Annotated in this window: 45 protein-coding genes and 1 pseudogene (1 of these 46 running past the window's edge); 33 read left to right on the top strand and 13 right to left on the bottom strand. The window is 72.4% G+C overall.

Features of this window, described 5'->3' with window-relative positions; all coding sequences use genetic code 11:
* Positions 1 to 242, bottom strand: partial view of a sulfatase-like hydrolase/transferase gene (locus ABZ565_RS25410; protein WP_361031174.1) — the 5' end (the start) only. 1,219 nt of this gene lie to the left of the window's left edge; 242 of the gene's 1,461 nt are visible here — the first part of the coding sequence; the start codon lies at positions 240 to 242; its stop codon lies off the left edge, out of view.
* Positions 239 to 1,189, bottom strand: a complete 951-nt coding sequence (locus tag ABZ565_RS25405) for a TauD/TfdA family dioxygenase (RefSeq protein WP_361031171.1) — start codon at positions 1,187 to 1,189, stop codon at positions 239 to 241. The genes ABZ565_RS25410 and ABZ565_RS25405 overlap by 4 nt, the downstream gene beginning before the upstream one ends.
* 579 nt (positions 1,190 to 1,768) lie before the next feature.
* Between ABZ565_RS25405 and ABZ565_RS25400 the strand changes: the two genes are divergently transcribed.
* The 8 genes from ABZ565_RS25400 to ABZ565_RS25365 all read left to right on the top strand — a co-directional run bounded on the left by ABZ565_RS25400 (position 1,769) and on the right by ABZ565_RS25365 (position 12,848).
* Positions 1,769 to 2,974 carry an ROK family transcriptional regulator gene (locus tag ABZ565_RS25400; RefSeq protein ID WP_361031168.1) on the top strand — a complete coding sequence of 402 codons (1,206 nt, stop codon included), beginning with the start codon at positions 1,769 to 1,771 and terminating at the stop codon, positions 2,972 to 2,974.
* A gap of 88 nt (positions 2,975 to 3,062) precedes the next feature.
* Complete coding sequence (locus ABZ565_RS25395) at positions 3,063 to 3,146, top strand: putative leader peptide (protein WP_361031313.1); 84 nt, start codon at positions 3,063 to 3,065, stop codon at positions 3,144 to 3,146.
* 299 nt (positions 3,147 to 3,445) lie between these two features.
* Positions 3,446 to 5,038, top strand: a complete 1,593-nt coding sequence (locus tag ABZ565_RS25390; RefSeq protein WP_361031165.1) for an ABC transporter substrate-binding protein — start codon at positions 3,446 to 3,448, stop codon at positions 5,036 to 5,038.
* 1 nt (position 5,039) lies between these two features.
* Positions 5,040 to 5,984 (top strand): ABC transporter permease, encoded by a 945-nt coding sequence (locus ABZ565_RS25385; protein WP_361031162.1) that lies wholly within the window; start codon positions 5,040 to 5,042, stop codon positions 5,982 to 5,984.
* A 5-nt stretch (positions 5,985 to 5,989) separates the two neighbouring features.
* Entirely contained in the window at positions 5,990 to 6,877 is an 888-nt protein-coding gene (locus ABZ565_RS25380) for an ABC transporter permease (RefSeq protein ID WP_361031159.1), read from the top strand.
* Positions 6,874 to 8,730 carry an ABC transporter ATP-binding protein gene (locus tag ABZ565_RS25375; RefSeq protein WP_361031156.1) on the top strand — a complete coding sequence of 619 codons (1,857 nt, stop codon included), beginning with the start codon at positions 6,874 to 6,876 and terminating at the stop codon, positions 8,728 to 8,730. The genes ABZ565_RS25380 and ABZ565_RS25375 overlap by 4 nt, the downstream gene beginning before the upstream one ends.
* A gap of 52 nt (positions 8,731 to 8,782) precedes the next feature.
* The gene (locus tag ABZ565_RS25370) at positions 8,783 to 11,098 is read left to right on the top strand and encodes an arylsulfatase (protein WP_361031153.1); all 2,316 of its coding nucleotides are present in this window, start codon (positions 8,783 to 8,785) and stop codon (positions 11,096 to 11,098) included.
* Positions 11,099 to 11,303: 205 nt separating this feature from the next.
* The gene (locus ABZ565_RS25365; protein WP_361031150.1) at positions 11,304 to 12,848 is read left to right on the top strand and encodes an MFS transporter; all 1,545 of its coding nucleotides are present in this window, start codon (positions 11,304 to 11,306) and stop codon (positions 12,846 to 12,848) included.
* A gap of 27 nt (positions 12,849 to 12,875) precedes the next feature.
* Here ABZ565_RS25365 and ABZ565_RS25360 read toward each other — a convergent pair whose 3' ends face one another.
* Positions 12,876 to 15,167 (bottom strand): glycoside hydrolase family 3 N-terminal domain-containing protein, encoded by a 2,292-nt coding sequence (locus ABZ565_RS25360; protein WP_361031147.1) that lies wholly within the window; start codon positions 15,165 to 15,167, stop codon positions 12,876 to 12,878.
* Between the two features lie 160 nt (positions 15,168 to 15,327).
* Between ABZ565_RS25360 and ABZ565_RS25355 the strand changes: the two genes are divergently transcribed.
* Together ABZ565_RS25355 and ABZ565_RS25350 are read left to right on the top strand one after the other, a co-directional pair.
* Positions 15,328 to 15,927: a TetR/AcrR family transcriptional regulator gene (locus ABZ565_RS25355; protein WP_361031144.1), complete on the top strand. Its 600-nt coding sequence runs from the start codon at positions 15,328 to 15,330 to the stop codon at positions 15,925 to 15,927.
* A 228-nt stretch (positions 15,928 to 16,155) separates the two neighbouring features.
* Complete coding sequence (locus ABZ565_RS25350; protein ID WP_361031141.1) at positions 16,156 to 19,152, top strand: carbohydrate binding domain-containing protein; 2,997 nt, start codon at positions 16,156 to 16,158, stop codon at positions 19,150 to 19,152.
* 56 nt (positions 19,153 to 19,208) lie between these two features.
* Here the strand turns inward: ABZ565_RS25350 and ABZ565_RS25345 are convergent, their stop codons facing one another.
* A complete protein-coding gene (locus ABZ565_RS25345) occupies positions 19,209 to 20,111 on the bottom strand; it encodes a carbohydrate kinase family protein (RefSeq protein WP_361031138.1) in 903 nt (300 codons plus the stop codon).
* Positions 20,112 to 20,240: 129 nt separating this feature from the next.
* On the opposite strand from ABZ565_RS25345, the gene ABZ565_RS25340 reads away from it, so the two are divergent.
* Positions 20,241 to 20,702, top strand: coding sequence for a hypothetical protein (locus ABZ565_RS25340; protein ID WP_361031136.1), 462 nt, complete (start codon positions 20,241 to 20,243; stop codon positions 20,700 to 20,702).
* 13 nt (positions 20,703 to 20,715) lie between these two features.
* Here the strand turns inward: ABZ565_RS25340 and ABZ565_RS25335 are convergent, their stop codons facing one another.
* Entirely contained in the window at positions 20,716 to 22,773 is a 2,058-nt protein-coding gene (locus ABZ565_RS25335) for a SpoIIE family protein phosphatase (protein WP_361031310.1), read from the bottom strand.
* A gap of 219 nt (positions 22,774 to 22,992) precedes the next feature.
* Here ABZ565_RS25335 and ABZ565_RS25330 point away from each other — a divergent pair, with 219 nt between their 5' ends.
* From ABZ565_RS25330 to ABZ565_RS25315, 4 genes are all read left to right on the top strand, one after another.
* On the top strand, positions 22,993 to 23,247 hold the full coding sequence (locus tag ABZ565_RS25330; RefSeq protein WP_361031133.1) for a WhiB family transcriptional regulator: 255 nt from the start codon (positions 22,993 to 22,995) through the stop codon (positions 23,245 to 23,247).
* Between the two features lie 13 nt (positions 23,248 to 23,260).
* Complete coding sequence (locus ABZ565_RS25325) at positions 23,261 to 23,581, top strand: YkvA family protein (RefSeq protein ID WP_361031130.1); 321 nt, start codon at positions 23,261 to 23,263, stop codon at positions 23,579 to 23,581.
* Between the two features lie 136 nt (positions 23,582 to 23,717).
* Positions 23,718 to 25,895: a discoidin domain-containing protein gene (locus ABZ565_RS25320; RefSeq protein ID WP_361031127.1), complete on the top strand. Its 2,178-nt coding sequence runs from the start codon at positions 23,718 to 23,720 to the stop codon at positions 25,893 to 25,895.
* 97 nt (positions 25,896 to 25,992) lie between these two features.
* Positions 25,993 to 26,502 (top strand): DUF664 domain-containing protein, encoded by a 510-nt coding sequence (locus tag ABZ565_RS25315; protein WP_361031307.1) that lies wholly within the window; start codon positions 25,993 to 25,995, stop codon positions 26,500 to 26,502.
* Between the two features lie 7 nt (positions 26,503 to 26,509).
* On the opposite strand, the gene ABZ565_RS25310 is transcribed toward ABZ565_RS25315, so the two are convergent.
* On the bottom strand, positions 26,510 to 27,313 hold the full coding sequence (locus ABZ565_RS25310) for an AraC family transcriptional regulator (protein ID WP_361031124.1): 804 nt from the start codon (positions 27,311 to 27,313) through the stop codon (positions 26,510 to 26,512).
* A gap of 88 nt (positions 27,314 to 27,401) precedes the next feature.
* Here ABZ565_RS25310 and ABZ565_RS25305 point away from each other — a divergent pair.
* Positions 27,402 to 27,844, top strand: a pseudogene (locus tag ABZ565_RS25305) (DUF2000 domain-containing protein).
* A gap of 12 nt (positions 27,845 to 27,856) precedes the next feature.
* On the opposite strand, the gene ABZ565_RS25300 reads toward ABZ565_RS25305, so the two are convergent.
* Together ABZ565_RS25300 and ABZ565_RS25295 are read right to left on the bottom strand one after the other, a co-directional pair.
* A complete protein-coding gene (locus tag ABZ565_RS25300; RefSeq protein WP_361031121.1) occupies positions 27,857 to 29,149 on the bottom strand; it encodes a phosphoribosyltransferase in 1,293 nt (430 codons plus the stop codon).
* A gap of 243 nt (positions 29,150 to 29,392) precedes the next feature.
* Positions 29,393 to 31,522: a SpoIIE family protein phosphatase gene (locus tag ABZ565_RS25295; protein WP_361031118.1), complete on the bottom strand. Its 2,130-nt coding sequence runs from the start codon at positions 31,520 to 31,522 to the stop codon at positions 29,393 to 29,395.
* Between the two features lie 112 nt (positions 31,523 to 31,634).
* Here ABZ565_RS25295 and ABZ565_RS25290 point away from each other — a divergent pair, with 112 nt between their 5' ends.
* The 5 genes from ABZ565_RS25290 to ABZ565_RS25270 all read left to right on the top strand — a co-directional run bounded on the left by ABZ565_RS25290 (position 31,635) and on the right by ABZ565_RS25270 (position 35,979).
* Positions 31,635 to 32,411: an alpha/beta hydrolase gene (locus ABZ565_RS25290; RefSeq protein ID WP_361031115.1), complete on the top strand. Its 777-nt coding sequence runs from the start codon at positions 31,635 to 31,637 to the stop codon at positions 32,409 to 32,411.
* On the top strand, positions 32,408 to 33,085 hold the full coding sequence (locus ABZ565_RS25285; protein ID WP_361031112.1) for an ABC transporter permease: 678 nt from the start codon (positions 32,408 to 32,410) through the stop codon (positions 33,083 to 33,085). Before ABZ565_RS25290 ends, ABZ565_RS25285 begins: the two co-directional genes overlap by 4 nt.
* Positions 33,082 to 33,765: an ABC transporter permease gene (locus ABZ565_RS25280; RefSeq protein ID WP_361031110.1), complete on the top strand. Its 684-nt coding sequence runs from the start codon at positions 33,082 to 33,084 to the stop codon at positions 33,763 to 33,765. The genes ABZ565_RS25285 and ABZ565_RS25280 overlap by 4 nt, the downstream gene beginning before the upstream one ends.
* A complete protein-coding gene (locus ABZ565_RS25275) occupies positions 33,762 to 34,733 on the top strand; it encodes an ABC transporter substrate-binding protein (protein ID WP_361031107.1) in 972 nt (323 codons plus the stop codon). The genes ABZ565_RS25280 and ABZ565_RS25275 overlap by 4 nt, the downstream gene beginning before the upstream one ends.
* 97 nt (positions 34,734 to 34,830) lie before the next feature.
* Complete coding sequence (locus tag ABZ565_RS25270; protein WP_361031104.1) at positions 34,831 to 35,979, top strand: serine hydrolase domain-containing protein; 1,149 nt, start codon at positions 34,831 to 34,833, stop codon at positions 35,977 to 35,979.
* A 21-nt stretch (positions 35,980 to 36,000) separates the two neighbouring features.
* On the opposite strand, the gene ABZ565_RS25265 is transcribed toward ABZ565_RS25270, so the two are convergent.
* A complete protein-coding gene (locus tag ABZ565_RS25265; RefSeq protein WP_361031101.1) occupies positions 36,001 to 37,164 on the bottom strand; it encodes a betaine/proline/choline family ABC transporter ATP-binding protein in 1,164 nt (387 codons plus the stop codon).
* Between the two features lie 105 nt (positions 37,165 to 37,269).
* On the opposite strand from ABZ565_RS25265, the gene ABZ565_RS25260 reads away from it, so the two are divergent.
* A complete protein-coding gene (locus ABZ565_RS25260; protein WP_361031098.1) occupies positions 37,270 to 38,565 on the top strand; it encodes an alpha/beta fold hydrolase in 1,296 nt (431 codons plus the stop codon).
* Positions 38,566 to 38,613: 48 nt separating this feature from the next.
* Here ABZ565_RS25260 and ABZ565_RS25255 read toward each other — a convergent pair whose 3' ends face one another.
* Entirely contained in the window at positions 38,614 to 39,186 is a 573-nt protein-coding gene (locus ABZ565_RS25255) for a rhodanese-like domain-containing protein (protein WP_361031096.1), read from the bottom strand.
* Positions 39,187 to 39,324: 138 nt separating this feature from the next.
* Between ABZ565_RS25255 and ABZ565_RS25250 the strand changes: the two genes are divergently transcribed.
* The 6 genes from ABZ565_RS25250 to ABZ565_RS25225 all read left to right on the top strand — a co-directional run bounded on the left by ABZ565_RS25250 (position 39,325) and on the right by ABZ565_RS25225 (position 46,689).
* Positions 39,325 to 40,056, top strand: a complete 732-nt coding sequence (locus tag ABZ565_RS25250; RefSeq protein ID WP_361031093.1) for a PIG-L deacetylase family protein — start codon at positions 39,325 to 39,327, stop codon at positions 40,054 to 40,056.
* A 142-nt stretch (positions 40,057 to 40,198) separates the two neighbouring features.
* Positions 40,199 to 42,862 (top strand): beta-N-acetylglucosaminidase domain-containing protein, encoded by a 2,664-nt coding sequence (locus tag ABZ565_RS25245; protein WP_361031090.1) that lies wholly within the window; start codon positions 40,199 to 40,201, stop codon positions 42,860 to 42,862.
* Positions 42,863 to 43,025: 163 nt separating this feature from the next.
* The gene (locus ABZ565_RS25240) at positions 43,026 to 43,994 is read left to right on the top strand and encodes an NADPH:quinone oxidoreductase family protein (protein WP_361031087.1); all 969 of its coding nucleotides are present in this window, start codon (positions 43,026 to 43,028) and stop codon (positions 43,992 to 43,994) included.
* Positions 43,991 to 45,178 carry an acyl-CoA dehydrogenase family protein gene (locus tag ABZ565_RS25235; protein WP_361031084.1) on the top strand — a complete coding sequence of 396 codons (1,188 nt, stop codon included), beginning with the start codon at positions 43,991 to 43,993 and terminating at the stop codon, positions 45,176 to 45,178. The genes ABZ565_RS25240 and ABZ565_RS25235 overlap by 4 nt, the downstream gene beginning before the upstream one ends.
* Positions 45,175 to 46,308: an acyl-CoA dehydrogenase family protein gene (locus tag ABZ565_RS25230; RefSeq protein WP_361031081.1), complete on the top strand. Its 1,134-nt coding sequence runs from the start codon at positions 45,175 to 45,177 to the stop codon at positions 46,306 to 46,308. The genes ABZ565_RS25235 and ABZ565_RS25230 overlap by 4 nt, the downstream gene beginning before the upstream one ends.
* Positions 46,309 to 46,494: 186 nt before the next feature.
* Positions 46,495 to 46,689: a hypothetical protein gene (locus ABZ565_RS25225; protein WP_361031078.1), complete on the top strand. Its 195-nt coding sequence runs from the start codon at positions 46,495 to 46,497 to the stop codon at positions 46,687 to 46,689.
* Between the two features lie 51 nt (positions 46,690 to 46,740).
* Here the strand turns inward: ABZ565_RS25225 and ABZ565_RS25220 are convergent, their stop codons facing one another.
* Complete coding sequence (locus ABZ565_RS25220) at positions 46,741 to 47,049, bottom strand: hypothetical protein (RefSeq protein ID WP_361031075.1); 309 nt, start codon at positions 47,047 to 47,049, stop codon at positions 46,741 to 46,743.
* A gap of 201 nt (positions 47,050 to 47,250) precedes the next feature.
* On the opposite strand from ABZ565_RS25220, the gene ABZ565_RS25215 reads away from it, so the two are divergent.
* Positions 47,251 to 48,036 carry a PepSY domain-containing protein gene (locus ABZ565_RS25215; protein ID WP_361031072.1) on the top strand — a complete coding sequence of 262 codons (786 nt, stop codon included), beginning with the start codon at positions 47,251 to 47,253 and terminating at the stop codon, positions 48,034 to 48,036.
* A 50-nt stretch (positions 48,037 to 48,086) separates the two neighbouring features.
* Here ABZ565_RS25215 and ABZ565_RS25210 read toward each other — a convergent pair whose 3' ends face one another.
* Positions 48,087 to 50,000, bottom strand: coding sequence for an ABC transporter ATP-binding protein (locus tag ABZ565_RS25210; protein ID WP_361031069.1), 1,914 nt, complete (start codon positions 49,998 to 50,000; stop codon positions 48,087 to 48,089).
* A 200-nt stretch (positions 50,001 to 50,200) separates the two neighbouring features.
* Here ABZ565_RS25210 and ABZ565_RS25205 point away from each other — a divergent pair, with 200 nt between their 5' ends.
* The 3 genes from ABZ565_RS25205 to ABZ565_RS25195 all read left to right on the top strand — a co-directional run bounded on the left by ABZ565_RS25205 (position 50,201) and on the right by ABZ565_RS25195 (position 54,983).
* Positions 50,201 to 50,362, top strand: a complete 162-nt coding sequence (locus ABZ565_RS25205) for a hypothetical protein (RefSeq protein WP_164402861.1) — start codon at positions 50,201 to 50,203, stop codon at positions 50,360 to 50,362.
* A gap of 206 nt (positions 50,363 to 50,568) precedes the next feature.
* The gene (locus tag ABZ565_RS25200; RefSeq protein ID WP_361031304.1) at positions 50,569 to 52,404 is read left to right on the top strand and encodes a SpoIIE family protein phosphatase; all 1,836 of its coding nucleotides are present in this window, start codon (positions 50,569 to 50,571) and stop codon (positions 52,402 to 52,404) included.
* 191 nt (positions 52,405 to 52,595) lie between these two features.
* The gene (locus ABZ565_RS25195; RefSeq protein WP_361031066.1) at positions 52,596 to 54,983 is read left to right on the top strand and encodes a glycoside hydrolase family 9 protein; all 2,388 of its coding nucleotides are present in this window, start codon (positions 52,596 to 52,598) and stop codon (positions 54,981 to 54,983) included.
* Between the two features lie 74 nt (positions 54,984 to 55,057).
* Here ABZ565_RS25195 and ABZ565_RS25190 read toward each other — a convergent pair whose 3' ends face one another.
* Positions 55,058 to 56,260: an MFS transporter gene (locus ABZ565_RS25190; protein WP_361031063.1), complete on the bottom strand. Its 1,203-nt coding sequence runs from the start codon at positions 56,258 to 56,260 to the stop codon at positions 55,058 to 55,060.
* 81 nt (positions 56,261 to 56,341) lie between these two features.
* On the opposite strand from ABZ565_RS25190, the gene manD reads away from it, so the two are divergent.
* Positions 56,342 to 57,556, top strand: coding sequence for a D-mannonate dehydratase ManD (manD, locus tag ABZ565_RS25185; RefSeq protein ID WP_361031060.1), 1,215 nt, complete (start codon positions 56,342 to 56,344; stop codon positions 57,554 to 57,556).
* Positions 57,557 to 57,671: the final 115 nt, after the last annotated feature.

Raw genomic sequence — 57,671 nt, 5'->3', positions numbered from 1 at the left:
TAGCGGCCGGTCTGCAGCGACGAACGGGCGGGCGCGCAGACCGGGTTGGGGGTGACCGCCTGCTCGAAGAGGGTGCCCTCGCGGGCGATGCGGTCGAACTCGGGTGTCACACCGGCCCGGTTGCCGTGCACCCCGGCCGTGTCCCAGCGCTGCTGGTCGGTGAGGACCACGATCACCTGCGGGCGTGCCCCGGAGGGCGGCGCCGGGACGCCGCCCTCCGGGACCGGGGAGTGCTCGCTCACGCAGCCGTCGCCTCGGCGGTGGAGGCGCCGGACGGGATGCCGAAGGACGGGTCCGGCACCCCCTCGGGGCTGATGAGCGTGGAGGAGCGGCCGTCGACGCCGACCGGAACGTCACCGTCGATGGTGACGCGGCGGAGCTTGCGCTCGTGGGTGTCGGAGTCGTCCACGCCGTAGTGCTGGGTGGCGCGGTTGTCCCAGATCGCCACGTCACCCACCTGCCAGTCCCAGCGCACGGTGTTCTCCGGGCGCTCGATGTGCGACTGGAACAGGTCGACCAGGGCCCGCGAGTCGCGCCCGGTCAGCCCGCTGATGCGCTGTACGAAGTTGCCCAGCAGCAGCACGCGTTCGCCGGTTTCGGGGTGCACGCGGACCACCGGGTGCTCGGTGAGGAACTTGGTCGACGTGAACACCTCGCGGTACTGCTGAAGCGCCTCCGGCAGGGCGTTGGGCCGCACGGCCGCGTAGTCGTAGTCGTTGGAGTGGACGGCCCGCAGACCGTCCGCCAGGGTGCGCAGCTGCTCGGGGAGCTCCGCGTAGGCGGCGGCTGTGTTGGACCACAGGGTGTTGCCGCCGTACGGGGGGATCACGACGGCCCGCAGGATGGAGAAGGCCGGGTAGGCGGGGACGAAGGTGACGTCGGTGTGCCACTGGTTGGCCCGGCCGCCGTGGTCGGAGTCGATGCCGAGCGAATACCGGCCGTCGGCGGACGGCACGGTCGGATGGGCGACGGGAGTGCCGAACAGCCGGCCGAAGGCCTCGTGGCTCTCCTCGTCCAGGTGGTCCTGCTCCCGGAAGAAGACGACCTTGTGGGCGAGGAGCGCGGCCCGGACGGCGGCGACCGTCTCCGGGTCGAGGTCGCCGCCGAGCCGTACACCCGAGATGACCGCGCCGATACGGCCGCCCAGCTGCTGGACGGTGATGGCCGGGGCGGTGGTGGTGGAGGACATGGGATTCCCTTCGAGGTCGCCCGTCGCGGCCGTGCGCTGGGGCGCGGCCGGCGGCGAGCCGATTAATTGTGGAGCGGAATTAATTGGGGCGGGATGCGCCCGCAGGCGGAGACGGGTGCACTGCGCGGAGCGACGGTGCGCGGAGTTGCCGGCTCCGGAGCGGGAGCGCGGTGCGGTGGTACGCCGGTGAGGTCAGGCGGCGGTACAGCGGCCCGGACACACGGGCTGCGTCGGGGCGGGGCGGCCGGCGCGGGCGGGCCGCGCATCGGTGAGTGCCGTCGCGAACATGTCCCGGAGACTCGCAGCGCCCCGCCGGGTACGTCAAGCGCCCGCCGGCACCCCACGGGGCGTACGGCAGTGGTTCAATCGGCGCCTGCACGGGGTTGCCCGACGCCCCTTCACGGCGCCGAAAAACCGTGCGTGGCCTGCGAGTTCGCCCGTGTGACCCAGCAGTGAGCGGGCGCCGCCCCCGGCCCCGGTCGCCGGCCTCGTGCGAATTCACGCCGCCGTAACGTTGCGAGCGCCCCACCGGCGCAGGACCCGAGCGCCCCACCGGCGCAGGACCCGAGGAAGGCCCCCATGACCGCCGACCCCCGCCTCTTCCGCGTGACCGGTGACGGAAGGCGCGAGACCAACGCCGCCACCGTGCTGCGCACCGTCCTCGACCACGGACCCGTCGCCCGCCGGACGATCGCCGAACGCTCCGGGCTGAGCCAGGCCGCCGTGTCACGCCAGTGCACCGACCTTGTACGGCTGGGCCTGGTGCGGGAGTTGCCCGAGCTGAGCGCCGGCAACGGGGTGGGCCGCCCCCAGATCCCGGTCGACCTGCACACCGGCGAGAGCGACGGCCCCCTGGTCGCCGGGGTCCACATCGGGGTGCCCGCATCCACCTTCGGCCTGCTCGACCTGCGCGGCCGGCTGCTCGACCGGCGCGCCTTCCCGCACGACGGCATCCCGGCCGGGGACCTGCCGCCGAGGATCGTGCGCGGGCTGCGCGCCTTCTTGGACGACGTCCGCCGCGACCGCCCGCTGCTGGGGGTGGGCGCGGCCCTCGGCGGCTGGGTCGACCCGGGCTCCGGCACAGCCGTGCGGCACGCCTCGCTCGGCTGGGCCCGCCGGCCGCTCGCCGCCGAACTCGCCCGTGGCCTGGGCGGTTCGGCGGTGCGCGTCGACAACCACGCCCGGGCCGTCGCCCAGTCCGAGATCCTGTTCGGCCGGCCCGAGGCGCGGCGGAGCCTGGTCCACCTGTTCATCGGCAACGTGGTCGACGCCGCCTTCGGCATCACCGGGGTGGTGCACCAAGGGCCCGGGTCCGGAGCCGGGGACGTGGCTCACCTGCCCGTGCCGGACTCCACGGTGGTCTGCCCCTGCGGGCGTTCGGGCTGCCTGGAGGCGACCGCCTCCAACACCGCCATGGCGCGGACCGCGGTGCGACGGGGCATCGTGCCCTGGGCCGACGCGTTCCTGGTGGTGGACGCGGCGGCGGCCGGGGACCGGCGCGCCGACCGGCTGCTGCGCGAGCGGGCCCGCGCCGTGGGCCGGGCGACGGCCCTGCTGCTCGACGTCCTCAACCCGGACCTCGTGGTCGTCACCGAGCACGCCAGCCTGATCAACCCCGAGTACCTGGAGGAGATCAGAGGCGCCGCTGTCGACCACTCGCACGTCTGCCAGGACCCCGAACGCATTGTCAGTCCGCATGCCGGGACAGCCGTCCTCCCCGTCGCGGCCGGTGCCGTCGTGCTGAACCCCCTGTTCAGGAGCCCGCTGGCGGCTGCGGCGCGGTAGTCGGGCCTCGGCGGCCCCAAAGCGCTTCGTACCAGGATGCGGACAACGCAGGTTGACCGTCCGGCGAGGCCGCTGTCATATTGCTCCCGTGAACCCGGACAAGCGCCTCGTCTCCCGCAGGCACGTCGACCTCTGTCGACAGGCCAGCGCGGTCTGTGCCGTCCGCCGCTGACCCGGACCGCGGCGGGCAGCCCCATGGCCCCGCCCCGCTGACCTCTCACGGGTGACAACAACCCGCTGAGACCCGGGAATCGCCTTTCCGGGCGGCTTCCTCCGCTCCCGTGCGTCGCGGGAGCCCTTTCACACCTACCCGCGCCGATTCCGTACGGCCGCCGCAGCGGCCCCGGTCCGGTGCGCCATTCGCGCAGCGCATCCCGTCGCTCCATTCCTCCCGCAGCGGAACAAATGCGCGTGCGTGCTCCACCGCGCCCTCCCGCCCCATTCCCCTTTCCCAGTCACAGGCAGGCATCGATGACCGAGCTGTACCCCCTCACGCCCTCCGGACCGTCCCGGCGCTCCACGCTGCGCGCCGCAGGTGGCGGCGCCCTGCTCCTCGGACTGGGGCTCGTGGGCTGCCGCTCGGCCGTGTCGGACACTTCGTCCGGCCCGCAGGCAGCGAGCGCCGCACCCCGGCGCGGCGGCGTGCTGAACGTCGCCGTGAACGCCGACTTCACGCCCGCCCTGCTGTTCGCGCAGAGCGGCCAGTCCCTTCAGCAACGCCTGATCTACAACACCCTCACCCGCTACGACGACCGTCTCCACCCGAAACCCGAACTCGCCAGCTCCTGGACGTACGCCGAGGACGGACGCAGCATCACGCTCCGGCTGCGCGACGACGTGACCTTCCACAACGGCCGCACATTCACCGCCGACGACGTGATCTTCGCGGTGAAGAACCTTCAGAATCCGGTACGTGCGGCCCAGTTGCGCAGCACGGCGGCCACGATCACCGGATTCGAGAAGCGCGGCGACCACGAGCTGGTGCTCAAGCTGGCGCACCCGGTCAACAACCTCTTCGACCTGTTCGAGTTCATGATCATCACGGATTCGGAGAGCGTCGAGGACGCCGTCGCCGGGAAGAAGCTCATCGGGACCGGTCCGTTCAAGCTGAAGAAGTGGAGCCCCGGCTCCGGTCTGAGCCTCACCCGCAACGACGCGTACTGGCAGCCCGGACGCCCCTACCTCGACGGGGTCGAACTGCGGGTCGTCGCCCAGGCCGACGCGCTCATCTCGTCCCTGCGCTCCGGCCAGTCCCAGCTCTCCTTCGACGTGCCCGGCAAGAGCCTCGGCGTCGTCAAGGCCGACCACGGGCTCACCATCAGCGACTACGACACCGGCGCCGGCGCCGTCTATCTCGGCGTCAACACCACGGTCGCCCCGCTGACCGACCGCACCGTCCGCCAGGCGCTCGCCTGGGCCGTCGACCGGGACCGGCTCGTCGCCCAGACCCTCGGCGGGTACGGACTCGCCTCCGCCGCACCCTGGCCCAAGTCCTCACCCGCCTACAGCGAGGCCGACCGCACCCACTACACCCACAACCCCGCGAAGGCCCGGGAACTCCTGAAGTCCGCGGGGCACACCCGGCTCGACCTGCCCATGCTGCACATCGCACTGCCCGGCGAGACGGCCATCGCCGAGTCCATCCAGTACGACCTGAAGCAGGTCGGCGTCCACGTCACGCTCCAGCCCACCGACGGGGCCACCGCACAGAAGAAGCTGATCTCGCAGGGCATGCCGGCCCTGTGGTCCCTCGGCCACGGATTCGCCCAGGTGCAGCCTTCCACCCTCGCCGTCAGCGCCTACCCCTTCAACGAGGCGAAGAACACCTCCAAGTACCGCTCGGCCGAGTACACCAAGGTCGTACGGGAAGCCTGGACCGAGCCCGAGACCGACACGGCCGCCGCGAACGCCCTGCACCAGAAGATCTCCTCCATCCTGCTGGACGAGGCGTTCCTCATCGACCTCGTCGTCCGCGGACAGGTCCAGGTCTCCGCCGCCCGGCTGCACGGCGTCACGCTCAACAAGTTCTCCTACCTCAACCTCGACAACGCCTACCTGGTGTGACATGCGCAGCTACCTGCTCCGGCGGCTGCCGTCCGCCCTCCTCGTCCTGGTCGCCGCCTCCTTCCTGATCTTCACCATCCTCAGACTGGTCCCCGGCGACCCCGCCACCGCGCTCGCCGGACCCGACGCGGACGCGGCGACCGTCGCCGCGATCCGCGAACGGCTCGGCCTCGACGCACCCCTGCTCTCGCAGTACGCCCACTGGATCGGCTCGCTCCTCAGGGGCGACCTCGGACCGTCCTACGCGATCGGCGGACAGACCGCCGACCTCATCGGCGACGGCCTCGGCGCCACCACCGAACTCACCGTCGCCGCCCTCCTGTTCGTGATCGTGCTCGGCACGGCCTTCGGCGTGATCGGGGCAACCTCGCGCAACCGGTGGCCGGCCGCCGCCGTGCGCGTGATCACCACCGCCGCCCTGGCCGTCCCCCCGTTCGTCAGCGGCGTGCTGCTCGTCCTGGTCTTCGCGGTGGCGCTCCCCGTACTGCCGCCCGGCGGCCGGGTCGCCTTCCTGACCGCCCCGGACCTCGCCGCGCAGTACCTCGTGCTGCCGGCGCTCTGCCTGGCCCTGCCCAGCGCCGCCGTGCTCGGCCGCTACCTCAAGGACGGCATCGAACGCGGCCTCGCCGAGGACTACATCCGCACCGCCACCGCCGCCGGGATCGCCCCGCGCCGCCTGCTGTGGCGCCACACCCTGCCCAACGCCCTGCCGCCCGTCGTCACCCTGCTCGGCATGCAGGTCGGGAACCTGCTCGGCGGGGCCGTCCTGGTCGAGGCGATCTTCGCCTGGCCCGGCCTCGGCCAGCTGGCCGAACAGGGCCTCCAGCGCCGCGACTACCCGGTCGTCCAGGACCTCCTGCTGCTCCTGGTCGCCGTCTTCGTCCTCGTCCAGCTGCTCACCGACCTCGTGTACGCCTGGCTCGACCCCCGGATCAGGTGGGAGTAACCCTGATGACCCAGACGACCGACCTCCTCACCGCCGCGCCGCCCCCGGCCGCCCGCAAGCCGCGCGCCACGGCCCGCCCCCGTCACCCGTACCGCGCCGCCCTGTCCACCGCCCGCGCCCGCACCGGCCTCGTCCTCGTCGGTGCGGTGGTCCTCGCCGGACTCCTCGCACCGCTGCTCGCCGGGCACGGGCCCACCGACCAGAGCGGCCAGAGCCTGGCCGGACCCGGCACCCCCGGGCACCTCCTGGGCACCGACGACCTCGGGCGCGACCTGCTCAGCCGGGTGCTGTACGGCATCCGCACCGACCTCACCATCATCACGATCGCCGTACCCGCCGGCGCCGCACTCGGCTGCCTGCTCGCCCTGGCCGCCGCCGCCCACCCCGTCGCCGACACCGTCGTCCAGCGCGTCTTCGACCTGCTCCTCGCGTTCCCCGGGCTGATCCTGGCGCTCGCCGTCACCGCGATCCTCGGCCCCGGCCGCATCCCCGTCGTGCTCGTCATCGCCCTCGCCGAAGTACCGGTCTTCGGGCGGCTGCTGCGGAGCGGCGTCCTCGTACAGCGGGAACGCGAGTACGTCACGGCCGCCCGGGTCGGCGGGGGTTCGGGGCGCCGGGTGCTGGTCCGGCACATCCTGCCCAACGCGGCCGACCCGCTCGTCGTGCAGATCGCCGTCTCGCTGACCGTCGCCGTCTTCATCGAGGGCGCGATGAGCTTCCTCGGCGTCGGTGTCCGGCCCCCCGAACCCACCCTCGGCGCCGTGCTCAGCCAGTCCATGCCCTACCTCGCCCAGTCCCCGCACTTCGCCGCGGGCCCCCTGATCACCGTGACCGCGCTCGTCCTCGGCCTCTCGCTCATCGCCGAGGCGCTCAACCGGGAGATACGCCGATGACCGCCCCTGAGCTGCTGGAGGTCCGCGACCTCGGCGTCGAGTTCACCACCCCCGACGGGTCACCGCTGCGCGCCGTGCGCGGGGTCTCCTTCACCCTGCGCCGGGGCGAGACCCTGGCCGTCGTCGGCGAGTCCGGCTCCGGCAAGTCCACCACCGCGCTCGCCCTGAACCGCATGCTGCCCGGCACCGGCCGCATCACCGCCGGCACGGTCCGCCTGGACGGCCGCGACCTGGCCACCGCCGACGGGGCCGAACTGCGCGCGGTGCGCGGCGCGCGCATCGGCATGGTCTTCCAGGACCCCATGACCGCCCTCAACCCCGTCCTCACGGCCGGCCGCCACATCGACGAGGCCCTGCGCGCCCACGGCAACCACGACAAGGCCGCCCGCCGCGCCCGTGCCGTCGAACTCCTGGACCGGGTCGGCATCCCCGACCCGCACCGGCGTGCCGACGACCACCCGCACCAGTTCTCCGGCGGCCAGCGTCAGCGCATCCTCATCGCCATGGCCCTCGCAGGCGAACCCGACGTCCTCCTCGCCGACGAGCCGACCACCGCACTCGACGCCACCGTCCAGGACCAGATCCTCACCCTGCTCGGCGACCTCAACCGCGAGAGCGGCACCGCCCTGGTCCTCATCACCCACAACATGGGCGTCGTCGCCCGCTCCTGCGAACGGGTCCTCGTCATGTACGGCGGCACCGTGGTCGAGGACGGGCCCACCGCCGAAGTGCTCACCCGCCCCCGCCACCCGTACACCGCCGGACTCCTGGCCGCCGTCCCGCGCCTCGCCACCCCGTCCGGGACCCGCCTCACCGGCATCCCCGGCAGCCCGCCCGACCTCACCCTCCTCGGGGACGGCTGCGCCTTCGCCGACCGCTGCACCCTGGCCGAGGACCGCTGCCGCACCGCGGCCCCGCCGCTCGCACGCGTGACCGGAGACGTACGGGTGGCCTGCCTCCCCGCGGCCGGACGCACCGAACCGCTGCCCGCCCCGGCCCCGCCCGCCCGCATCGACCGCCCCGCGCCCGGCGCGGTCGTCCTGGAGGCGGACGGCCTCACCAAGACGTACGGGCGACGTGGCGCCCGGCGAGGCGGGGTGCCCGCGCTCGACGGGGTGTCGCTGACGCTGAGGGAGGGCGAGACGCTGGGCATCGTCGGCGAGTCCGGCTCCGGCAAGTCCACCCTGGCCCGGGTCCTCGCCCACGCACACTCCGCCGACGGCGGCACCCTGCGGCTGCGCGGCGAGGACGTCACCCGGCCCTCGCGCCGGGCGCTGCACGCGGTGCGCCGCCAGGTCCAGATGGTGTTCCAGGACCCCTACGCCTCGCTCAACCCCCGCATGACCGTGGGCGAGATCGTCGCCGAACCCCTCGTCGCGTTCGGCATCGGCGACCGGGAGGCGCGCCGCGAGCGGGTGGCGGAGCTCCTGGAGCTGGCGGGCCTGGACCCCGCCGTCGCCGGCCGCCACCCGCGCTCCTTCTCCGGCGGCCAGCGCCAGCGCATCGGCATCGCCCGCGCGCTCGCCCCCGCACCGTCCGTCCTCATCTGCGACGAACCCGTCTCCGCGCTCGACGTGTCCGTCCAGGCCCAGATCACCGGGCTGCTCACCGACCTCCAGCGCGATCTGGGGCTCTCCCTCGTCTTCATCGCCCATGACCTCGCGGTCGTCCGGCAGATCAGCCACCGCATCGCCGTCATGCACCGGGGCCGGGTCGTGGAGACCGGCACCGCCGACGAGGTGTGCGGGAACCCCCGCGACCCGTACACCCGCGCCCTGCTCGCCGCCGCGCCCGAACCCGTACCCCCGGCGGCACGCGTGGAGCACGCCGAGAAGACGGGAGCCCTCGCATGACCCACCGCACCCTTCAGCCGCCCGCCCCGACCCGTGACGGAGTCCCCAGCCGATGACCACCAGCACCCGCCGCGACCCCTACGACGGCTTCCCCGGCCACATCGGCCGCACCTTCGCCGCGTCCGAGCCGGCCTGGCCCGCTCCCCGCACGCCGGGGGAGAAGGCCCCGAACATCGTCGTCGTGCTCGTGGACGACATGGGCTACAGCGACATCGGCCCCTTCGGCTCCGAGATCCCCACCCCCGTCCTCGACACCCTCGCCGAGGACGGCGTACGGCTCAGCAACTACCACACCATGCCGCTGTGCTCCCCGGCCCGCGCCGCCCTGCTCACCGGCCTCAACCCGCACCGCGTCGGCTACGCCATGGTCGCCAACTCCGATCCCGGCTTCCCCGGTTACGGCATGGAGATCGCCGACGACATCCCCACCCTCGCCGAGCTCCTCCACGACTCGGGCTACGCCACGTACGCCGTCGGCAAATGGCACCTGGTCCGCGACTCCGCGTCCAATGCCGCCGACGACCGCGACAACTGGCCGCTGCGCAAGGGGTTCGACCAGTACTACGGCGTCCTGGAAGGGCTCACCAGCCTGTTCCACCCGCACCAACTCGTCCGCGACAACAGCCCGCTGGACATCGACGAGTTCCCCGACGACTACTACTACACGGACGACATCACCGACCAGGCCATCTCCATGGTGAAGTCGCTGCGCGCCCACGACCCGGACAAACCCTTCTTCCTCTACCTCGCGCACAACGCCGTCCACGGCCCCCTCCAGGCCAAGGAGGAGGACATCGCCCGCCACCGGGGCCGCTACGACGAGGGCTGGGACGCGCTGCGCGAGACCCGCTTCGCCGCCCAGATCGCCGACGGCCTCTTCCCGCCCGGCACCGAACTCCCCGCACGCAACAGCGAGGCCGGGCAGGACGTGCCCGCCTGGGACAGCCTCACCGAGGAGCAACAGCGCCTCTACGCCCGCTACATGGAGGTGTACGCGGCACTGGTCGACAACATCGACCAGAACCTCGGCCGGCTCACCGCCACCCTAGAAGCGCTCGGCGAGCTCGACAACACCATCATCGTCTTCACCTCCGACAACGGAGGCACCGGCGAGGGCGGCGCCGAGGGCACCCGCTCCTACTTCAGCCGCTTCGTCCACCACCCCGCCCTGCCCGAGGACTGGACCCCCGACGTCGACCGGGACCCCGAGCTGATCGGCGGCCCGCGCAGCCTCGTGCACTACCCGCGAGGCTGGGGCATGGCCTCCAACACCCCGTTCCGGCTCTACAAGGGCCACACGTACGCGGGCGGGGTGCGCGTCCCCTTCGTCCTGTCCTGGCCGAGGGGCGCCCGCGACGGCCGACTCACCCCGGGCACGCGCCCGCAGTACCAGTACGTCACCGACATCGCCCCGACCCTCCTCGAACTCGCCGGCCTGGAACGGCCGGAGCGCCGGCGCGGGGTCCCGCTCCAGGAACCGGACGGCGTCACCTTCGCCCCGGTGCTCGCCGACCCTGAACACCCCTCCACCCACCCCGAGCAGTACTGCGAGATGACCGGCAACCGCAGCTACTACCGCGACGGCCGCAAACTCGTCACCCTGCACCGCCCCGGCGCCCCCTACGACGACTCCGAGTGGGCGCTGTACGACATCAGGACCGATCCGACCGAGATCCATGATCTGGCCGCCGAACACCCCGGTCAGGTCAAGGAACTCTCGGCGGCCTGGGAGAAGGCCGCCTGGCGCAACGGCGTCTTCCCCCTCCCCGACGGCAGCGGCGCCCTGGCCCGCCGCAACCCCGCCGAACGCCGACTGTCACGCCCCCTCACCCTGCTGCCCGGCACCCCCGAACTGGAGCGCTACCGCTCCTCCCGGCTGGTCTCCCTGCGCTCCTTCGAGGTCACCGTCGCGATCGAGGACACGGGCGAGGGCGTCCTCGTCTCGCACGGCGACCAGGGCGGCGGCTACAGCCTGTACGTGGAGGAAGGCCGCCTGCACTTCGCGTACAACGAATACGGCGTCCTCCACGAGACGGACGCGGGCCGGCTCACACCGGGCGAGCACACGGTCCGCCTCGTGGCCACCGCCGAGCGCGGCCTGCGCTGGAGCTTCCGGATCGACGCCGACGGGCAGACCCGCGCCACCCCGCCCAGCGTCCACCAGCTCATCGGGATGGCCCCCTTCCAGGGCATCAGCATCGGTGTGGACCGCAAGTCCCCCATCTCCTGGCCCCTCTTCGAACGCCACCGCTCCTTCCCCTTCCAGGGCCGCCTGCGCTCGGTGACCTACAACCCGGGCGACCCGGGCCCGGACTCCCCGGAGGCGGTGGCCCAGGCACTGAAGGAGGCGGCAGCGGCGTTCGAGTAGGCCACAAGCCGTACGAATCCAGCCCCGCCGGTGTTCGAGGCGCGGGGTCCGGGGTGGCGCCCCGTTTCGGGAAGGGGCGGGTAGGGGACGGGCCCGCCGCAGGCGCGCGCCCCCCAGAGATCGATTCGCGACCCACCCCGCCCAGGTCTAACGTCGGTGGGGTGAACGACCACGTTCACCCCACCGCACCAGCGGCAACGAACCAATGACCGGCTCCCACGCGACACCCACGCAAGCCACCGCAACCCCCCGGAGGGACCGCGGCGGCACCATAGCCCTGCTGGTCATCTGCTCGTGCCAACTGATGGTGGTCCTCGACATCACCATCGTGAACATCGCCCTGCCCCACATCCAGACATCCCTCGGATTCTCCACCGAGAACCTGTCCTGGGTGATCAACGCCTACACCCTCACCTTCGGCGGCCTGCTCCTCCTCGGCGGCCGGATCGGCGACATCCTCGGGCGGCGCCGCGTCTTCATGGCCGGCGTCGCCCTCTTCGTCATCGCCTCCCTGCTCGGCGGACTCGCGCAGGAATCCTGGCAACTGCTGGCCGCCCGCTCCCTCCAGGGGGTCGGCGGCGCGATCGCATCCCCGACCGCCCTCGCCCTGATCACGACCACCTTCCACGAAGGCCCCGCACGCAACAGGGCCTTCGGCGTGTTCGCGGCTGTGTCCGCGGGTGGCAGCGCCATCGGACTGCTCGCGGGCGGCGTGCTGGTGGAGTGGCTCGACTGGCGGTGGATCTTCTTCGTCAACGTGCCGATCGGCGCGCTGATCGTCCTGGCGGCCCGCCGCTACATCCAGGAGTCCGAGCGCCACCCGGGTCACTTCGACGTCCTTGGCGCCCTCACCGCGACGCTGGGCATGGTGTGCCTCGTCTACGGCTTCATCCGCGCCTCCGAGGAGGGCTGGAGCGACACCCTGACCCTGGTCGCGTTCGCGGCGGCCGTCGTGCTGCTCGGGCTGTTCATCGCGATCGAGAACCGGTCCCGGCAGCCGATCACCCCGCTGTGGATGTTCCGCGACCGCAATCGCGCCGGAACCTACGGGATGATGCTGAGCCTCGCGGCGGCGATGTTCGGGATGTTCTTCTTCCTGACCCTGTTCGTGCAGAACATCCTGGGCTTCAGCCCGCTGCGCACGGGCCTCGCCTTCCTGCCGGTCAGCGTCATCATCGCGATCGGCGCCGGGTTCACCTCGAAGCTGCTGCCGCGGTTCGGACCGAAGCCCTTCATGGTGACGGGCGCGGTCCTCGCGGCGGCCGGGCTCGGCTGGCTCACGCAGACCGACGTCCACAGCTCGTACCTGGGCAGTCTGCTGGGCCCGATCCTGGTGTTCGGGCTCGGCATGGGCCTGCAGTTCGTCTCGCTGACGCTGATGGCCCTGTCCGGCGTCGAGCCGCACGAGTCGGGCGCCGCCTCCGGAATCCTCAACACCACGCAGCAGGTGGGCGGATCGCTCGGCCTGTCCATCCTGGTCACCGTCTTCGGTACGGCGAGCCGCAACGAGGCGACCGACCAGGTGCCCAGGTTCATGGCCGAGGCGACACCGGGGCAGCTCGCCCAGTTCCGCAGGACCGGCCAACTCCCCGGCCCCTGGGGTGAACAGGTCCTGGCATCGGGCGTCTCCACCGCGTTCCTGGCCGCAGCGGCCTTCGCCGTCGCCGCCGCGCTGATCGCCCTGTTCGTCATCCAGGTCCGCCCCTCGGACCTGGAACGGCTGCGCGGAAGCGGCCGGCCGGGCCCCTGAGCACCGGGCCGGCCGCTCCAGCAACCGTCAGCCCTTGACGGTGAAGTCCGCCCGCAGCAGGTCCTCGTCGCGCGACGACGGACCGACGAGCAGTTCGAAGGCACCCGGCTCCACGACCCGCAGGCCCTCCGCGTCCACCAGTGCGCACGCGGCGACCGGCAGCTCGATCGTCACCTCGCGCGACTCGCCCGGAGCCAGCCGGATCTGCCGGTAGGTCTTCAGCTCCTTCTCCGCCCACGTCACGGACGTCACCAGGTCACTCACGTACGCCTGCACGGTCTCCAGCGCCGGACGCCCGCCGGTGTTACTCACGGTGACGCGGGCCCGCAGCGTGTCGCCCGCGCCCAGGACGTCGGTCAGCACCTCCAGGTCCGCGTAGGCGACGGTGGTGTAGCTCAGGCCCTCGCCGAAGGCGAACGCGGGCCGCTGGGTCAGATCCGCGTACCGCGAACCGTGCTGGCCGCGCAGCTGGTTGTAGTACGTGGGCTGCTGCCCGGCGTGGCGCGCGAAGGACACGGGCAGCCGCCCCGACGGCTCCACCAGGCCGAGAACCAGCTCGGCCACGGCACGGCCGCCCTGCATGCCCGGGTTGAAGGCGTACACGATCGCCGACGCGCGGTACGCGGAGGGCGGCAGCACCAGCGGCTTCGAGGCGATGACGACCACGGTGAACGGCGTGCCCGTCGCGGCGAGCGCGTCCAGCAGCGCGATCTGGCCGCCGATCAGCTCCAGGGTCGCGGTCGAGCGCCCCTCGCCGATCAGCTCGATGCGGTCGCCCACCACGGCGACGACATGGTCGGCGGCCTCGGCCGCGGCGACCGCCTCCGCGATCAGATCACCGGACGGCTCGCAGGGGACGACGATCTCGGGGCGCGGCTGCCCGTCCGGGAAGAAGGCCCCGTCCGGGTCCGGGCCCACCGTCAGGATGTCGGCGCCGCGCGCGTGGGTGACGGTCCAGCCGGCGGGCACATGCTCCCGGAAGCCGTCGAGGACGGTACGGATCATGGCGCGCGGATGGCCGTCCGGAAGCCAGTCCGCCTGGCCGGAGGAGCCCGCCCAGTCCCCGAGCTGGGTCTGCGCGTCATCGGCGTTGGGGCCGATCACGGCGACGGTACGCGGAGCCGCCCCGGTGTCCGCGACCGCCCGTCCGTCCGCCCCGGCCGCGAAGCCGCCGTCCAGGGGGAGGGTGCCGTCGTTGGCCAGCAGCACCAGCGAGCGGCGGGCCGCCTCCAGGTTCAGCTCGGCGTGCCCGGCGCTGCCGATGACCGCCTGCTGCCGGTCCCGGTCCGGGTGGCGCGGGTTCTCGAAGAGGCCCAGCTCGAACTTGAGCGTGAGGATGCGCGCGACCGCCGCGTCGATGTCCGCCTCGGCGAGCTGCCCGGCCGCCACGGCCCGCTGCGCGCCCTCGAAGAAGTCGGGCGTGGTCATCACCATGTCGTTGCCCGCCCGGACCGCGGCGGCCGCCGCCTGGGTGTGGTCGGCGTACACCTTCTGCTCCCACACCATGCGCCCGACGTTGTCCCAGTCGGTCACCAGCGTGCCGGTGTAGCCCCACTCGCCGCGCAGCACCTCGTTGAGCAGCCAGTTGTTGACGGTGACGGGGACGCCGTCCATCGACTGGTAGCCCAGCATGAACGTACGGCAGCCCTCCTTGGCGACCCGCTCGAACGGCGGCAGGAACCAGGAGCGCAGCTTGCGGCGCGAGATGTCGGCCTCGCTCGCGTCCCGGCCGCCCTGGGTCTCGGAGTAGCCCGCGAAGTGCTTGGCGCACGCCAGGATCGCCGTCGGGTCGTCCAGCCCCTCGCCCTGGTAGCCGCGCACCATCGCCGACGCCAGTTCGCCGATGAGGAACGGGTCCTCGCCGAACGTCTCGCTGACCCGGCCCCAGCGCAGGTCCCGGGTGATGCACAGCACCGGCGAGAACGTCCAGTGCACGCCGGTCGCGGCCACCTCGACGGCGGTCGCCCGGGCCACGCGCTCCAGCAGCCCGGGGTCCCAGCTCGCGGCCATCCCCAGCTGCGTCGGGAAGATCGTGGCGCCCTCCCAGAACGAGTGCCCGTGGATGCAGTCCTCGGCGACCAGGAGCGGGATGCCCAGCCGGGTCCGGCGAGTCAGCTCGGCGGCCTCCAGGACGCGTTCGGGCGAGGCGTGCAGGATGGAGCCCGCGTGCATGTCCTCGATGTGCTGCCGCACCCCGTCCTTGCCGTTCAGCTGGAGCATCTGGCCGACCTTCTCGGGCAGCGTCATCCGGCCCAGCAGGTCGGAGACGCGCTCCGGAATGGACAGGCGGGGGTCGAGATAGGGCAGGGAGGAGCCCACGGGAGTTCCTTTCACGACGTCGGCGACGTTCTCATCGGGCGGTAGTGCGGAGGCTGTGCGCTCCGGGGACCACCGTACGCCGAATACCGACCTAGTGGTAAGTAAGTAGCATGCGAACATACGCAGCGGTGCATGCCGAGACGACCGGGGAGCGTGGCGAGTGACCGGCGATGAGCGGCGTGGATACGCGAAGGGCCGGGCCAAACGCGGGGAAATCCTCGACCAGGCCATGGCCATGTTCGGTGAGGCCGGCTACCGGGGCGCCTCGCTGCGGGTGATCGCCACCCGCTGCGGCATCTCGCATCCCGGGCTGCTGCACCACTTCCCGACCAAGGAATCCCTGCTGCTCGCCGTCCTGGAACACCGCGACGCCGTGGACGGCCAGTGGCTGGAGGCGGGCCGCCCCACCGGCGTCGACCGGCTGCGCCGCCTGGCCGGACTGGCGGCGCTCAACGCGGAGCGGCGCGGCATCGTCGAGCTGTTCTGCGTGCTGTCCGCCGAGGCCACCGCAGCCGACCACCCGGCCCACGCCTACTTCGTGGAGCGGTACCTGCGCTCGGTGCGGTCCACGGCCGTCTCGTACACCGAGGCGCGCGAGAAGGGCGTGCTGCGCGAGGACATCGACCCGCGGGAGGCGGCGCAGCAGCTCATCGCGCTGATGGACGGACTGCAGATCCAATGGCTGCTCAGTGACGGGGCGACCGACATGGCCGGGGTGCTGTCCGCGCATGTGCAGGCGCAGTTGACGGTGCCGTTCTGAGCGGACGCGGCAGGCGCCGCCGAACGGTGGCCCCGCACCTCTTTACGGGCTTGTCATGTGCCGGTAACTTCCCTGCTGCAAGAGATTGCAGCAACATTCCGGCTTGATTTACAAGCTCGCTCGGACCTTGAGGCGCGTCAGGGTCTCCGGCGGGACTGCGCGGGCCCCACATCCCGCGCATCGGACGCCGCGGCTTCGCCACCGCCGTGGCCCTTCCCGGGAGACACCATGAAACGCAACGCCCACCGGCTGCTGAGACGCACCCTGGCGTCCGCCGCTGCCGCCGCCGCGGTGTGCGGCCTGCTCACCGCACTGCCGGACACCGGCCTCGACGCACAGCCCGTCGCGGCCTCCGACGCGACGACCACCGTCTTCTACTACACCAAGACGAAGAACTGGGCCGCCTACAACCTGCATTACGCCCCCGACGGCGGTGCGTGGACCACCGTGCCCGGGGTGGCCATGGAGACTGCCTGCGCCGACTGGGTCAAGAAGACCGTCCCGCTCTCCGGCGCCGAGGGCATCCAGGCCACCTTCAACAACGGCTCGGGCGTCTGGGACAACAACGGCGGCAAGAACTACGACCTGGGCAGCGGGAACATCACCGTCAAGGACGGGGTCGTCGCCCACAGCGACCCGTGCGCCGGCAGCGGTGACCCCGACCCGAGCCCCACGCCGACCGAGGAGGCGCACACCGCCTCGGTGTACTACTCCACCGCCACCGTCGGCTGGACGACCACCAACCTCCACTACCGGCCCGCGGGCGGTGCGTGGACCGCCGTGCCCGGCATCGGCATGGAACCGGCCTGCACCGGCTGGGTGAAGAAGACGGTCGACCTCGGTACCGCGACCTCGCTGACGGCCGCGTTCAACAACGGCAACGGCGTCTGGGACAACAACAACGGCGGCGACTACACGATCCCGGCCGGCCTCAGCACCGTGAAGGACCACGCGGTCGTCAAGGACGCCGCGGACCCGTGCGCCGCCGAACCCGCCGACACCGAGGCGCCCACCGTACCCTCCGCGGTCACGGCGAAGGCCGACGGTGTCGCGGTCGTCCTGAGCTGGGAGCCCTCCACCGACAACACCGAAGTGACGCGTTATCAAGTCACCCGCACGGGCGGCTCGAAGGGCAGCGTCGTCACCGATGTGACCTCCACCGTGCTCTCCGAATCCGGTCTGGAGGAGCACACCGCCTACACCTACACCGTGAAGGCGGTCGACGCGGCGGGCAACACCTCCGCCGCCTCCGCGCCCGCCAAGGCGACCACGGGCGACAAACCGCCTGCGGCTGCCCAGGGCACCCCCCTCGGCACCGACCCCCGCAAGGACCCGATCTACTTCGTCCTCACCGCCCGCTTCAACGACGGCGACGCGAGCAACAACCGGGGCGGCAGCCAGCACGTCAAGTCCGGCAACGCGGCCAACAACGACCCCATGTTCCGGGGGGACTTCAAGGGCCTGGTCAACAAGCTGGACTACATCAAGGGCCTCGGCTTCTCCGCCATCTGGATCACGCCGGTCGTGCTGAACCGGTCCGACTACGACTACCACGGCTATCACGGCTACGACTTCTACAAGGTCGACCCCCGCCTGGAGTCCGCCGGAGCCTCCTATCAGGACCTCATCAACGCCGCCCACGCCAAGGGCATCAAGATCTACCAGGACGTCGTCTACAACCACTCCTCGCGCTGGGGCGCCAAGGGCCTGTTCACGCCGACCGTCTACGGCGTCCGTGACACGCAGTGGAGCTGGTACTACGACGAGAAGAACGAGGGCTTCGAGTACGACGGGCTCACCGTCGAACCCAAGAGCGGCAAGTCCTACTACAACGGCGACATGTGGTCCACGGCCGAACCCGCCGGCAACACCTGCCTCAACTGGGGCAAGCCGACCGGCGGCAAGTCCGCCGAGGGCTACACCATCTACAACTGCCAGTGGCCCAACCCCACGTCCGGGATGTTCCCGAAGGACTACTACCACACCTGCTGGCTCGGCAACTGGGAGGGCGAGGACTCCCGCTCCTGCTGGCTGCACGAGGACCTGGCCGACTTCAACACCGAGTCCGCACCGGTGCAGAACTACCTGATCGGCGCCTACGACAAGTACATCGACATGGGCGTGGACGGCTTCCGCATCGACACCGCGGTGCACATCCCGCGCACCACCTGGAACCGCCGCTTCCTGCCCGCGATCCAGGAGCGGGTCACCCAGCGTTTCGGCGCCGAGGCCGCGAAGAACTTCCTCGTCTTCGGCGAGGTCGGCGCGTTCGTCAACGACAAGTGGAACCGCGGCTCGGTCAACCACTCGGCGCAGTTCTTCACCTGGAAGGAACGCAAGGAGTACGACCCCGACGACGGCAAGGCCGCCCTGGAGATGTACGACTACGAGGAGAAGCTCGGCACCGGCAACCAGCCGACCTCCACCAACGCGTTCCTGGCCGGCAACAGCTACCACACCCCGGACCACAGCCGGTTCTCCGGCATGAACATCATCGACATGCGCATGCACATGAACTTCGGTGACGCCACCAACGCGTTCAACAACGGCAAGGACTCCGACGACTCCACCAACGACGCCACCTACAACGTCGTCTACGTCGACAGCCACGACTACGGGCCCAACAAGAGCAGCGAACGCTACGCGGGAGGCACCGACGCCTGGGCCGAGAACATGTCACTGATGTGGACGTTCCGCGGCATCCCGACCCTCTACTACGGATCGGAGATCGAGTTCCAGGCCGGCAAGAAGATCGACTGCGGCCCCACCTGCCCCCTGGCCACCACCGGCCGCGCCTACTACGGCGACCACCTCGCGGGCAACGTCACCGCCTCCCAGTTCTCGCAGGTCGACTCCGCCTCCGGAGAGGTCGCCAACACCCTCGCCAAGCCCCTGGTCAAGCACCTCCAGCGGCTCAACCTGATCCGCCGGGCCGTGCCCGCCCTCCAGATGGGCCAGTACTCCACCGAGGGCATCAGCGGCCAGATGGCGTACAAGCGCCGCTACACCAGCGGATCGACCGACAGCTTCGCCCTGGTCACCGTCACCGGCAGCGCCTCCTACACGGGCATCCCCAACGGCACCTACAAGGACGCCGTCACCGGCGACACCCGGGTCGTCACCGACGGAAAGCTCACCGTCGACGCCCCGGGCAAGGGCAACATGCGCGTGTACGTGCTGAACGGCCCCGGAAAGATCGGCACCGCGGGCCCCTACCTGAAGTGACCCGTACGCGCAGGTGCCCCGGCCCCGGGGCACCTGCGCGTCGCACGCGGGCCTCGTTACGCGCCCAGCAGCTCCGCCCGGCCGATCATGGCCGTCGAGCCCGGAGCCGTACACGCGAAGGCGCCCGCCACCGCCCCCAGCCGGGCGCACTCCGACGGATCACGCCCGTCCAGCCTGCCGTACAGGAAGCCGGTGACGAACGCGTCGCCCGCTCCGTTGCTGTCGACCACGGGCGCCGGCGGCGCGACCGCCGGAACGTGCACCGGTTCGTCGCCGCCGTCGCGGGTGAGGAGGTAGGAGCCCTCCGCGCCCGCCGTGGCCACCACCGTCGTGGCCCGGCCCTCCCGCAGGATCTCCCGCATCAGCTCGGGCGCGCGCTCCCCGGTCGCCGCCGCGCTGAAGAAGACCAGATCGGACCGGAGGGCGAACTCCCGCTGGTGGTCGCTGCGTCCGTCCCAGTCGTGCAGATCCGCGGAGACCGGCACCCCCAGCGCCTCGATGTCGTCATAGAGGAACCGGGTGAAGTTGATGATCGACAGATGGACATGGCGGGCCCGCCGCAGCCGGGGCAGATAGAACTCCCGCGGCATCCGCAGGTCCTCCGGATCCCGGGCGTCGTAGAACGACATCCGCCGGCCCGTCGCGTCCACCAGGTTCACCGCACGCCGGGTCCCCGCCGGGGAGATCACCGCGTGGAACTCCACGTCCCCCTCGGCCAGTCGCTCGCGCACCTGCGCCCCGGTCCAGTCGTCACCGACGCAGTCGAGGAACACCACGTCGAGCCCCAGCGCACGGGCGCCGAGCGCCACGTTCCCACCGGTCTGACCGGGCCACTCCTGGATCGGGCCGACCATCACCGAGTCGGCCAGGGGGACCGGCAGGGCGTCGACGCGGACGATCGTGTCCACCCCGCTGCCGCCGACCACCACGATGTCGTATTCCGTTGGCTGTTGAACCACTGAGCCCCCTCTCGCGTACCCGCCGCGCTCAGTATCGCCCACCGGTCCGGCCGCTCGACGCGCGCCCGTGACACCTGCTGGCTAGGCTCGACCGGGGGCCGACCGACCTGTTCCATGGAGGCTCACGCCATGATGCTGTTGCCCGAACCGCGCGATATCCCGCCGCGCCTCGCCACCGGCGCCTTCATCCTCAACTCCGGCCTCGGCAAGCTCAAGGCCGACGAGGGGACCGCCCAGGGGCTGCACGGCATGGCCAGCAACGCCTACCCGTTCCTCGGCAAGCTGGAGCCCGCCCGGTTCACCCGGTTGCTCGCCTGCTCCGAGATCGCGGTCGGCGCCACCCTGCTGGCGCCCTTCGTGCCGACCCGGCTCGCCGGGCTGCTCCTCACCGGCTTCTCCGGCGGACTCTTCGGCCTCTATCTGCGGACCCCCGGCATGCGGGAGCCCGGCAGCCTGCGGCCGACGCAGGACGGGATCGCGCTCGCCAAGGACTCCTGGATGCTGGGCATCGGCCTGGGCTTCCTCGGCGCAGGCGGCAACCGCGTCCGCGCCACCGCGACGTGCCGCACCCGGCGCAGGTGCGCGCGCTGATCCCACGCCGCCGTCACGCGTGGACCCGGGCCATCAGCAGCGCCACGTCGTCGTGGCCGTCCGGGTCCCGCAGCTCGCGCAGCAGCCGGTCGCACGTCGCGTCGAGCGACGCGTCCGGGGTACGGAGCAGCCCCAGCAATGTCGCCAGGCGGCTGTCGATGTCGTCGTCCCGGGTCTCCACCAGGCCGTCGGTGTACATGACCAGCCGGTCGCCCGGGCCGAGCGGGACCGTGACGTCGCTGAACGGCACCCCGCCCACTCCCAGCGGCGCCCCGGCCGGGAGGTCCAGCAGCACCGGCTCACCGCCCGCCGGGATCAGCACCGGCGGCAGATGCCCGGCCGTGGACACCCGGCACCGCCCGGCGCCCGGGTCGTACACGGCGTAGACACAGGTCGCGAACCACGGGTCGAGACCGGCGGTGATCTCGTCCAGGTGCCCCAGCACCTCGGCGGGCTCCAGGGAGAGCCGGGACAGGGTCTGGGTGGCGGTGCGCAGCCGCCCCATCGTGGTGGCCGCGTTGATCCCGCTGCCCATCACATCGCCCACCACCAGGGCGGTCCCGCCGTCGCGCAGCCCGATCACGTCGAACCAGTCCCCGCCGACCTCGTACCGTGAGGCAGCCGGACGGTAGCGGGACACCACGTCGAGGCCCGCCGGGTCGTGGTGGTTGCGCGGCAGCATGCTGCGCTGAAGCGTCAGCGCGGTCTCCCGCTGCTGGCGGTAGAGCCGGGCGTTGTCGATGCCGACCGCGGCCCGGGCCGCCAGCTCGGCGGCCAGCGCCTCGTCCTCCGCCGTGAACGGCAGCGGGTTGTCCGTCCGGATCAGGTCGATCGCCCCCAGCACCTCGCCGCGCGCGATCAGCGGCACCGCCAGATACGAGTGCGCGCCCGCCTCGGCCAGCAGGGCGGCCGACCGCTCGTCGCGGGCCACCCGCGCCAGCTTCTCCGCGTCGAGAAACGGCTCCCGCACCGGCCGCGCCGTCCGCACACATTGCGTGACGAGGCGGTCGGCGCCGTAGCGGGCGGCCCGGCCCGGCGGGTCGGCCGCCTCCACCACGGGCGTCGGCCGGGCGGCGACGACGGCCAGGGCCTGGATGAGGAGCGGGCCGTCGGTCGACCCGGGGCGCCCCTTCAGGACGCTGTCCAGCACGTCCACCGCGGCGACGTCGGCGAGCTGCGGCACGGTGACCTCGGCCAGCTCCCGGGCCGTCTGCTCCAGGTCGAGCGTGGTGCCGATGCGCACCGAGGCGTCCGCGATCAGCGCGAGGTGCTGCCGGGCCCGCTCCGCCTCGGCCGCCGCGCGGTACCGGTCGGTGACATCGATCAGCGACGCTGCGATGCCCAGCACCCGCCCCGCGGAGTCGTCCAGCCGGTACAGCGACACCGACCAGGCGCGGTCGCTGTCCGGGGCGGCGGGGGAGCGGCCCACCACCTGGCGCGACACCTGCGGCACACCGCTGTCCAGGACCTCCCGCGCCGCCGCCTCCAGACCGTCCGGGCCCAGGAACGACAGCGCCTCGCGCATCGGCCGCCCCGGATGCTCGGCGGCCCTCACGCCGTCCATCCGTTCCAGCGCGGCGTTCGCGGACAGGAAGCGCAGATCGGGGCCCAGCACCGCGAGGCCGATCGGCGACTGGTCGACCAGGCCCACCGACAGCGCGAGATCCCGCTCCACCCGGCGCAGCACATCCCCGTCGGCCGCCAGCCCGAGCGCGTAGAAGTCGCCCCGGTCGTCCTGCAACCGCATGTTCCGGAATTCCAGCAGCCGGATGGTTCCGTCCTTGTGCCGTACGGGGAAGACCCCTGCCCACGCCTCGCCGCTGTCCATCACCTCACCGAAGAGGCGCACCACCAGCTCGAAGTGCTCCTCGTCGACCAGCACCCGGGCGGCGAACTCGCCCAGCGCCTCTTCGGGGGAATACCCCAGCAGCCGTTCGGCCTGGGGGCTCCACAGAACGATGCGGCCCTGGGTGTCCAGGACGAGCGCGGCGACCCCGAGGACGTCGAGCAGACCGCTCTCGGACGACCGGCGCGCGCCCGCCCGGCGAGCCTCGCCCCAGCCGATCCGCATGTCATCAGTGCCGCCCACGGACGATCCTTCCCAGCCGTCACCGTGCCCGACGCAGGCCCGCCGTCTCCCATGATCGCCCCTGAGCCGCCGCCCCCGCAGCTCCGAGGGACGTGAAGAGGACGCGAAGGAAGGGCCACCGGGGTTTCGGGGGCGAAATGCCGGTCACCCGCAGCGTACCGAGGCAAACGCGACGCACACGACCGTCAGGAGTGAGAGTCCATGGATAACTGGCGCACGCACGCGGCCTGCCGCGACGAGGACCCGGACCTGTTCTTCCCCATCGGAAGCACCGGCCCGGCGCTCGTGCAGGTCGAGGAGGCCAAGGCGGTGTGCCGACACTGCCCCGTACAGCAGGAATGTTTGCGGTGGGCCTTGGAGAACAACCAGGACGCCGGGGTGTGGGGTGGTCTCGGGGAGAACGAGCGGCGCGCCCTGAAGCGTCGCACCCGCCACCGGACGCACCGCTCCGGATAGGGCAGGATGAAGCATGGACACCAAGGCTTGGATCATCGTCGCCGCGGCGCTCGCGCTGCTCATGCTGGCCGCCGCCGGCGTCCTCCTGGTGCGCGTCCTGAAGGCCAGGAAGCTGCTGGCCGATGCCGGTGTCCCGCTGCACAACAAGGCGCTGGTCTGGGCGGCGGTGCTGTACACCGTGTCGCCGGTCGACCTGCTGCCGGACCCGGTCTACCTCGATGACATCGGATTCCTCCTGCTGGCCCTGCGCTCGCTGCACGCCGCGGCGCGGGCCGCGGGGGTCGGCGGGCGGCCGGAGCGGCTCGCGGAGACCGAGTCCGACCTCGTCCGGTAGCCCCTCGCGCACATTCCGGTGAACCCGGCGCGTCCTCATCGTTGACAGCTGGACGAGTACACGTCACTCTCCTGGGAGAGCGCTCTCCCAACCCGCCGCGGGATCCCCGTCCCGCACTCTTCCGCCAGGAGAGAATGTGCACAGAGCCGGTTCAGCCCTGCCCGCGAGACCCCGCGCGGGCATACTGCTGATCACCCTTCTCGCCCTCGTCGCCTCGTCGCTGGTCATGCTGGCCGCGCCCGGCGCCCGGGCCGCGGAATCCCTGCTGTCGCAGGGGAAGACCGCCACCGCGTCCTCGTCGGAGGGCGCCGGCTACGCGGCCTCGGCCGCTGTGGACGGCAATCTTACCGGCACCCGCTGGGCCAGCGAGTGGAGCGACCCCCAGTGGCTCCAGGTGGACCTGGGCGCCGCCGCCGACCTCAGCCGGGTCGTCCTGACCTGGGAGTCCGCCTTCGGCAAGGCGTACGAGATCCAGGCGTCCGACAACGGCTCCGACTGGCGCACCCTGAAGACCGTCACCAACGGCGACGGCGGCACCGACGACCTCGCGGTCAGCGGTTCCGGCCGCTACGTCAGGATGCACGGCACCGCCCGCGCCGGCGGCTACGGCTACTCCCTGTGGGAGTTCCAGGTGTACGGCACCACCGGCTCCACCAACCCGGACCCCGGCACCGACGGAGCCGTCCGCGTCACCGGTTCGCAGGGCAAGTGGCAGCTCACCGTCGGCGGCAAGCCGTACACGGTGAAGGGCCTGACCTGGGGCCCGTCCGTCAACGACGCGGCGCGCTACATGCCCGACCTGAAGTCCATGGGCGTCAACACCATCCGGACCTGGGGCACCGACGGCACCTCCAAGCCGCTGCTCGACGCGGCGGCGGCCAACGGCATCCGCGTGGTCAGCGGCTTCTGGCTGCAGCCCGGCGGCGGCCCCGGCAGCGGCGGCTGCGTCAACTACCTCACCGACGACGCCTACAAGTCCTCGTCGCTCACCGAGTTCGCCAAGTGGGTCGAGACGTACAAGAGCCACCCCGGCGTGCTCATGTGGAACGTCGGCAACGAGTCGGTCCTCGGGCTGCAGAACTGCTACAGCGGTGACGAGCTGGAGAAGCAGCGCAACGCGTACACCAGCTTCGTCAACGACGTCGCGAAGAAGATCCACACCATCGACCCGGACCACCCGGTGACGTCCACCGACGCCTGGACCGGAGCCTGGCCCTACTACAAGCGCAACGCGCCCGACCTGGACCTGTACTCGATGAACTCCTACGGAGACATCTGCGGGGTCCGCACCGCCTGGGAGGCCGGCGGCTACACCAAGCCCTACATCATCACGGAGGGCGGCCCGGCCGGTGAGTGGGAGGTGCCGGACGACGCCAACGGCATCCCGGACGAGCCCACCGACGTACAGAAGGCCGAGGGCTACACCAAGGCGTGGAACTGCGTCACCGCCCACCAGGGTGTCGCGCTGGGCGCCACCTTCTTCCACTACGGGACCGAGCACGACTTCGGCGGCGTCTGGTTCAACGTGGTGCCGGACGGCAAGAAGCGCCTCTCGTACTACGCGCTGAAGAAGGCGTACAGCGGCTCCACCGCCGGTGACAACACCCCGCCCGTCATCAGCAACATGACGGTGCAGAACGCCGGTGGCGCCCCCGCGGGCAAGGAGTTCACCGTGCGGGCCGACATCCGCGACCCGGACAACGACCCGGTCACGTACAAGATCTACCTGAGCGGCAACTACGCGACGGGTGACAAGGCCCTGGTGGAGGCCACCTGGCGGTCCACCGGCAACGGCACCTTCGCGGTGACCGCGCCCGGGCGGCTCGGGGTGTGGAAGGTGTACATCCAGGCGGAGGACGGGCACGGCAACGCCGGCATCGAGACCAAGTCGGTGAAGGTCGTGGTGCCCCCGGTCAGCGGCACCAACATCGCGCTCGGCCGCCCCGCCACCGCCACCTCCGCCCAGGCCGGCAGCAGCGGCTGCCCCTGCACCGCGGCGATGGCGACCGACGGACGGCTGGACACCCGGTGGGCCAGCGACTGGAGCGACCCGCAGTCCATCCAGGTCGACCTGGGCGAGCGGAAGTCGTTCCGCCACCTCCAGCTGGTGTGGGACCCGGCGTACGCCAAGTCCTACGAGGTGCTGGTCTCGGACGACGGCAACTCCTGGCGGTCGGTGTACACCACGACCACCGGGAACGGTGACGCCGACGACCTCGACATCGCGCAGACCGCCCGATACGTGAAGCTCAACCTCACCCAGCGGGGCACGGCGTGGGGCTACTCCCTCTGGGAGTTCGGCATCTACAGCTGAGGACCGGGCGGGCGCCGACGGGTACGTCCCCGCCGACGCCCGCCCCGGTGCGTGTCGGTGGCCGCGCGGGCGAAGGGGAACGGCCATGGTGGAACGCATGAACGTCACCGACATCCTGACCGATGGCTACAGCCGCATCCAGGAGACCGTGCACGCGGCAGTCGAGGGCCTGGGCCCCGACGACCTCCACGCCCGGCTCGACGACGACGCCAACTCGATCGCCTGGCTCGTGTGGCACCTGACCCGCGTCCAGGACGACCACATCGCGGACGCGGCCGGCACCGAACAGCTCTGGACCGCCCAGGACTGGGCCGGACGCTTCGACCTTCCCCTCCCCACCGACGCCACCGGCTACGGGCAGAGCAGCGAGGAGGTCGCGGCCGTCCGGGTGGGCTCGGCCGATCTGCTCCTGGGCTACTACGACGCCGTCCACGAGAACACGCTCGGCTACATCCGGAGCCTGGACGGCCACGCGCTGGGCCGCGTCGTGGACGAGGCGTGGGACCCGCCCGTCACCCTGGGGGTGCGGCTGGTCAGCGTCCTGTCGGACGACCTTCAGCACGCCGCCCAGGCGGCGTTCGTCCGGGGGGTGCTGGAGCGCCGCTAGCAGGTGTTCAGACCCCGCGCGTACGGGCGTAGTGCCCCGGGCCCGTACCCACGAGCCGCTTGAAGTGGCGGGGCAGGTGCGACTGGTCGTAGAAACCCGCCGACGCGGCGACCGCCGACGCCGGGACCCCGCGCAGCAGCAGCCGGCGCGCCAGGTCGACCCGCCGGCCCGTGACGTACTGGTGCGGCGCCATCCCGAACTCCCGGCTGAACGCCCGTACCAGATGGGCATGATGGGCGTGCAGCCGCGCACCGGCCTCCCGGAGCGTGATCCCCTCGACGTAGCTCGCGTCGAGCAGCTCGCGCAGCCGGTGCGCGAGCCTGCCGTCGTGGACGTACGGGGCGGAGCCGACCCGGTCGCCCAGATGCTGTACGAGCCGTTCCGCGACCAGGGCGAGCCGGCTCGCCGCCTCCAGTTCGTCACCCGGGTCCGCGAGCGTGCGGTGGAGGCTGTCGATACGGCTGCGCAGCGCCGGGTCGTGCAGCACCGGCCGGTCCACCGCCCGGCCGATCAGCCGTTCGTCCACCTGGCCGGTGTCCAGGTACAGCACGCGTTTGCGGAAGCCCCCGGGGGTGGCCGCCGCACCGTTGTGCGGGACGTGCGGCGGCAGCAGCGTGACCGTGTGGGTGAGCACGCCGTGCTCGTGGTGGTCCAGGTCGTAGCGCACCATGCCCTCGTCCACGACCAGCAGCGTCCAGGCGTCGTGCGTGTGCATGGGGTAGGCGTGGTCGGTGAAATGCGCGTGGAAGACCTCGGCGATCCCCTCCACGGGCGGCGACCACGCGGTGATCTCGGGACGTGCTGCGGCCATACGCCGATCGTACGCCGGGCCGTCGTCGCGCCCCGACGTGCAAAGTTCGTACAAGACCGGGCCCCGCCCGGCCCGGCAGGCTCGGGGCATGACAGCTGAGACCACCGCCCCCGCCCCCGTCCGCTTCGACACCAAGATCGCCGTGCTGCTCAGGGACGACCTGGAGACCTGGCAGCGGCTGAACGTCACCGCCTTCCTGGTCAGCGGACTCGGCACGGTCGCCCCGGAACTGATCGGCGAGCCCTGCACCGACGCGGACGACACCCCGTACCTGCCGATGTTCCGCCAGCCGGTGCTGGTCTTCGAGGGGACGAAGGAGACGCTGACAACCGCCCACACCCGGGCGGTCGGCCGGGGCGTGGCGCTGTCCGTGTTCACCTCGGACCTCTTCGCGACCGGCAACGACCGCGACAACACCGCGCCGCCCTGCGCGCGGTGCACCGGGACTCACTGGACCTGGTGGGGATCGCGGTGCACGGCCCCCGCAACGCGGTGGACAAGATCCTCAAGGGGGCGTCGATGCACCGCTGATCGGGGGTGCGGTCAGGTGTCCGTGCCGGACAGATGGCTCAGGAACCACGCGCGCGCCCGCTCGGCGACCTCGTCCAGCGTGCCCGGCTCCTCGAACAGGTGCGTCGCGCCCGGGACGACGTCGAGCCGGCTCTCGCAGCGCAGTTCCGCCTGCGCCCGGCGGTTCAGGTCCAGCACCTCGGTGTCCCGGCTCCCCACGAGCAGCAGGGTGGGGGAGCGGACCTCGCCCAGGCGGGCGCCCGCCAGATCCGGCCGGCCGCCCCGCGACACGACCGCCCCGATGCCCGTGTCCCGGTCCGCGCCCACGACGGCCGCCGCCTGAAGCGCGGCGGCCGCGCCGGTGCTGGCACCGAACACGCCGAGGGGCCCGGGCGCACGGCCCCGAACCCAGGCCGCCGCGTCCACCAGGCGGCCGGCGAGGGCCGAGATGTCGAAGACATGGCCGCCTTCCGCCTCCTCGTCCGCGGTGAGCAGGTCGAACAGCAGCGTGCCGAGGCCGGCCCGGTTCAGCGCCGCCGCGACCGACCGGTTGCGCGGGCTGTGCCGGCTGCTCCCGGAGCCGTGGGCGAACACCACGAGCGCCCCCGAGCCACCGGCCGGGGTGAGGGTGCCGGGCAGGTCGACCCCGCCGGCCTCCACCAGGACGTCGCTGGTCAGCCGGGGCCCGCTCTGCCGCGCGGCCCGGGCCAGCAGGGCGACCACCTCCTCGTCCGGCGTCTGGCCGAAGTCCCGGTACCACTCGCCCACCGCCGAGAACCCGGCCGGCGACGACAGGCAGACCAGTTCGTCCGCCTCCTCCCGCAGCCGGGCCGCGGCGGACGGCGGCGCGACCGGCACGGCCAGCACCACCTGCGCGGCGCCCTGGGCCCGGGCCACCGCGCAGGCGGCGAGCGCGGTCGCGCCGGTGGCGATCCCGTCGTCCACGAGGACCACGGTGCGCCCGTCGAGGGGGACGCGCGGCCGGTCGCCCCGGAACTCCCGGGCCCGGCGGCGCAGTTCGGCCTCCTCCGCCTCCTGCACGGCTGCGATGTCGGAGTCCGACACGCCGGCCCGGCGCACGATGTCGTCGCTGATGACCCGGACCCCGCCCTCCCCGATGGCACCGAAGCCCAGTTCCGGGTGGCGTGGGACGCCCAGTTTGCGGACCACGACGACGTCCAGCGGGGCGCCGAGATCCTGCGCGACACGGAAGGCCACCGGCACACCGCCGCGGGGGAGGCCCAGCACGACGGGATGGCTCTGCGCGAGGGGACGGAGGGCTTCGGCGAGCCGCCGGCCCGCGTCGGCCCGGTCGGCGAACAGCACGGGACTCACCCCACATCGAGGACCACGCACACCGGTCACCCATCTCTCACCGGGCGACGTACGTACCTCATTCCAATCAACCGCGCTCGCCGGGCCTGCGCAAATCGGCGGAATGGCATGGGGTTCCGGTACGTGGATGGCGCTGGAAAACCGGGCGTGCCGGAGCACCCGTGCACCAGGGACTCGTGCGGCGGCCCGCTCGTTCCCAGCGGCCGGGAATCGGTGGGCCGAAGCGGCCGTGCCTCAGTCGTCCTCGCGCAGCGCCTCGATGAGGAGCAGCGCGATGTCGTCGCTGCCCGGTGTGACGTCCCTCGCGTACCGGACGAGGCTGTCGGCGACGGCCTCCATCGAGCGGCCGGTGTGCAGGCCGAACCGGTCGGCGAGCGCGGCTGTCGACCGGTCGAGATCGGTGCCCGGCACCTCCACCAGCCCGTCCGTGTACAGCGCGAGCGCGGCACCCGGCGGCAGCGGGATCTCGGTCGTGGGATAGCGGGCGTCCCGGTCGATGCCGAGCAGCAGGCCGGGCGGCAGCCGCAGCACCTCCGTGTCCCCGCCGGGGTGGCGCAGCAGCGGTGGCGGGTGGCCCGCCGTGGCCAGCAGGGCGCGGTGGCCCGCCAGGTCCAGATGGACGTAGAGGCAGCTGGTGAACAGGTCGGCGTCGAGATCGGCGAGCAGCCGGTTGGTGCGCGCCAGGACCTCGGCCGGCGGCGCGCCGGCCGAGGCGTGCACCGCGGTGCGTACCTGCCCCATCAGCGCGGCGGCCGTCACGTTGTGGCCCTGCACGTCGCCGATGGCCGCGGCCGCCGTGGTGGCGTCGAGCGGGATGACGTCGTAGAAATCGCCGCCGATGCCCATGCCTCGGGTGGCGGGCAGATAGCGGGCGGCCACGTCGAGTCCGCCGATCCGGGGCAGGGTGTGGGGGAGCAGGTGGGCCTGGAGGCTGTGGGCCAGCTGCTCCTTGGTGTCGTACAGGCGGGCCCGGTCCAGGGCCTGGGCGATGAGCCCGGCGATCGAGGTGAGAAGGGCCCGTTCCTCCGGCTCGAAGGCGCGCGTGCGGTCGTAACCGAACACCAGTGTGCCGACCGGGCGCCCGGAGGCGAACAGCGGCAGGAAGGCCCACGCGGCCAGACCTTCCTGGAGCGACGCGGGCCGGAAGGCGCGCCGGAATTCGTCAAAGGTCCGGTAGAAGGCAGGCACGCCGGTGCTCAGCACCTGCGCGACGGGGGCGCCGGACGTCAGGGGCGCGCCCTCGAAGCACTCCATCAGCTCGTCGCTGAAGCCCCGGTGCCCCTCGAGGTGCAGCCGCCCCTCCGCCACGGTCAGCACGGCGAGCGCCTGGATGCGGAAGGCGGGCACCAGTTGCTCGGCGATCAGCTCGACCACGTCCTGGATGCCCACGGCCTCGGTGAGCGTCGCGGCCAGGTGCATCAGGTGGTAGAGGGCGACGGCGCGTCCCGGGGCGCTCGGCGAGGCGGCGGCGCCCGTGGCGGTGGGGAGCGCCGAGGCGTGCGGGCCGGTGACCGGTGTGATGTACACGCTGATGCCGGACGCGTCGGGGTAGAGGCGGAAGCGCAGCCACTGGTCCGGAGGCCGCAGGGCGACGAAGGACATCGGCTCCCGGCTGATGATCGCGCCCCGGTACTGGTCCTCGAACAGCGGATCGGCCATCCAGCGCAGCGACTCCCACGGCAGCGTCCCCACCAGGTCCTCCACGCGCCCCCCGACCAGGTCGGCACCGGTCTCCGTGAGAAAGGTGATCCTCCCGTGCAGGTCGAGGGTGCAGCAGCCGCCCGGCAGCCGGCCCACGAAGTCCGCCGCGGCGACCGCCTGGGTGTGGGCGGGCGGCGGAGCGCTGTCCGGGGGCAGCACCCGCGGCCCCGTGTCCGCGTCCACCGGAAGGCCCCCCTCCCGCGCCTCGTGGAGCACCCGTGAGGCGTCGCGGCAGCAGCGCTCGACCGCGTCCCGCTCCTGCGGCGTCAGCTGTGCCTCGTGGGAGCCCGGCCACAGCAGTACGAGTCCGCCGTGCACCCCGGTCCCGTCGGCGAGGGGCGCGGCGGCCAGCGCGAACCGGTACGGCAGGACGAGCGCCGGGCGCGGATACCGCCTGGCCAGCTCCTCCTGGCTGCCCAGCCACACCAGATGCCGGTCCTTCACCGCGTCCGACACCGGCATCGGCGCGGACAGGGGCACCCGGAGCCAGGGGTCCGCGATCTCCGGCGGAATCCCCGCGAGCACGGTCAGCCGGAGCGTCGATCCGCCGGGCGGCAGCAGGTAGAGCATCGCCACGGCGGCGCCGGTCTCCCGCACGGCAGACGCCACCGCCGCGTCCAGACGTTCCTCCGCCGAGTCCACGGCGGGTCCGACATTGCCCATAAACGGACAATACGCCCAGGTTGTGCGCGCGACACCGCGATACCGGCGACCACGACGCGCTTCCCGGCGGTCCAGGAGGGGCATGGTCGGACCCCGCCGCTAGGGTCCGCCCATGACTGATTTCGTACTGGTGGCAGGCGCCTGGCTGGACGGGTCGGCGTGGGACGACGTGGTGCCGGGGCTGCGCGCGGCCGGGCACGGCGCCCACCCGGTGACCCTGTCCGGGCTCGGCGGAAAACGGGAGCGGCCGGTCGGCCGGCAGACCCATGTGACCGACATCGTCGAGGAGGTGGAGCGCCTCGGCCTGCGCGACGTCGTCCTGGTCGGACACAGCTACTCCGGCATCCCCGTGGGCCAGGCCGCCGAGCGCCTGGGCGACCGCCTGGCCCGGGTCGTCTTCGTGGACGCCTGCGTCCCCGCCGACGGCGAGTCGTTCGTCTCCGCCTGGTGGCAGGGGCCGGCCGCGCTCCAGGAGCAGCTCGACGGGAACGACGGGCTCTGGGCCCTACCGGAGGCCGCCGAATTCGCGGGCCAGGAGCTGACCGACGAGCAGATCGCGCGGTTCCTGAAGGGCGCGACACCTCACCCCGGCGCCGCCCTGGCCGACCCGGCCGTCCTTGTCCGCCCGCTGGGCGAGCTGTCGGCGACGTACATCAAGTGCCTCCTCGACGGACCCGAACCGGGCGAGGACGTGGCCCGGCTGCTGACCAGCGAGCGGTGGGAGCTGGTCACCATGGATACCGGCCACTGGCCGATGTTCTCCCGCCCCGACGAACTGGCGGCGATCCTCGACAGGGCCGCCTCCGTCCGACCGTGGGGCGGCGCGGTGGCCCGATCGGACGACCCGGACGCGCGCCCGCGGGCCGCGCGGGCTGCAATGGACAGGTGACCGCGCCCCCCGACGACTGCCTCGCGCGCAACGAGTGGGTCTGCGGCGCCTACCTCAGCAGCCGCCGCCACATCCTCTGGGACGCGGCGCTCCAGCACCTGCAGCTCACTGCGGTGTCCGTGCTCATCGCCCTCGCCCTCGCCCTGCCGCTCGCCCTCGTCGCACGGCGCTGGCACTGGGCCGGCGGGCCCGTCCTCGGGGTGACGACGATCCTCTACACGATCCCGTCGCTCGCCATGTTCTCCCTTCTGCTGCCGGTGTACGGGCTCTCCGCCTCGCTCGTCGTCGGGGGCCTCGTCCTCTACTCGCTGACCCTGCTCGTGCGCAACGTACTCGCCGGGCTGCGCGCCGTCCCCGAGGAGACCCGGCAGGCGGCGCGCGGTATGGGCTACGGCCCCGTACGGCTGCTCGTGGCCGTGGAACTCCCGCTCGCCCTGCCCGCCGCGATGGCCGGGCTGCGCATCGCCACGGTCTCCGCGGTCTCCCTGGTCACCATCGGGGCGATCGTCGGCTACGGCGGGCTCGGCAACCTCATCTACGCCGGGATGAACACCTACTTCAAGGCCCAGGTGCTCACCGCGTCCGTCCTGTGCGTCGTCATCGCCGTCGCCGCCGACCTGCTCCTCCTGCTGCTGCAACGCCTGCTCACCCCGTGGGCGAGGAGCCGTTCGTGAACACCCTGGCCGACGCCTGGTCCTGGCTCACCACCTCCGCGCACTGGCACGGTCAGGACGGCATCTGGGCCCGGCTCGGCCAGCACCTCTACCTCACCGCCGTCTGCCTGCTGATCAGCTGCCTCATCGCGCTGCCCGTCGCCCTGCTCCTCGGCCACCTCGGCCGGGGCGGCGCGCTCGCCGTCAACATCTCCAACGTCGGGCGCGCCGTGCCGACCTTCGCCGTCCTGGTGCTGCTCCTGCTCACCCCGGTCGGCCGCTGGGGCGAGGGCCCGACCGTCGTGGCGCTCGTCCTGTTCGCCGTGCCCCCGCTGCTCACCAACGCGTACGTCGGCATGCGCGAGGTCGACCGGGACGTCGTCCGGGCCGCTCGGGGCATGGGCATGACGGGCCGTCAACTGCTCCTCCAGGTCGAGGTGCCGCTCGCCCTGCCCCTCATCCTCACCGGGGTGCGCATCGCGGCCGTCCAGCTCGTCGCCACGGCCACCATCGCGGCCCTCGCGGGCGGCGGAGGGCTCGGCCGCATCATCACCGCCGGGTTCAACCTCGCCTCCACCCCGCAGGTGGTCGCCGGAGCGGTCCTGGTCGCCGCGTTCGCGCTGGTCGTCGAGGGGGTCTTCGAGGCGGCCCAGCGGTTCGCGCCGCGCCGGTTCGGGCTGCGGACGGGGGAGACCGCGTGAGAGCGGGACCCCGCGCGAGGGCTGCCCGCCCGCTCGCCGCGCTCCTGCTGCTGGCGGCCACCGCCTGCACCACCGGGCCGACCCTGGAGAACCAGGGTGCGGTCACCGCCCCGCCCGGCGACAGCAAGCACCTGACCATCGGCTCCGCCGGCTTCACCGAGAGCGACCTCCTCGCCCAGATGTACGCGCTGCTGCTGAGCAGCGCCGGATACTCCACCAAGATCATCTCCGTCACCAACCGGGAGATCTACGAACCTGCCCTCGAGAACGGCCAGATCGATGTCGTCCCCGAGTACGCGGCCACCTTCGCCGACTGGCTGGTCGCCAAGGAACACGGCGCCGACGCCGACCCCGTCGGCTCGCCGGACCTCGCCGCCACCATGAAGGCCCTGCGCGCCCTGGCCGCACCACGCGGGCTCACGGTCCTCGACCCCGGGAGGGCCGTCGACCAGAACGCGTTCGCCGTCACCGCCGCCTACGCCCGCGAGCACCACGTCAGGACGCTCAGCGACCTCGGCCGCTCGGGACTGCCCGTACGCCTCGCGGCCGGGGACGAGTGCGTCCAGCGCCCATACTGCGCGCCCGGGCTGAGGAAGACGTACGGCATCGACATCACCGTCGTCGACCCCAAGGGCGTCGGCACCACCCAGGCCAAGCAGGCCGTGCAGAGCGGCCGCGACCAGATGGTGCTGACCACCACCACCGACGCCACCCTGGACGACTTCGGGCTCGTCCTCCTCGCCGACGACAAGCACCTCCAGAACGCCGACTACCTCGTCCCCGTCGTCAACCGTTCGCGCGCCGGCGGCGCCGGGGTGCGCAAGGCCCTGGGGAAGCTGAACACCGTACTGACCACCGCGGACCTGGCCCGGCTCAATGAGCAGGCCGACAGCTGGCGACGGCTCCCCGAGGACGTGGCCCGCGCCTACCTGCGCTCCGCACACCTCGTCCCCGGCGAGAAGGGGTGAGACCGGGAAGCGGTCCCGCGCCGACCGATGAGTCCGCGCCGCCGCGCCAGTCAGTCTTTCGACACCCGGATCGGCCAAGCCAGGAGTAGGCGGAGCGATGAGCACCTTGCGCGAAGTTCTCGAGAAGCACGTCCACGACGGACCGGTTCCCGGCGCCGTGGGCCTGGTGGCGCGCGACGGGCGCGTGGAGGTGCTGGCGGTGGGCAGCGCCGGTACGGACGACGGCACTCCGATGGCCCGGGACTCGGTCTTCAGGATCGCCTCGCTCACCAAACCGGTCGTGGCCGCCGCTGCCATGATGCTGGTCGAGGACGGGCGGATCGCGCTGGACGGCCCGGTCGCGCCCTGGATGCCCGAGCTGGCGGCCCCCATGGTCGTCCGCACCCCGGACGGCCCGGTGGACGACGTGGTCCCGGCCTCGCGCCCCATCACCCTGTCCGACCTCATGACGTCCCGCGCCGGGTACGGATTCCCGTCCGACTTCTCGCTGCCCGCCGTCCGCCTGCTCTTCAGCGAGCTGAAGCAGGGCTCGCCGCGGCCGCGCGGCGTTCTTCCCCCGGACGCCTGGATGGACACGCTCTCGCGCATCCCGCTGCTCTCCCACCCCGGCCGGGAGTGGCTGTACAACACCTGCTCCGACATCCTGGGAGTGCTCATCGCCCGGGTCGCCGGGCAGCCGCTGCCGGAGTTCCTCGCCGAGCGGATCTTCGCGCCGCTCGGCATGAGCGACACCGGCTTCGCGGTCCCGGCGGAGAAGCTCGGCCGCTTCACCAGCCTGTACCGGCCGGGCGCGGACGGCGGTGTGGAGCTGACCGACGCCCCGGCCGGGCAGTGGAGCAGCATGCCGGACTTCCCGTCCGGAGCCGGCGGACTGGTCTCCACCGCGGACGACCTGTACGCCTTCGCTCGCATGCTGCTCGGCGAGGGCACGGTGGGCGGCCGGCGCCTCCTGGCACCCGCGTCCGTGCGGCAGATGACGACGGACCACCTGACCCCCGCGCAGCGCGAGGCGAGCGGGCTGTTCACCGAGGGGCAGGGCTGGGGCTTCGGCGGCTCGGTGGACGTGGACAGGACCGCCCCGTGGAACGTGCCGGGGCGCTACGGCTGGGTCGGCGGCACCGGCACCACGGCGCACATCGTCCCGGCCACCGGCACGGCCGCGATCCTGCTGACCCAGGTGGAGATGACCGGTCCCACACCGCCGCTGCCGATGCGCGACTTCTGGCAGTACGCCGCGGCAACCTGACCGGCCACCGGAGCGCGCACCTCAGGCGTCCGCCACCGAGTCGAACCGCACCTCGTCGCGCCCCACGCCCTGCGCGTCCGCGTCCACCGAACGCCGCAGCGCCTCATGGAGCTTCGCCGGGGTCAGCACCCCCAGGAACCGCGCCCCGTCCAGCACCGCGATCCACCCCGCGTCCCGCTGGAGCATCTCGCTGAACGCCCGCTTCAGCGGCGCGCCCACCGGCACCCACGCGTCCATCCGGCGGGCCAGCTCGCCCACCGTGCCCTGGTCCCCGGCGATCCGCAGCGCGTCCGCCGACACCCAGCCGTGCAGCTCGCCCGCCTCGTTGAGCACCACCGCCCAGCGCGCGCCGGCCGCGCCCAGCCGGGCCGCCGCCACCCCCGCCGGCTCGTCCAGGCGGGCCAGCGGCGGCTGCTCCAGGTCGTCCGGTTCGATCGCGGTGACCGACAGCCGCTTCAGCCCCCGGTCCGCGCCGACGAACTCCGCCACGTACGGGGTCGCGGGCGAGCCGAGCACCGCGGCCGGCGTGTCGAACTGCTCGATGCGCCCCTGCCCGTACACCGCGATCCGGTCACCCATCCGGACGGCCTCCTCGATGTCGTGGGTGACCATCAGGACCGTCTTCCTCACCCTCGACTGGAGCTTCAGGAACTCGTTCTGCAGCCGCTCGCGCACCACGGGGTCCACCGCGCCGAACGGCTCGTCCATCAGAAGCACCGGCGGGTCGGCCGCGAGCGCCCGCGCCACGCCGACGCGCTGGCGCTGACCGCCGGAGAGCTGCGCCGGGTAGCGGGAGCCGTACACCGACGGGTCGAGCCCCACCAGATCCAGCAGCTCGGCAGCCCGCTCCCGGGCCCTGGACCGCTTCCAGCCGACGAGCGCCGGCACGGTCGCCGTGTTGTCGAGCACTGTCCGGTGCGGGAAGAGCCCCACCTGCTGGATGACGTAGCCGATGCCGCGGCGCAGCTTCACCGGGTCGGTCTTCGCGATGTCCCGGCCGTCCACGAGGATGCGGCCCGAGGTCGGTTCGATCAGCCGGTTCACCATCATCATCGTGGTCGTCTTGCCACAGCCCGACGGGCCGACCAGGGTGACCAGTTCTCCCTCGGCGACCTCGAAGGACAGCGCGTCGACCGCGGTCGTGCCGTCCGGATAGACCTTGCCGACCTGCTCGAACCGGATCATGAGAGCACGGTAGGAGCCCGGTGCCCCGGCCGCACACGGGCCGCGACCGTCCGGGGCACGCCGGTGTGCTGAACTGTCCGGGAACCGTCCGATCCAGGAGCACCCTTGAACAGCTACCGGCAGCCCGGCCTGGTCCTCACCGACCACCGCTTCACCGTCCCGCTCGACCACGCCGACCCCGGCGGCGAGCAGATCGAGGTCTTCGGCCGGGAGATCGTGGCCGCGTCCAAGGCCGGTCAGGAGCTGCCCTGGCTGCTGTACCTGGAGGGCGGTCCCGGCTTCGGCGCCCGGCGCTTCACCGGCGCCGAGGCATGGCTCGGGCGGGCGGTGCGGGAATTCCGGGTGCTCCTGCTCGACCAGCGCGGCACCGGCCTGTCCACCCCGGCCAACCGGCAGACCCTGCCGCTGCGGGGCGGGCCGCGCGAGCAGGCCGACTACCTCGCGCACTTCCGCGCGGACAGCATCGTGCGGGACTGCGAGGCCATCCGCCCGCGGCTGACCGGCGGCGCGCCCTGGACCGTGCTCGGCCAGTCCTTCGGGGGCTTCTGCGCCGTCCGCTACCTCTCGGCCGCCCCCGAGGGGCTGAACACCGTCCTGATCACCGGCGGTCTGCCCTCTCTCGACGCCCACGCGGACGACGTCTACCGGGCCGCGTACCCCCGCATCGAACGGAAGGTCGCCGCGCACTACGCCCGCTACCCGCAGGACGCAGAACGCGCCCGGGAGATCACCGCTCACCTCGCGGAGCACCGCCCCGAGAGTGCCGGGCACCGGCTGACGCCCGAGAGCTTCCAGTCCCTCGGCATCATGCTCGGCGGCGGCAGCGGCAGCCACCAGCTGCACTACCTCCTGGAGAACGCCTTCGTCCGCACCCCGCACGGCACCGAGCTCTCCGACACCTTCCAGGAATCCGTGCGCGCGGCGACCTCCTTCGCCGGACACCCCCTGTACGCCCTCATGCACGAGGCCATCTACGGCCAGGGCGGGCGCCCCACGGACTGGGCCGCCGAGCGGGTCCGCGCCGAGTTCCCGCAGTTCGACGCCGCGACGGCCCTCGCGGGCGACGGGCCGGTGCTGTTCACGGGCGAGTCCATCCACCCCTGGCACTTCGAGGTGGACCCCGCACTGCGCCCGCTGCGCGAGACGGCCGCGCTCCTCGCCGCCCGCACCGACTGGGAGCCGCTGTACGACCCCGAGCGCCTGGCCGCCAATGAGGTCCCGGTGGCCGCCGCCGTGTACCACGACGACATGTACGTGGACACCGCCCACGCGCTGCGCACCGCCGCCGCGATCCGGGGGCTGCGCACCTGGGTGACCGACGAGTTCGAGCACGACGGGCTGCGCGCGGGCGGGCCGCGCGTGCTGGACCGGCTGCTCGCGCTGGTCCGCGACGAGGTCTGACGTACATCGCGCCGGACCGGCCGCATGAGGCCGGCCCGGCGCGATGTCTCAGCCCTGGAGGGCGTCCAGGGTCGCGTGCAGGTTCGCCGCCGAGCGCGGCGCGCGGTTGTGCGGGAGCTTCGACAGGGCCGCCGCCATCCCGCACGTGTTGGTGACGGCGGAGAAGACGAGCCCGGAGCCGACACCGGCGGACAGCCAGCGCGCGGCAGGGAATTTGACGCCCGCCAGCAGCCCGGCCACCACGAGCGAGCCGGCCGCCAGCCGGACCTGGCGCTCCATCGGCCAGGTGGCCCGCGCGCCCACCGGGCGCTCCAGGCCGTGGCCCGCGCTCTCCCAGGCGGAGGTGCCGCCGGCGAGCGTCGCCGCGTCGATGTCGGCCGTCGACAGTACGTCGCAGGCGCGCGTCGAGCGGGCACCCGAGGCGCAGACCATCAGCAGCGCGCCGCGCGCGGACGCGGACTTCAGCGCGGGCAGCGCCTCGTCGAGCCGGTCGAGCGGTATGTTCAGCGCCCCCGGCACGTGCCCCGCCGCGTACTCGCCGGGTGCGCGTACGTCGATCACGGTGAACTCCGTGAGCCGGGCGGCCGCCTGGGCGGGGGAGAGGGATACGGGGCTGGTCACGAGCTGTGTTCCTTTCGTTCGCCGGGGTACGGGGCAGGTCTCGCTCTCTCCTGCCCCGAACGGCCAAGGATACCCCCCTGGGTATCACTGCCGGTCGTGTCACGGGTCTCACCCCGCCTTGCCCGTTAGCCTGCGGATATGACTGAGCAGCTGAAGCCCATGCCCGAGGACTGGCGGCGCGCGCTCGCCGTGGTCGCACACCCCGACGACCTGGAGTACGGCTGCGCGGCAGCGGTGGCCGGCTGGACCGATGGCGGACGCGAGGTCACGTATCTCCTCGCGACCAGGGGTGAGGCCGGGATCGACACCCTCGAACCGGAGGAGTGCGGGCCGCTGCGCGAGCGGGAGCAGCGCGCGAGCGCGGCGGCCGTCGGCGTCTCCCGCGTCGAGTTCCTGGATCACCGGGACGGGGTGATCGAGTACGGCGTCCCGCTCCGCCGGGACATCGCGGCGGCCATCCGGCGGCACCGCCCCGAGCTGGTGATCACGCTCAACCACCGTGACACCTGGGGCGGTGTCACGTGGAACACGCCCGACCACCGAGCCGTCGGCCGCGCCACGCTCGACGCGGCGGCCGACGCGGGCAACCGGTGGATCTTTCCGGAGCTGAGGGAGCAGGGCCTCGAACCGTGGGACGGGGTGCGCTGGGTGGCCGTGGCGGGATCGTCCACGCCCACCCACGCGGTGGACGCGACTCCCGGGCTGGAACGGTCCGTGCAGTCCCTCCTGGCCCACCGCACGTACATCGAAGTCCTCACGGACGAGGACCCCGAGACGTACTGCCGTACCTTCCTCACCGGCAACGCCGAGGCCGCCGCCGAGCGTTTCGGCGGGCGTCCGGCGGTTCCGTTCGAGCTCTTCGCCCGGTAGTCGCCCAGGGGGCAGCCGGCCGTAAAACCACAGGTCGGCGCATTGATGTTGTCCAGACCATTGACATGTAAGCGCCAGGATGTTGAATTCAGTCTCGTTGTGTTGCGCGACTCTGGTGACTTGAGTGACCAATGGAGGATCTGTGACGCCTCGCCCGCCCCGCATCACCGCACTCACCGCCGCGGCGACCCTGCTCGCAGGCGGCATGCTGGCCGCCGGACCGTCCGCCCGGGCGGACGACGCCCCACCGGCACCGGCCAAGGCCCAGGACGCACCCACGATCACGCCGACCCCGCAGTCCGCCGAGCCCCGCCCGGACCGGGTGGTCGTCACCCCCACCGTCACCCTCGTCGTCGGCGAGACGTCCGACGGACCCACGCTCGACGTGGTGGAGACGGCCCTGCTCAAGGCGGGCGCCAAGCACGTCGTCCGCGCGAAGCACCCTGTCCCCGGCAGACTCACCGTGTACGCCGGTGACGCCGCCGCCCTCGCCGCACAGAAGCTCGACGGGCCCGCCGCACTGCCCGCCGAGGGCTACGTCCTCGGGATCGGCGCCGGCCGGATCGTCCTCGCCGGCAAGGACACCACCGGCACCTACTACGCCGCGCAGACCCTGCGCCAGGTCCTGCCGCACCGGGAACACCCGGGCGGCAAGGTCGCCGGACTCGCCGTGCGCGACTGGCCCGGCACCGCGCTGCGCGGGGTCATCGAGGGCTTCTACGGCACCCCCTGGTCGCACGAGGCCCGCCTCGACCAGCTCGACTACTACGGCGAGCACAAGATGAACATCTACGTGTACTCGCCCAAGGACGACGACTACCTCCGGGCCAAGTGGCGCGACCCCTATCCCGCCGGCCGGCTGGCCGAGATCAAGGACCTCGCCGACCGGGCGGCCCAGCGGCACGTCGAGTTCACCTACGCCCTCTCACCCGGCCTCTCGGTGTGCTACAGCTCCGACGCGGACGTGAAGGCGCTCGTCGGCAAGTTCCAGACGATGTGGGACATCGGCGTCCGCACCTTCGCGGTCCCACTGGACGACATCAGCTACACCAACTGGAACTGCGACGCCGACAAGGCGAAGTGGGGGACCGGCGGCGGCGCGGCCGGGGCCGCCCAGGCCCATCTGCTCAACCGGGTCAACCAGGAGTTCATCGCCACCCACCCCGGCGCCCAGCCGCTCCAGATGGTGCCCACCGAGTACTACAACGTCAGCTCTTCCGCCTACAAGACGGCCCTGTCCGAACAGCTCGACCCCGATGTGCTGGTCGAGTGGACCGGGGTCGGCGTCGTCGCGCCCACCATGACGGCCGCTCAGGCGGACGCCGCCCGGAAGGTGTTCGGGCACCCGATCCTGACCTGGGACAACTACCCGGTCAACGACTACGCCACCAACCGGCTGCTGCTCGGCCCGTTCAACGGCCGCGAGAAGGGGCTGCCCGGACGGCTCGCCGGCATCACCGCCAACCCGATGATCCAGTCGTACGCGTCGAAGCTGTCGTTGTACACCGTCGCGGACTACGCCTGGAACGACGCCGCCTACGATCCGCGCGAGTCCTGGGGCAAGGGCATCGAGGAGTACGCGGGCGGCGACGCCCGGACCGCGAAGGCGTTGCGGGCCTTCGCCGACGTCAACTACAGCTCCGCGCTCAACACCGCCGAGGCGCCCGAGCTGTCCGCCGCCTTCGCGCGCTACTGGGAGTCCGGGGACGCGAGGCGGCTCGACTCCGTCCTGGCCTCGCTGGGCGCGGCCCCCGCCCGGCTGCGCGCGGCGCTGCCCGACCGGGGCTTCATCGCTGATTCCGGCCCCTGGCTGGACGCCACGGAGTCCTGGGCGACCGCCACGCGCACCGCCCTGCGCATGGTGGAGGCCGCCCGTGCCGGGAAGGGAGCCCAGGCATGGGAGCTCCGGCAGCAACTGCCCGCACAGGTGGAGCGCGCCGCCTCGTTCACGTACACCGGGCTCGACGGCCGCAAGGTGCCCGTGCTGGTCGGCGACGGGCAGCTGGACGGGTTCACCGACGCCGCCACCGCCGAGTACGACCGGCTGCTGGGTGTGAGCGGAAGGCCGACGGCCTCGACCAGCCTGGGCACGTACCAGAGCAACACCGTCGCCCGGATGCTCGACGGCGACGACTCCACGTACTTCTGGAGCGACGGGGCGCCCGCGGCCGGGGACCAGCTGACCGTCGACCTGGGCGAGTCCCGGGCCATCGGCTCCATCACGCTCGACATGGCCAAGCCGGGCAGCACCGACGACTACCTCCACGCAGGTGTCCTGGAGTACTCGGCGGACGGCAGGAACTGGCAGAAGCTCGCGGACTTCTCCGGCAGGCCCGACGTCACGGCGGCCCCGACCGCCGGGACGAAGGCGCGCTATGTGCGGGCCCGGGCGACCGCCGGGCAGAGCAGCTGGGTCGTCGTCCGCGAATTCCAGGTCGCGACCACGGACGGCGCGGTCACCGGCAACCCGCCCGCCGCCACCGGCTCCTCGCTGCGCGCGGCCGCCGACGGCGACCCGGGCACCGTGTACAAGGGCGCGCGTGCGGCGGGGAGCGGTGAGTCGCTGGAGGTGGACCTCGTCGCCGCGCGGCCGGTCGGCTCGGTGACGGTGCTGCGGCCGTCCGGCTCCGAGGGCACGGCCGACGTCCAGCTGCGTACGGCGGACGGCGCCTGGCACACCGTAGGCGCGCTGAGTGGCGCCTACACCGCCATCGACACCGCGGGGCGCACCGCCGACGCGGTACGGCTGGCCTGGCGGGCCGCGACGGCCGCGCCGCAGGTCGCCGAGGTGGTCGTGGGCAAGTAGCCCCGCGCACGGCCGTGCGCCCGGCGCCCCGCGTTCCTCGCGGCGGAGCCGGGCGCACGACCGTGTTCGGGACCGTGGTCCGCAGGTTGTTCCCACAGAGGCAAGCGACCGCTTAGTATGCCCTGGAGCAGTGGTAATGCCGACAGCGTTGTGGAGGCCCCTCATGCAGGCATGGCGAGTGCACCGGAACGGCGAGCCGAGCGAGGTGATGCGGCTGGAGGAGACGGACCGGCCGGTGCCCGGCGACGGGCAGGTGATCGTCGAGGTGCTCGCGGCGAACATCAACTTCCCCGACGCGCTGCTCTGCCGGGGCCAGTACCAGGTGCGGCCCCCGCTGCCGTTCACCCCGGGCGTCGAGATCTGCGGCCGCACCGAGGACGGGCGCCGGGTGCTCGCCACCCCCGCCCTGCCGAACGGCGGCCTCGCCCAGTACGTCGTCGCGGACGAGGCGGCCCTTCTGGACGCCCCGGAATCCCTGGACGACGCGGAGGCCGCGGCCCTGCACATCGGCTACCAGACCGGCTGGTTCGGGCTCCACCGGCGCGCCCGCCTGAAGGCGGGGGAGACCCTGCTCGTGCACGCCGCCGCCGGCGGGGTGGGCAGCGCCGCCGTCCAGCTCGGCAAGGCTGCCGGTGCCACCGTCATCGGCGTCGTCGGCGGCCCCGAGAAGGCGAAGACAGCCGCCGCGCTCGGCTGCGACCTGGTCATCGACCGGCACTCCGAGGACATCGTCGCGGCGGTCAAGGAGTTCACCGGCGGCCGGGGCGCCGACGTCGTCTACGACCCGGTCGGCGGGGACGCGTACGCCAAGTCCGTGAAGTGCATCGCCTTCGAGGGGCGCGTCGTCGTCGTCGGCTTCGCCTCCGGCACGATTCCCACCCCCGCTCTCAACCACGCCCTCGTCAAGAACTACTCCGTTCTCGGTCTCCACTGGGGCCTCTACAACACCAAGGACCCGCAGGCCGTATGCGACTGCCACCGGGAGCTGACCCGGCTCGCCGCCGAAGGCGTCATCAAGCCGCTGATCAGCGAGCGGGTCGCGATGGACGAGGCGGCGGCCGCCGTCCAGCGCGTCGCCGACGGCACCAGCACCGGCCGCATCGTCGTCCTCCCGTCAGGAGCCGCCCGATGACCGCACCCGACGCCGCCGAACTGCGCCGCCGCACCCGTGAACTGCTCGCCGCGCACCCCCCGGCGACCACCGAGCGCACCGACTTCCTCAAGGCGCGCTTCGACGCCGGACTCGCCTGGGTGCACTACCCCGCCGGACTCGGCGGCCTCGACGCCCCGCGCTCCCTCCAGCCCGTGGTCGACGCCGGACTCGCCGCCGCGAACGCCCCCGACAACGACCCGCGCCGCATCGGTATCGGCCTGGGCATGGCGGCCCCGACCATCCTCGGCTTCGGCACCGACGAGCAGAAGCAGCGGTTCCTGCGGCCCCTGTGGGTCGGGGAAGAGGTCTGGTGCCAGCTCTTCAGCGAACCGGGCGCGGGCTCCGACCTCGCCGCCCTCGGCACGCGCGCGGTGCGCGACGGCGAGGACTGGGTGGTCGACGGGCAGAAGGTGTGGACCTCCAGCGCCCACCTCGCGCGCTGGGCGATCCTCATCGCCCGCACCGACCCCGACCTGCCCAAGCACCGCGGCATCAGCTACTTCATCTGCGACATGACCGACCCGGGCGTCGAGGTCCGGCCGCTCCGCCAGATCACCGGCGAGGCCGAGTTCAACGAGGTCTTCCTCACCGGGGTGCGCATCCCCGACAGCCACCGGCTCGGGCCCGTCGGCGAGGGCTGGAAGGTCGCCCAGACCACCCTCATGAACGAGCGGGTGTCCATCGGCGGCTCCCGCATCCCCCGCGAGGGCGGCATGATCGGCCCGGTCGCCAGGACCTGGCGCGAACGGCCCGAGCTGCGCACCCACGACCTGCACCAGCGTCTGCTGACCCTGTGGGTCGAGGCGGAGGTCGCCCGGCTCACCGGAGAGCGCCTGCGCCAGCAGCTCGTCGCCGGGCAGCCGGGACCCGAAGGCTCGGGGATGAAGCTCGCGTTCGCCCGGCTCAACCAGGAGCTCAGCGGCCTCGAAGTGGAACTCCTCGGCGACGAGGGCCTGCTGTACAGCGACTGGACCATGCGGCGGCCCGAACTGGTCGACTTCACCGGCCGCGACGCCGGCTACCGCTACCTCCGCTCCAAGGGCAACTCCATCGAGGGCGGTACGAGCGAGGTACTGCTCAACATCGTCGCCGAGCGGGTACTCGGTCTCCCCTCCGAGCCCCGCAACGACAAGGACGTCGCCTGGAAGGACCTCTCCCGATGACCGCACAGACCGAAGCCGCCCAGGCGCCCGACCTCCTCTACTCGGAGACCGAGGAGGACCTGCGCGCCGCCGTCCGCTCCCTGCTCGCGGACCGGGCCGACGCGCCGTCGGTGATCGCCCGCACCGAGTCCGACACGCCGTACGACCCGGAGCTGTGGAAGGCGCTCGCCACCGGCATCGGGGCCGCCGGACTCCTCGTGCCCGAGGAGCTGGGAGGCCAGGGCGCCACGCACCGCGAGGCCGCAGTGGTCCTGGAGGAGCTGGGCCGCAGCGTCGCGCCCGCGCCGTTCCTGACCAGCTCCGTCGTCGCCACCGAGACGCTGCTGGCGCTCGGGGCGCAGGACGGGCCGGCCGCGGAACTCCTTGCCGCACTCGCCGAGGGGCGCCAGGTCGCGGTGGTGGCCGTGCCGTTCGCGGCCGCTTCGGCGGACTCGGCGGGCGTGCCGGTGTCCGCGGTGACCGGTTCCCTGGACGGGACGCTCGGCCCCGTCGCCGACGCGGCGGCCGCCGACGTGCTCCTGGTCCCCACCGCCGACGGCCTGTACGCCGTCGCCACCGACGCGCCCGGCGTACGGGTCGAGCCGCTCGTCGCGCTCGACCTCACCCGCCCGCTCGCCACCGTCACGCTCGACGGCGCCACCGGGACCCGGCTCGCGGACGCCGGGGCCGGCAGGCGCGCGACGAACCGGGGGCTGCTGGCCGGGGCCGGACTGCTCGCCTCCGAACAGCTGGGACTCGCCGAGTGGTGCCTCACCGAGACGGTGCGACACACCCGGGAGCGCCACCAGTTCAACCGGCCCATCGGCTCCTTCCAGGCGCTCAAGCACCGCATGGCGCAGCTCTGGCTGGAGGTCGTCTCGGCCCGGGCCGCCGCGCGGAACGCCGCCGACGCCCTGGCCACGGGCAGCCCCGACACGCCGTTGGCCGTGGCCGTCGCGCAGGCGTACTGCTCGAAGGTCGCGGTCCACGCCGGCGAGGAGTGCGTGCAGTTGCACGGCGGGATCGGGATGACGTGGGAGCACCCCGCGCACCTCTACCTGAAGCGGGCCAAGGCCGACGCGACCGCGTACGGCACGGCGGGACGCCACCGGGACACCGTCGCCGCGCTCATGGAGCTGCCGGCGCCCTGAGGTTTCGCCGCGGGGGGCGTGGGAACGACCCCGCGCCCCCTGCGCGATCCACCCCCATTCCCCGCTCGGGCGGCCTCGACCCAAGCCCTACCCGTTTGGCGGACACGCCGGTGCGCCGGACGGCCCGCGCCCTGCGCCACACTGACGCCGAATGCCGCAAATCAGGCGCGGCGGAGGAGGTTGGCCATGGCAATTTCGATCTCAGTGGTGCTGCTTCTGCTGATTCTGGCGGTGATCTTCCTGCGCAGCGGCGGAATGAAGCTCTCGCACGCGCTGGTGTGCGGAATGCTCGGTTTCCTTCTCGCGGGTACCAGCATGGCCCCCACGATCCAGGACGGCATCACCGCCACCGCCGACGTCGTCAGCGGCATCAGGCCCTGATCGTTCGCACAGCGCGCCTCGGTGACCGGTCCCGTACCCGGACGGGACCGGTCATTCCGAGCCCGCCGCGTGTTCGGGGCCGGGTTGCGGTACGGGAACCGTCGCCGCGGAGCCCTGCCGGACCGCCTCGACGGCGGCCGCGTGCAGTGCGCGGCTCGCTTCCTCCGACGGACAGGGCACGGGACTGCCCGCCATGGTGAACCAGTCGGCCGCATCGGTGTACTGCACGGTGATCTGTGCCGTGCCCTCGGCCCAAGTGGTGTGGATGGTCAGGTCACCGGACAGCGGCCCGACCTCCTCGGTGAGCACGCCGCCGTGCCCCGAATACACTCCGCGTGTTGTCCAGGACGCCCAGGTCATGCATTCAGGCTCGCACCAAAGCGGCCGGATCGCGACCCGCGTCACCAGGGAATTCGCACGGTCGTCGCATCTTCGCCCGGCGTGCACGAAATCCCCCCGATCCCCGGCGACACGCGGGGCCGGGGCGGGATGGCGGTCGATCGGGTGACACTGAGCGGTCATTCCACATGGCGGGGCCGTGCGGCGGTTAAGCATGCGGGCATGACATGTGACTCCCCCTCCAAGAACACCGGATTCCTCCGTGCCCACCGTGTGCGCGCCGCAGGCGTCGCCTGCGTCGTGCTCAGCGCGGCCCTGCTGACCGGCTGCGGCCAGGACAGCGGCAGCACCTCCGCGAGCACGAAGACCTCGGAGGCGGCCCGCGCCGTGCCCGAGGCGACGAAGCGCCCGTCCCCCACCGGGAGCGCGTCACCCGGTCAGATGACCGAGGACCAGAAGGAACGCAAGGAGCTGATCTCCGCCACCAAGGTCACCTACGACAAGGCCATCACCACGGCCGAGGGCGCGGTCAAGGACAGCAAGCTCATCGAGCTCGAACTCAAGGGCCCGGGCGACACGGAAGACGACGAGAGCGCGAGCCCCAGCCCCTCGCCGACCGGCAGCCCGTCGCCGACCGGCAGCGCCACGCCGGGGGCCGGACCGCAGTGGGTCGCGACCGTCGCCACCAAGTCCGGGGCCAAGCACAAGGTCCGCATCGACGCCGTCTCCGGCAAGGTCGTCAGCTCGACCGAGGACTCCGACCAGGACTCCTCGGACAAGGCCAAGACCGTCAAGCGGGTCGCCGAGGCCAAGCAGACGCCCCAGCAGGCGGCGAAGGCCGCCCTGGCCGAGAAGAAGGGCACGGTGACGTCCCTCGACCTGGACGAGAACGACAAGAACGTCCTCGTCTGGAAGACCGACGTCGTCACCAAGGACTGGAAGAAGACGACCTTCGACATCGACGCGTCCAACGGCTCGGTCACCCACGAGGAGACCGACAGCGACTGAGCACCCCACGCACCGAGCGCCCCCGGTCCGCAGGACCGGGGGCGCTCGCGTCAGGCGGACCCCACGGGCTCCTGGTCCTCCGGCTGCTGACCGCCCGCCGGGTCCGGCGAGGCGAACTGCGTCCGGTACAGCTCCTCGTACCGGCCACCCGCCGCAAGCAGCGCGGTGTGCGTACCCCGTTCCACCACCCGGCCCTCCTCCACCACCAGGATCAGATCGGCGGCCCGCACCGTAGACAGCCGGTGCGCGATCACCAGGGCGGTGCGCCCCTCCAGCGCCTCGGCCAGGGCCTCCTGCACCACCGCCTCGGACGTGGAGTCGAGGTGCGCGGTCGCCTCGTCCAGGATGACCACCCGCTGCCGGGCCAGGAGCAGCCGGGCGATCGTCAGCCGCTGCCGCTCACCGCCGGAGAGCCGGTAGCCGCGCTCGCCCACGACCGTGTCGAGCCCGTCGGGCAGCGACGCCACCAGCCCGTCGAGCCGCGAGCGCCGCAGCGCGTCCCAGATCTCGTCCTCGGTGGCACCGGGCCTGGCCAGCAGGAGGTTGGCGCGCACCGAATCGTGGAAGAGATGCCCGTCCTGGGTGACCATGCCGAGCGTTTCACGGATCGACTCGGCGGTGAGATCGCGTACATCGACGCCGTTCAGCCGTACCGCTCCCTCGTCGGTGTCGTAGAGCCGGGGCAGCAGCTGGGCGATGGTCGACTTGCCGGCGCCCGACGAGCCGACGAGGGCTACCATGCGGCCGGGCTCGGCCCGGAACGAGACGTCGTGCAGCACCCGCGTGCCACCCCGGGAGTCCAGCGTCGCGACCTCCTCCAGCGAGGCCAGCGACACCTTGTCGGCGGACGGGTAGCCGAAGGAGACCCCGTCGAACTCCACGGACACCGGTCCCTCGGGCACCGTACGGGCGTCCGGCTTCTCGGCGATCAGCGGCTTCAGGTCCAGGATCTCGAAGACACGCTCGAAGCTCACCAGCGCGCTCATCACCTCGACCCGGGCGCCGGCCAGCGCCGTCAGCGGGGCGTAGAGCCGGGTGAGCAGCAGCGCCAGCGTCACGACCGCGCCCGGCTCCAGGCTGCCGTGCAGCGCGTAGTAGCCGCCCAGCCCGTAGACGAGGGCCAGGGCGAGCGCGGAGACCAGGGTCAGCGCCGTGATGAAGGTGGACTGCGCCATCGCCGTACGGATGCCGATGTCCCGTACCCGCCCGGCCCGCGCCGCGAACTCGGCGGACTCGTCGGCGGGCCGGCCGAAGAGCTTCACCAGGGTCGCGCCCGGCGCCGAGAACCGCTCGGTCATCTGCGTGCTCATCGCGGCGTTGTGCCCGGCCGCCTCACGCTGCATCCGCGCCATCCGCGAGCCCATCCGCCGGGCCGGTACGACGAACACCGGCAGGAGCACGAGCGCCAGCAGCGTGATCTGCCAGGAGATGGTCAGCATCACCGCGAGCGTCAGCACCAGCGTCACCACATTGGAGACCACCCCCGACAGGGTGTTGCTGAACGCCCGCTGAGCGCCGATCACGTCGTTGTTGAGCCGGCTCACCAGGGCCCCCGTCCGGGTCCGGGTGAAGAAGGCGACCGGCATCCGCTGCACATGGTCGAAGACCGCCGTGCGCAGGTCCAGGATCAGCCCCTCGCCCAGCGTGGCCGACAGCAGCCGGGTGAGCAGCCCGAGCCCGGCCTCCGCCACGGCGATCACGGCGATCAGCAGGGCGAGACGGACGACGGTGCCGCTCTCCTTGCCTTGCACGATCGCGTCGACCACCCGGCCCGCCAGCAGCGGTGTCGCCACGGCCAGCAGCGCGGTGACCACGCTGAGCAGCAGGAACCGGTAGAGCTGGCGGCGGCGCGGACGGGCGAACGAGGCGATCCGGCGCACGGTGGCCCGGGAGAAGGGGCGGCGGTCCGCTTGCGCGTTGATCGCGCTGTGCAGCGACGACCACGCGGTGACTTCCATACTCATACGGGTGCCTCCGGGGCAGGACGGATCGGTACGGCCCCGGCGGCCGGTGCGAACCGGGGTGTGGAAAGAACGCTAGAAGCTCAAGCGAACTTGAGGTCAAATTTCCGGTGCCCTGTGCGGGCCCGGCGTCGCACCTGCGTAGAATCGGCCCCTGTTTCCGGCCGGACCACGGCAGACACGACCGATTGAGGCAGTTCGACGTGAGTTTCACAGACAGTACCGACGCACCGATCTACGCCGGTCTCGTGGAGGAGCACGGGGATGTACCGGCCGAGGTGCGCCGGGTGGCTGAAGAGACCATGCGGGAGGCCGACCGGGCCATCGACTTCAGTGATATCCGCAGGTCACCGGCGTACCGGTAGCCCGCGAACCGTCCCGGCCCGGCCTAGGTCCGAGCGCCTCCCCATCCGCCGGTGACCCCGGCCGGCCGCGCGGACGGCCCGGACCGCACCACCCCGTCCGGCTCACTCCGGGCGCGGCGCGGGGACGTCTCGCACTGCGGACCCGGCTCTCCCGTCGGAGCATGGAACGAACAGTCGCCGAGGACACCGGGACGAAGGGAAGCCGGATGGGTGGTGAACGGCATGAGCCACCGACCGACGCGTTCGAGGCCGAGCTGGACCAGATCGAGGCGCTGAACCGGATGCAGGCGCCGGGCCCCGACCCGGCGCTTCCCCCGGGTCCGGATCAAGGGGCCCGGGCCGACGGCACGGCGGAGGAGGCCAGACGCCGCGACTCCCTGCTGCTCTCGGCCGGACACGCGGTCGCCGCGGCCGACACCCTCGACGAGGCCCTGAGGCTCGCCGCCGGCCTGTACGCCCCTGATTTCCCGCTGGACGGACAGTGCGTCTTCGGCATAGCCGAGGGCAACCTCACCGCGCTCGGGCAGTACGGCTTCCGGCCCGGCGGCGCGGGCCGCGGGTTCCGCATGCCCATGAACACCGGCTACCCGGCCGCCGAGGTGGCCCGCACCGGGCGCGCCGTCTACCTGGGCTCCACGCAGGACTACCGCCGCCGCTTCCCGGCGACCTGGAACCTGTCCGCGCGCAAGGGCCGTGAGGCGTGGGCCTTCCTGCCGCTGGTGACCGCCGGCCGGGTCGTCGGGGTCTGGCTGGCCGCCTTCCGCACGCCCCTGGACTTCACGGCGAGCGAGCGCGCCCTGCTCACCGTCACCGGGCGCATGATCGCCCAGGTCCTCGAACGGGCCCGGGCCAGCCGCGCCGAACTGGAACTCTCCCGGGGCCTGCGCCGCAGCATGCACACCGCCGGCGCGGCCCTGACCGGGCTCAGCGTCGCCACCCGCTACGTGCCGACCGGCGGCGGCCTCATGGTCGGCGGGGACTGGTACGACACCATCGACCTGCCGAACGGCCGGATGGCCGTCGTGATGGGCGACGTCCAGGGACACGACGTGCACGCCGCGGGGCTCATGGCCCAGCTGCGTACCGCCGTGCACGCGTACGCGGCCGAGGGGCACGGCCCCGACGCGGTCCTGGCCCGCGCCTCCCGCTTCCTGACCACTCTGGACGAGGACCGCTTCGCGACCTGCCTCTACATCGAGGCCGACCCGTCCACCGGCGACCTGCACATCGCCCGCGCGGGCCACCCGCATCCCGTCCTGCGCATGCCGGACGGCACATGTGTCCTCAAACACGTCAGCGGCGGGCTGCCACTCGGACTGATGCCCGGCGAGGAGGACTACCCCGTCGACACCGTGCGCCTGCACGAGGGCGAGATCCTCATGCTGTGCACCGACGGGTTCATCGAGAACGGCGGCCACGACATGTACACCGGCTGGGTGCGGGTGCGCGACGCGTTCTCGCCCGGCCCCGCCGACGACCTGGAGGGCATGGCCGACCGGCTCATGGCGGCCGTCGTCGAGCCCGGCCCCGGCGCCCGGGAGGAAGCCGTCGCACGCGACGGTGACGACATCGCCCTCCTGCTGCTGCGCCGCGACGCCATCCACGCGCGCGCCGAGGTCAGCCAGCGCCGGCTGATGCTCACCGTCGGCCAGGACCAGGGCGAGGGCCTGGCCGAGGCCCGCGCGGAGCTCAAGGCGCTGCTGCACGACTGGGCGCGCCCGGACCAGGTGGACACCGCCGTGCTCCTGGCGACCGAACTCCTCGGCAACGTCCTCGTGCACACCGACCAGGACGGCACGCTGAACGCCACCGTCTCCGGTGAGACCGGCACCCGCCGGCTGCAGGTCGAGGTCATGGACCGCGGCGACGAACTGCCCCACCAGCGCACCCCGGGCGAGCTCGCCTCCTCGGGCCGCGGTCTCCTCCTGCTGGACATCCTCGCCGACCAGTGGGGCGTACGACCCGAACCGGAGGGGAAGACCGCCTGGTTCGCGCTGAACGAGGCCGCCCCGGCCGAGGGCGGGGACGTGCCGGTCATCTGACGCCGGGCCGGGCAGCCTCCGCCGGGCCCGCCGTGTGCGCGGCTGAAGAGGACGTGCCGCAACCGTTGACAGCTCTCCCGGGAACTGGCTTCATGAGCAACGCCCTTGGGAGCGCTCCCACACCCCGCTGGGCCACGCACGCACCCCGCACACACCCGGCACCCCCACCGACGTGACGAAGGGAAAGTCCGTTGCGCTCGCTCACCCTCCCCGCCCTGCGAAGGCGGTCCCGAAGACCAGGCCCCCTCGGAGCCGTAGCCCTGGCTCTCACCGTCGGCGCCGGCCTGCTGCTCCCGCTGTCCCTGCCGGCCGGCGCGGCGGCCGCCCCCGCCTTCGACTACGGCGAGGCACTGCAGAAGTCCGTCCTCTTCTACGAGGCCCAGCAGTCCGGCGAGCTGCCCGACACCAACCGCGTCTCGTGGCGCGGCGACTCCGCGCTGGACGACGGCAAGGACGCCGGCCTGGACCTGACGGGCGGCTGGTACGACGCCGGGGACCATGTGAAGTTCGGCCTTCCCATGGCCTACTCGGCCACCATGCTCGCCTGGGGCGGTACGGAGCAGAAGGCGGCGTACCAGGCGTCGGGCCAGCTGCCGTACCTGCGGAACAACCTGCGCTTCGTGGACGACTACCTCCTGAAGGCCCACCCCTCGCCCAACGTGCTGTACGGGCAGGTCGGCAACGGCGGCGACGACCACAAATGGTGGGGCCCCGCCGAGGTGATGCCGATGAAGCGCCCGGCGTACAAGATCGACGCCTCCTGCCCCGGAAGCGACCTGGCCGGCCAGACGGCCGCGGCCCTGGCCTCCTCCTCGATGGTGTTCTCCGACAGCGACCCGGCGTACGCGGCGAAGCTGATCACCCACGCGAAGCAGCTGTACACCTTCGCCGACACCTACCGGGGCAAGTACAGCGACTGCATCACCGACGCGAAGAGTTACTACAACTCCTGGAGCGGGTACAACGACGAACTCGTCTGGGGCGCCATCTGGCTGTACAAGGCGACCGGCGACACCGCGTACCTCGCCAAGGCCGAGTCGTACTACGACAACCTCTCCACCGAGCCGCAGACCACCACCCGGTCCTACCGCTGGACGCTCTCCTGGGACGACACCTCCTACGGGGCCTACGTGCTGCTCGCCCAGCTGACGGGCAAGCAGAAGTACGTCGACGACGCGAACCGCTGGCTCGACTGGTGGACGGTCGGCGTCAATGGGCAGCGGGTGCCCTACTCACCGGGCGGCCAGGCCGTGCTGGACAGCTGGGGTTCGCTCAGGTACGCCGCGAACACCGCCTTCGCCGCGCTGAGCTATTCCGACTGGCTGACCGGTGACGCCACCCGCAAGGCCCGGTACCACGACTTCGCGGTCCGCCAGATCAACTACGCGCTCGGCGACAACCCACGCCGATCGAGCTACGTGGTCGGCTTCGGCGAGAACCCGCCGACCAAGCCGCACCACCGCACGGCCCACGGTTCGTGGACCGACCAGATGAACAACCCCGTGGAGAGCCGGCACACCCTGTACGGGGCCCTGGTGGGCGGCCCGAGCGCCGCCAACGACTCGTACACCGACGACCGCTCGAACTACGTCAACAACGAGGTCGCCACCGACTACAACGCCGCCTTCACCGGGGCGCTGGCCCGGCTCTACGCGGAGTACGGCGGGGCCCCGCTCACCGGCTTCCCGAAGCCGGAGGAGCCGGACGGGCCGGAGATGTCCGTCCAGGCGTCGGTGAACGCGGCCGGATCGAACTTCACCGAGATCAAGGCGTACCTGATCAACCGGTCCGCGTGGCCCGCCCGCGCGCTCACCGACGCCTCGGTGCGCTACTACTTCACGCTGGAGCCCGGCGTCGCACCCGGCGACATCAGCTTCACCACCAACTACAACCAGTGCGGCGCGGTGACGGGCCCGACGCACGTGGCGGGTGACGTCTACTACGCCACGGTGGACTGCTCGGGGACGGACATCGCACCGGCCGGCCAGTCCGCGTACCGCAAGGAGGTGCAGTTCCGGATCAGCTCGGCCGGTGCCTGGGACCCGTCGAACGACTGGTCCTACCCGTCGACGGCGACGACCCCGGGCGGCACGCCCGTCGACGCCCCGCACATGGTGCTCCTCGAAGGCTCGGCGCCCCAGTGGGGGAGCGCGCCGGACGGCACGGACCCCGGGCCGGACCCCGATCCGACGACCACTCCCGATCCGACGACGACCCCCGACCCCTCCCCGACGCCCGACCCGACGGACACGCCCGACCCCGAACCAGGGGCCTGTGAGGTCAGCTACCGGGTCAGCCAGGCGTGGGGCACGGGTTTCACCGCCGATGTGACGGTGAAGAACACCGGATCGACGCCGCTGGACGGCTGGCAGCTGGCCTTCGACTTCCAGGGGGCCGAGCGTGTGAGCAACGCGTGGAACGCGACCGCCACGCAGAGCGGCACCCGGGTCACGGTCAAGAACGCGGGCCACAACGGCTCCGTCCCGGCGGGCGGCAGCGCCTCGTTCGGGTTCCAGGCGAGTGGTGCGCCGGCCGCCGGCCCGGACTCCTTCACGCTCAACGGGAAGGAGTGCGGCTGAGACGGCCTACGCCGCCCCGGCGGTCCCCGGGGCGGCCCCGCCGGCGAGCAGACCGGTCGCGGCGGGGCCGCCCCTCAGCCCTCTGACGGCGTCCGCAGAGCCGCGTACGTCCCCGACACCGCCGCCAGCAGCAGCACGCAGCCCGTGAAGACCAGCCCGGCATCGCGCAGCCCGACCGCAGTCGCCAGCGCGCCCACTCCCACCACCGGCAGGGAGATCCCCGTGTAGGCGACGACGAAGAACGCCGAGATCGTGCCGCCCCGGTGCTCGGCGGGGGCCGCCTCGCTCACGAGTGTCAGCGCGGCCCGGAAGGCGAGCCCCTGCCCGATGCCCCCGCAGACGGCACCCAGGACGAGCAGCACCAGCGACTGCGCAAGCAACGACGAGGCGACGAGCAGCAGCCCGGCGATCAGCACGGCACAGCCCAGCGGCAGCGCGCGACGCGCCCCGATCCGCGGGGCCAGCGACTGCCCGACCGTCGAGGCGCAGAACACCGAGAACACCACCGCCCCCGTCACCGCCAGGTTGTGCACATCCAGCGTCTCGGCCGCGAAGCTGGGCGCGACCGCCGTGAACAGGCCGAGCAGCGCGAAACCGGCGAAGGCGGCCAGCGAGGCCGGTACGAACACGCCCTTCACCTCGGCCGGCACCCGGACACCCTGCGGTGCGAGCCGGGGCCACCGCCGCGGCTCGGCCACCGTCTCCGCCAGCCGCCACGTGATGACGCACGCTACGGCGACCAGGCCCAGGTGCACCCAGAACGGCAGGGACAGCGGCCAGGGCGTGTACTCGGCCAGCACACCGGAGAGCAGCGGGCCGCAGCCCAGACCGCCCATGTTCGCGGCCGTCGCGGCGAACCCGGCGCGGGCCTTCTGCCCCGGGCCCGCGAGCTCGATGACCGCCGCCGTCGCCGCGCCGCTCAGCAGGCCGGCCGCGCCGCCGGACAGCACCCGGCCGGCGAACAGCAGGGGCAGCCCGGTCTCCAGCAGGAAGCACCCCGCACTCGCGGCGGACAGGGCCATGGCGGCCAGCAGCACCGGCTTGCGGCCCACCTTGTCCGAGTAGTTGCCCGCCACCAGGAGTACGGAGATGACCGCGACCGCGTACACGGCGAAGACCACGGTCACCATCAGCTCGGAGAAGCCGATCTCCTTCTGGTAGAGCCCGTACAGCGGGGTCGGCAGCGTGGTGCCGGCCATGCCGATGGCGAAGACCACCGCCGCCGCCAGGTAGCCCGCCCGGCGCCCGCCCGTCCGTCCCGTATCCTCACGCACCATCACGCACGCCACTCTATGCAGCGGGCGGCCCCCGGTCAGGGCGACGGGCTGCCGCCCGCCGCGGCCCGAAAGAGAGCCACCATGAGGATCGCCGACGCGCAGGTCGTCGTCACCAGCCCCGGCCGCAACTTCGTGACGCTGAAACTGACGACCGACGAAGGTCTCACCGGTCTCGGCGACGCCACGCTCAACGGCCGGGAGCTCGCCGTCGTCAGCTACCTCACCGACCATGTGGTGCCTCTGCTCACCGGCCTGGACCCGCACCGGATCGAGGACACCTGGCAGTACCTCTACCGGGGCGCGTACTGGCGGCGCGGCCCGGTCACCATGGCCGCGATCGCCGCCGTCGACGTCGCCCTGTGGGACATCAAGGCGAAGGCGGCCGGGCTGCCGCTCTACCAGTTGCTCGGCGGCGCCTCCCGCGACCGCCTCGCCACCTACGGCCATGCCAACGGCCGCGACATCCCCGAACTGCTCGACTCCGTACGGCAGCGGCTGGCCGAGGGCTACCCCGCCGTCCGCATCCAGACGGGCATCCCCGGCCTCAAGGCCGTCTACGGGGTGCACGCCACCGACGAGCACGGCGCGCCCGTCCTGCACCAGCAGGCCCGCCCCCTGGTCGAGGACTGGGACACGGACGCCTACCTGCGCCACACCCCGGCCGTTTTCGAAGCGGTACGAGCGGAGTTCGGTGCGGAGATACCGCTCCTCCACGACGCCCACCACCGCCTCACGCCCATCCAGGCGGCCCGGCTCGGCAAGGACCTGGAGCCGTACCGCCCGTTCTGGCTGGAGGACTGCACCCCCGCCGAGAACCAGGAAGCCCTTCGGCTCGTCCGCCGGCACACGACGACGCCCCTCGCGCTCGGGGAGGTCTTCAACACGGTGCACGACTACCAGACGCTGATCACCGAGCAGCTGATCGACTACGTGCGCAGCGCGGTCACCCACTTCGGCGGGGTCACCCCGCTGCGCAAGCTCTTCGACTTCGCCGCCCAGTACCAGATCAAGAGCGCGATCCACGGGCCCGAGGACATCTCCCCGGTCGGGATGGCCGCCGCCGTCCACCTCGGCTTCGCCGTCCACAACTTCGGCATCCAGGAGTACTCGGGCCACAACGCCCTGACCGAGGAGGTGTTCCGGCACGCGTACACCTTCACCGACGGCTTCCTGCACCCCGGCGAGGCGCCCGGTATCGGTGTGGAACTGGACGAGAGGCTCGCCGCGGCCCACCCGTACGAGCAGACCTATCTGCCCGTCAACCGGCTCCGGGACGGCACCGTGCACGACTGGTGACCGTTTCGTCGGGGGGCCCGCACCCGGCCCGCGTACCGCTGGGTCCAGCCGGTGCCGGTGTCGGCGGTGAGCACCACGTCGTAGTAGCCGTGCTCGGTGGGCCAGTCCACGACCG

The organism is Streptomyces sp. NPDC016469, assembly GCF_040632905.1.
In the GTDB taxonomy this organism is placed as follows: domain Bacteria; phylum Actinomycetota; class Actinomycetes; order Streptomycetales; family Streptomycetaceae; genus Streptomyces.
This window is presented reverse-complemented; position numbering and strand designations above follow the sequence as displayed.

Excerpts from the sequence above, each read along its gene's own strand:
- ABZ565_RS25220 (WP_361031075.1), bottom strand. The coding sequence starts at position 47,049 with ATGACCTGGGCGTCCTGGACAACACGCGGAGTGTATTCGGGGCACGGC.
- ABZ565_RS25390 (WP_361031165.1), top strand. The coding sequence starts at position 3,446 with ATGACCGAGCTGTACCCCCTCACGCCCTCCGGACCGTCCCGGCGCTCC.
- ABZ565_RS25310 (WP_361031124.1), bottom strand. The coding sequence starts at position 27,313 with ATGGCCGCAGCACGTCCCGAGATCACCGCGTGGTCGCCGCCCGTGGAG.
- ABZ565_RS25330 (WP_361031133.1), top strand. The coding sequence starts at position 22,993 with ATGGATAACTGGCGCACGCACGCGGCCTGCCGCGACGAGGACCCGGAC.
- ABZ565_RS25235 (WP_361031084.1), top strand. The coding sequence starts at position 43,991 with ATGACCGCACCCGACGCCGCCGAACTGCGCCGCCGCACCCGTGAACTG.
- ABZ565_RS25265 (WP_361031101.1), bottom strand. The coding sequence starts at position 37,164 with ATGATCCGGTTCGAGCAGGTCGGCAAGGTCTATCCGGACGGCACGACC.
- ABZ565_RS25315 (WP_361031307.1), top strand. The coding sequence starts at position 25,993 with ATGAACGTCACCGACATCCTGACCGATGGCTACAGCCGCATCCAGGAG.
- ABZ565_RS25365 (WP_361031150.1), top strand. The coding sequence starts at position 11,304 with ATGACCGGCTCCCACGCGACACCCACGCAAGCCACCGCAACCCCCCGG.
- ABZ565_RS25370 (WP_361031153.1), top strand. The coding sequence starts at position 8,783 with ATGACCACCAGCACCCGCCGCGACCCCTACGACGGCTTCCCCGGCCAC.
- ABZ565_RS25350 (WP_361031141.1), top strand. The coding sequence starts at position 16,156 with ATGAAACGCAACGCCCACCGGCTGCTGAGACGCACCCTGGCGTCCGCC.
- ABZ565_RS25270 (WP_361031104.1), top strand. The coding sequence starts at position 34,831 with ATGAGCACCTTGCGCGAAGTTCTCGAGAAGCACGTCCACGACGGACCG.
- ABZ565_RS25240 (WP_361031087.1), top strand. The coding sequence starts at position 43,026 with ATGCAGGCATGGCGAGTGCACCGGAACGGCGAGCCGAGCGAGGTGATG.
- ABZ565_RS25230 (WP_361031081.1), top strand. The coding sequence starts at position 45,175 with ATGACCGCACAGACCGAAGCCGCCCAGGCGCCCGACCTCCTCTACTCG.
- ABZ565_RS25335 (WP_361031310.1), bottom strand. The coding sequence starts at position 22,773 with ATGCGGATCGGCTGGGGCGAGGCTCGCCGGGCGGGCGCGCGCCGGTCG.
- ABZ565_RS25375 (WP_361031156.1), top strand. The coding sequence starts at position 6,874 with ATGACCGCCCCTGAGCTGCTGGAGGTCCGCGACCTCGGCGTCGAGTTC.
- ABZ565_RS25400 (WP_361031168.1), top strand. The coding sequence starts at position 1,769 with ATGACCGCCGACCCCCGCCTCTTCCGCGTGACCGGTGACGGAAGGCGC.
- ABZ565_RS25215 (WP_361031072.1), top strand. The coding sequence starts at position 47,251 with ATGACATGTGACTCCCCCTCCAAGAACACCGGATTCCTCCGTGCCCAC.
- ABZ565_RS25325 (WP_361031130.1), top strand. The coding sequence starts at position 23,261 with ATGGACACCAAGGCTTGGATCATCGTCGCCGCGGCGCTCGCGCTGCTC.
- ABZ565_RS25295 (WP_361031118.1), bottom strand. The coding sequence starts at position 31,522 with ATGGGCAATGTCGGACCCGCCGTGGACTCGGCGGAGGAACGTCTGGAC.
- ABZ565_RS25385 (WP_361031162.1), top strand. The coding sequence starts at position 5,040 with ATGCGCAGCTACCTGCTCCGGCGGCTGCCGTCCGCCCTCCTCGTCCTG.
- ABZ565_RS25190 (WP_361031063.1), bottom strand. The coding sequence starts at position 56,260 with ATGGTGCGTGAGGATACGGGACGGACGGGCGGGCGCCGGGCGGGCTAC.
- ABZ565_RS25210 (WP_361031069.1), bottom strand. The coding sequence starts at position 50,000 with ATGAGTATGGAAGTCACCGCGTGGTCGTCGCTGCACAGCGCGATCAAC.
- ABZ565_RS25380 (WP_361031159.1), top strand. The coding sequence starts at position 5,990 with ATGACCCAGACGACCGACCTCCTCACCGCCGCGCCGCCCCCGGCCGCC.
- ABZ565_RS25225 (WP_361031078.1), top strand. The coding sequence starts at position 46,495 with ATGGCAATTTCGATCTCAGTGGTGCTGCTTCTGCTGATTCTGGCGGTG.
- ABZ565_RS25290 (WP_361031115.1), top strand. The coding sequence starts at position 31,635 with ATGACTGATTTCGTACTGGTGGCAGGCGCCTGGCTGGACGGGTCGGCG.
- manD (WP_361031060.1), top strand. The coding sequence starts at position 56,342 with ATGAGGATCGCCGACGCGCAGGTCGTCGTCACCAGCCCCGGCCGCAAC.
- ABZ565_RS25405 (WP_361031171.1), bottom strand. The coding sequence starts at position 1,189 with ATGTCCTCCACCACCACCGCCCCGGCCATCACCGTCCAGCAGCTGGGC.
- ABZ565_RS25250 (WP_361031093.1), top strand. The coding sequence starts at position 39,325 with ATGACTGAGCAGCTGAAGCCCATGCCCGAGGACTGGCGGCGCGCGCTC.
- ABZ565_RS25340 (WP_361031136.1), top strand. The coding sequence starts at position 20,241 with ATGATGCTGTTGCCCGAACCGCGCGATATCCCGCCGCGCCTCGCCACC.
- ABZ565_RS25200 (WP_361031304.1), top strand. The coding sequence starts at position 50,569 with ATGGGTGGTGAACGGCATGAGCCACCGACCGACGCGTTCGAGGCCGAG.